Source organism: Vibrio halioticoli NBRC 102217 (assembly GCF_000496695.1).
GTDB classification, from domain to species: Bacteria; Pseudomonadota; Gammaproteobacteria; order Enterobacterales; family Vibrionaceae; genus Vibrio; species Vibrio halioticoli.
Genome location: NZ_BAUJ01000047.1, coordinates 1 through 42,344, shown reverse-complemented (window position 1 = coordinate 42,344; position 42,344 = coordinate 1). Strand labels below are relative to the sequence as shown.

Here is a 42,344-nt window from a genome sequence, read left to right as displayed (position 1 = left end):
ATCGTCTTCTTTGACTGTGGCGGCTTGAGCGTTACTGGTGATGACGGGCTTATCGTTAGTCCCGGTGACCGTAATTTGTACCGTTTCAGTAACTGTTGCGCCTTTGTCATCGGTAACGGTGACGAGCATAGATTCGGTGTGCGTTTCACCTGCGGCCAAATCTTGGTGGTGTTGGTTATCTAATGTATATGTCCAAGTGCCTGAGTCAGTATTTAAGGTGAAATCACCATAAGTACCGTGCTCACTGCCTGCGGTGTAGGTCAGTTTAGAGTTATGGTCGACATCTGTTGCCAATACCTGACCACGAGCAAACAAAGTACCGTCTTCATTGACGCTGCCTGTGTGTGTGTCCGCATGTAGTACCGGCTTATCATTAGTTCCCTCAACTGTCACGCTCACTTGTTGAGTGGTGGTAGCACCTTGATCGTCAGTGACCGTAACTAGCATAGTTTCAACGTGAGATTCACCTTCCGCAAGCGCTTGATGGGCGTTGTTATCTAAGGTGTAATGCCATTTTCCTGAGCTTTGATTTAAGACAAAGGTACCGTACGTACCTTTCAAGCTATCGGGGGTGTACGTCAATACTGCATGGTGGTCCACATCCGTTGCAGTCACTTGACCGTCAACAAACAGCACGTCATCTTCTTTGACTGTAGCGGCCTGAGCATTACTGGTGATGACCGGCTTATCGTTAGTCCCCGTAATTGTCACCTGAATATTTTCTGTGACAGTAGCCCCTTTATCATCCGTTACCGTAACCAACATAGATTCAGTATGTACTTCGCCCTGCGCAAGTGCTTGATGATGTGCATTATCGAGCGTATAGGTCCATGTTCCAGAATCTGGATTTAAGGTAAAACTCCCATAGTTCTCATGATGATTTCCAGAGGTATAAGTCAGTTTATTGTTGTGATCAACGTCGGTTGCTAAAACTTGACCTCGGACAAATAACGTTCCATCTTCATTAACGTCACCAGTGTGTACATCTGAATGTAACACTGGTTTATCGTTCGTGCCTTCAACAGTAACAATAACTTGTTGAGTATTCATCGCACCTTTATCATCAGTGACAGTGACCAACAAAGTTTCTGTATGAGACTCGCCCTGTGCAAGTGCTTGATGCGCATTATTATCTAACGTGTAATGCCACTTACCTGTACTCGAATTTAAACTAAATACACCATAGTGCCCCTGCAAATTATCAGGGGTATAAGTCAATACAGCGCCATGGTCGACGTCAGTTGCCGTTACTTGCCCCTGAACAAATAAAGTTCCATCTTCTTTAGTTGCGCCGTGTTGTGTTTGGCTAGTGATTACAGGGGTATCATTAGTACCTTGTACGGTAACTGTAATATCTTGGTAAACAGAAACACCCGCAGTATTGGTAATGGTCACATGTAACGTTTCTGTATGTGTCTCACCAAGTGCAAGATTTTGGTGATGGCTATTATCTAAGGTATAGCTCCATTCACCGCTGTCTTTATCTAAAGCAAATTCGCCATATTGACCATGTACGTTATCAGGCGTAAAAGTAAGCCCAGTGCCTTTTTGTGCACTATGAGCGTCAATAGTTCCATGGGTAACTAACGCAGTATCTTCTTTAACAGTACCTGACTCTGGAACGCCAATGACAGGAGGCGTCAAATAAGAAGTGTTAGGCTGTGTAGAAGTATTTGTGTTTGAGTGCGAATCAGTAGTCGTCACCGCCGCCGTAGTAAACTGTCCGTAACTAAGTACACCAGTTAATGGTGTCACGAAGTTCCCATAATGATCGATGTAATGGTAATGGTGACCACCGGTATTTTCAGTTTGATGCTTTGGCAAAAATTCATCAGTCACCATGGCAGGTTGAGTCGTTGGCTGAGGATTGACCGACTGCTTACCTTTTACTTCTGCTTGTTCATAGCTTTGAGGTTGGGAATGCTCCACATACTCAGAATGATGGATACGATCTGAAACACTATGTTCACTGTGATGCCCAGCATCAACCACGTGATATGACGGCAAAATAAGAGCCATAGAATTATTACGCGCGAAGTAGGTTTGCGGAATAACTAGACGACGTGTTTTCCTTACACGTTTAATCTTAGCGTCACTCTTTGATACTTCTGTCGCTTTTTTGTTTTTGCCTAAATCTGCCATTAATTTTACCGTCACTTTTTGCGCTTAGTTAAAGTATGGTTCATTACTACTAATTTGATAAATATTCGCTCGAAAATCATAAGATTATGATTAAGCCTAGTGAGTAAGTTGCATCATACACAGTTAAAAACATCCAATATATTTCATCGAGCATCACTCATTGTTAATTATATGGGGTGTCTTCTATTATTTGCATTTACACATCCGACACACCATTTTAATCGTTACTCTCAGTGGTTTCAGTTTTACAAAGTTAGATTCCGATAAAAGCACATGACACAAACATTCCTATTACTTTCATATTTATACGAAGTTTAGCTTCTTAATGTTTTAATGATTTTTTGTTCGGGTAGATATAAAAATGCCAGTTATCGATGGAAAACCAGTATGCGAGGTCACGGTTGGTGTAGATGTGTCGGCTCAGGCTCATCACTTACAGTCTCTACTGTGGCATGAGTAACAAGGGTAGGATTGGCAATTTGGCAAGTTATTTAAGCGAAGAAGCACTCTCACCTCTGTAAATATGGGGCGAGAGTGAAATTAGAAATGTATGAATTTCAATTTATTAAGATGCGCAGATTGAGAAAATTAATTAAACTAAGAAGGTTATTTATCAGCCTTTCCTGCTGGCCCCGCTAGTTTCGCAAGCCATCGGTCAACAATAAGTGGCGAACGGCCGTCATCTTCCGCACTTTCTTTACGTCGAACTGCATCTCGCACCATCATCGCGCCCATCCAACGCATTGGCTCAGGTGGGAAATGACCTCTAGGACCGCCCGTTAAAGCGCAATTTGCGTACTCGTTTTTAATCCCCAATGCCATGGCGGACAAGATTTTGCCGCCGATACGAGTCTGGGCGACGCCATTACCGGAGTAACCTAAACCATAGAATATATTCGACTGATTTTTGATATTGCCAAAGAATGGAAAGCCCGTTGTTGAGCGATCAGAGCCTCCGGTCCAATTAAACTCAATCTGTTCACGACCTAAATTAGGAAACAGTCGATCAAAAGCACCTTGTAACAGCTCAAAATAATGGCTTTGACAATTGAACATAGGTTCAACTTGGTTATTAAAAGAGAAACGGTTGCCCCCTTTGCCAAGCATTAAACGTCCATCCACGGTATCTCGGTAGTAATGCACAAAAATTCTAGAATCAACAACTGTTACTCCATCAGAGAGACCCGACTGCGCAAGTTGACTGCCCAAAGGCTTGGTAATCACCATGTCTGACGACACCACTACTATGCTGTTTTTGAACTGCTTAAATTTATCCACCATCCAAGCATTAAGCGCCAATACCACCTTGCCTGCTTTTACTGAGCCTTCATGGCTATACACAGTCGCAGGTTCACCATATTCGATACGTGTCATTTCGCTATTTTCATAGATTTCGACGCCTAAAGACAGTGCCACGCGGCGAAGCCCTCTTGCCAGTAATGCAGGCTGAACACTACCGGCCGCTTGCGAGAAGTGTCCTTCTATATTACGAGCAGAGCCCGTATTTTGATTGAGTTGCTCGGTGGATACTTTCTGCCAACTATTAAGGTCTTCTTTATCGAGTTTCTCTAATGTCGAATCTAGTGCGCCACATTGGGCTGAGTTTGTGGCAGTGTAATAAGTGCCGTGTCTTCTAAGGCCTGCGTCTATGCCATGCTCTTTACAAAACGCTTCAATCTCATAAATCACTTGCTCAGACTCTAAGACTAAAAACTTTGCTCGCTCTTCACCAAACATCTTACACATTGAAGAATATTTAGCCGCCCAAGTCAGCATACAACCGCCATTGACGCCAGATGCACCTGCGCCACAAAAACTCTTCTCTAGCACCACAACTTTGGTTTGTGGCGATTGTTGCTTAATAAGAATCGATGTCCAAAGTCCGGTGTATCCGCCGCCAACAATGCAAACATCCGCGTCAATATCTTGATGCAGAGATTCAGATTCTTGCCAGTCAGGTTGTTGCTTTGCTTCAGTAATCCAAAAACATGGGTGTGTTTCTACAGACATGTTGCACCTACAGTTGTATAATTTTTAGTCGAATCGCCATGGTATAGGCGTAAAAAAGGCTTCCGCTTGGAAGCCTACGGGTCTTTAAAAGCCAGCGATTATTTCAACAATATTAATCTAATAGCTTAGATGCCGACTCAATGCAGATCGCATCATGTCGCCAATATTCTAAATCACAATCAATCAAACCAGCGTGCTTATCGTAGTTAAGACGCTGCACTAACATCGCAGGCGTTCCCGCTGTGGCTCTGAGTTTTTGTGCCACGTTGCCAAACAATGAGGTTGTACTCACCCGATAACGGATCTCTGAGTAACGCACGCCAAACTGCTCACGATAAATATCAGTCAAAGACGATGATAAATCACAGTCAAGCAAGGTTGGTGTTAGCGCCGGGATCACATAGTTCTTCACAAACACAACCGGACGCTGCTCTAAATAGCGCACACGCTCTACTTGAAATACATCAGAAAATGCCGGTAAACCTAGCAATGCCGACACATGTTTATCTGCCAGCACGCTTTTGGCACTGATCAATTCCGTCAATGGCTCACGGTTTTGTAATTTCGCCATATCGGCAAAATTAAGCGCAAGCGTTGGGTCGTAGCGCAATGGCGCAGGAGAAATAAACCAACCTCGACGATCTTCTCTGTATATTCTGCCCTCTGCTTCAAGCAGCGATAATGCCTCGCGCAACGTCACGCGAGTCGTATCAAAAAGCTCAGCAAGCTTTCGCTCAGCGGGCAATTTTTGTCTTGGGCTAAGTTGTCCTGACTCAATTTGTTCTACGATAACGTCTTTAATTTTTACGTACTGCACTGATTTTCCTTTTATCGTTTTCGCCAGGCTTGTGTTTTCTTTCCTAGTAACTTATCCAAGCCAATATGTACTAGCTTTGCCACTGCGGCTGAAATCATGATCATTACTGCCATTGCCGCTGCTGCACCCGTTTGGCCGGTATCGTCCATATTTAACACTGAAACAGACGCTGGGATGGTGTCGGTAGAATATAAGAATACTACCGCCGAGGTCGTGGTTAAAGCGTTGATAAATAAGTATATAGCAATATCTAATACCGCAGGTAAACAAACTGGAAGTGTCACCTTAAAAAACAATTTATATTGCGGTAATTTAACCGATGCTGCGGTTGATTCAATTTCAGCAGGAATTTGTTTCAATGCTGTAATCGCGGTCATATGCCCAACGGTATAATAGTGAACCACCGTATTCACCACCAAAAATGCCATGGTGCTATACAAAAAGTTTAATGGGTTATTCGCATCATTAAAGTAAAAGATGTAACCCAAGCCCAGCACCATTCCTGGTACGGCCATAGGAATAACACTGACCATTTGCATTGCTTGGCGTAAAGGCGCAAACCGCGTCCTTTTTCAATACAATAGACACCAATGAAGATAATCACCGTACCAATAATTGCAGCCCAACCCGCCAAAGTCAGAGAGTTATAATAAGGGTTCCAGCCATAAGTGCTCAGTTCGCTAAAGTTATAATTACTTAAAGTCAGCGCCTTATTCCACGGCCAGAAAGTGACTAAAGAGCCGTACACCGCCATTCCTAAAACAGCCAACACTGCAACACTAATGGTGATGCAATACAGCAAACACAGTCCGTCACGTAACGCATGAGGCTTTGGTTCGTAGGCCACAGAGCGTGTATCAAATAAGTTCTTTTGCTTCTTTTGCACCCAACGATCCACCGCGAATGCAAATACCGCAGGCAGTAGTAGCAAAATACTGGTAACGGCACCCATGGCAAAATTTTGCTGGCCAACAACTTGTTTGAAGATATCGGTTGCCAACACGTTGTAGCTACCGCCAATCACTTTCGGCACACCAAAATCACACACTACCAGTGTAAAGACCACAATTAAGGTACTAATGACGCCATATTTTGCTGCAGGCAAAGTGAAGATAAAAAAGGTTTTTAATAGTGAGGTTTTTAACGCTCGGCTTGCTTCATATAAGCGTGCATCCGAGGTGCGCAAAGAGGTAATTAATATCATCAATGCGTGCGGGAAAGTCACCTGCCTAGAGCAATGGCTAGAACAGCACCCTAGCTTTAAAGAGCATCACATCGTGTTTTACTCCGATTCTATTAACGATAAGCCCATGTGTTTGCGTGCCGATAGCACATTTGTGGTCAACCCTTGCCCGCAACTTGCCGTAGCCGCGCACATCAATGGCTGGCCAGCATTAAACTGGGCTCTATAAGGCAATGCATGCTTGCTTCACCTAGATACTTCCACTAGCATGGAATTATTATCAGGAGAGAAGCATGCAACTAGAACACGTCGCCAAAGCACTAAAAGAACTTGGTCATCCCACACGTCTCAGTATTTATAAATTGGCGGTAAAAGCCGGTCATCAAGGTGTGCCTGTTGGCGATATTCAGCAACAATTGAATATCCCTAGCTCCACGCTCTCTCATCATATTTCCAACTTATCTTCTGCCGGATTGCTTTCTCAAAGACGTGAAGGTCGCACCTTATTTTGCATTGCTCAGTACGAAAATCTGCAACAGGTTATCGATTTCCTACAAGACGAATGTTGCCTAGACGAATATTGCCTCAGAGAATCAAAATAAAATCTTCTTGTAATTCAATTTATTAGCTTATATTTCGATTTTTATGGAAATTAAAGCTTGTAATAGCGACTAACATTTCTATAATTCCAATATTGTCGAAATATAGAGAGCAACACAATGAACAACCAATTATTAAGCATGGCGCAAGAAGCAGGACACATGTTCCTATTTTTAGCCGCAGAACTGACCGTTTTATTTCTTGCCATTAGTTATTTGGTAGGAGTACTACAAGAATTCATTACACCGCAAAAGATCCAATCGATCCTTAGCTCAAAAAATGGACGTGGATACTTTGTTGCCGCACTTTTAGGCTCGATAACGCCGTTTTGTTCTTGCTCAACCATTCCCTTCTTAAAAGGTTTGCTAAGAGCTCGCGCAGGGTTTGGGCCTATGCTGGTATTCCTATTCGCCAGCCCGTTACTTAACCCCGTCATTATTGGCTTATTTGTAGTCACCTTTGGCTTTAAAGTGGCGATATTTTATTTTGCCATTGCTATGTTAGTGTCCGTAGTCTCTGGTTATGTACTGGAACAGTTGGGTTTTGAAAAGTATGTACGCCAAGAAGCTTACCAAGCAGACAGTGTGCAAGGCTCTTGCTCTGCAACAAATACCTGTGCTGAGAGCAGTAGTGAAAGTTGTGGTGAACCTAATGAACCTAATGAACCTAAGATAGCGAGTACTTCTTGCTGTACTTCAGGCAAGGCAAATGCAAATAAAACACAACAACCAGAACCAACACTGCAATTAAACACCAACTGTGATGGCACAATTTCACTACAAAAAACAGAACCAAGCCGCTGGGTTCGTATTTGGGCATCCACTTGGAAAGACTTTAAGCAAGTACTTCCTTACTTGTTGATCGGCATTTTAATTGGTTCATTCATTTATGGCTTCATCCCAACCGACCTAATTGCAAAATACGCTGGTGACAAAGTGTGGTACGCCATTCCTATTGCCGCCATTATTGGTATTCCCCTTTATATTCGCGCAGAAGCCGTGATTCCTTTAAGTGCGGCATTGGTGCAAAAAGGCATGGCGCTAGGGTCAGTAATGGCATTGATTATAGGCAGTGCAGGCGCCAGTTTAACCGAGGTTATTTTGCTTAAATCTATATTTAAGAACCCATTAATTGCGGCATTCTTAGTGGTAATTTTAGGGATGGCAATGGGCGCGGGTTATCTATATAACTTCATGTTTTAAATGAGTTAAGTCTGCTTGGTGTGGCTGTCAGTAGATGGCTACACCAAGCTCTATATAAAAAATTAACGTGCACAAGGTTACTGCACACAAGATTACCACATACAAACAAGGAGGAATGGATAAAAGCCTATGGTTTAACGCCTTGTATCTGTAGGATGGTTCACTCTATTAAAGACTCATTCTAAGGACGAACGTGAGCTGGATCTTTTTCACCTTTTTGGCTGCTTTTAGCCAATCATGGCGCAACGCTTTTCAAAACCAATTAAGTAAAACCCTAAATGTCAGTGGCGTTACACTGGCACGCTTTCTATGGGCTAGCCCCCTCGCCTTATTGTATTTAATCGCCCTCTATCAATGGCAACCCGCGGCTATGCCAACCTTTACCGGTTATTCGTGGTTTTTTCTGATTGCTGCAGCCATCATGCAAATTGTCGCCACCGCGTTAATGGTAGTGCTGTTTAAACAAAACAACTTTGCGATTGGCGCGGGACTGGCGAAATCAGAAGCGCCAGTGGCGGCATTTTTAGGGGTGCTGTTTTTTGGCACTAGCTTGACCTTTTTAGGATGGGTGGGGGTTTTGCTAGGCGGTATCGCAGTTTTGATCCTCAGTTGCCCGAAAGGATTTCGGGGTATTTCGCTCAATACAGCGGCGTTAGGTTTAGCCTGTAGCACCGCATTTGCGCTGACTTCATTATGGATAAGAGAGGCAAGTTTAAGTCTAAGCTTGCCATTTCCACACCGCGCAGCATGGGTGCTGTTCATTGTTATCTTTCTCCAAACCCTTTTGCTGACAGGCTACTTACTCATAAAAGATCGTAATACACTCAAACAGATGTTTAGCAAACCTAAACTTGTGATCATGACCAGCTTAGCCAGTTTTATAGGCTCTTTTGGTTGGTTTAGCGCCATGTCGTTACAAACAGTGCCTTACGTAAAAACATTGGGACAAGTGGAGATTTTCTTCACTATGCTTGTGTCGTACTTTTATCTCAAAGAAAGCATTCCAAGAAAGGATATTTTCGCGCTAGTGTTGGTCGCCTGCGCGGCGGTTTTGGTAATGTGGCAGTAGATCGCTGTTATTGCGAATACTGATATTGCTCATAAAAAAGGATGCGCTACTTGCTTTAAGGCAAGATTTAGCGCATCCCTTTCAATGACGTAATTGAATAACTTGAGTTATGGGTTATTGCGCCCTTTCACTGGCAAGCAATTTATCTTGCACCGCCGACACCGCCCGCTTGGTCGATTCAAACGCAAACTGAGACAGATCCATCTCTGCTAACGGCAACCACTGCAAGCTTTCGACATCATCATTAGCCACAACCTCGGCGCCGTCGGCCAATGTCACGATAAACACCATATCGCAGGTTTTATAGGTGACGTTTTTATAAGGGTAAGTATTGGGAAAAGACGTTAAGTATTGCGCCGAGGCGAGCTCTGCACCAATTTCTTCTTTTAACTCTCTGTGCAATGCAAACTCCGCGCTTTCATCTGGATCAACAAATCCACCCGGTAAATCCCATAACCCTTTACCAGGGTCACGTGAGCGAGTGGCAACTAACAGCTGAGTTTGCTGTTGTGAGTCTTGTTTTATCACCGCCGCCATCACCGCGGCAGCCATATTTTGAAAGAAAGTGAAGTCACAATCACTGCAAATAAACTGGTTACCGTGAACCGCTAAACGTTGCGCCCCACACGCCGGACAATAGAGCATCTTCTCAAACCTTAAATAAAAATATTAACTTCTGTCACTTTATCATTGATAGAAAAAGGAAAGCATGACATTTGGCAGTATACTTAGTGATATAAGCATTGATATCAGCCATACTGAAAGGAGTCGGCATCCTAGTTTGTCTGGCCTCGTTTGCTTAGTATTGAAGCGGCACTCGACGCTCAATAGGAACACTATATTCCGCAGTAAAAGGACTTCATCAAACAACAGAGACACAGACTCGCGAACCTATAATCAGCATGTTGTCATGCGACAACGTCTTTCGCACTGTGTTTTGTTATTCCTAATTGGCGATTAGCCATAATGTTGTAATAGGTAAAGATTATGTACTCAATTTTTGATATCTACAAAATAGGTGTCGGTCCTTCTAGTTCGCATACTAACGGCCCAATGCTTGCGGGCTATTACTTTACGCAACTTATTCAGCAAAATGTGGCACAAGTAGCGCGCATTCAAATTGATTTATACGGCTCGCTGTCATTAACGGGTAAAGGTCACCACACCGACCGCGCTTCTATTTTAGGTTTGTTGGGAAATCGTCCCGATACCATCAAGATTGCTAGCGCCAATGCGCAAATGCGCAGTGCGATTGAAGATGGAAAGCTCAACATCGCCAATCACCATGTGATTGACTTCGATTACGATAAAGATATTTTATTTCACAGCAACAATCTGCCATTACATGAAAATGGCATGACTATTTCAGCATTTGATGATCAACACTCTCGCATTGGTTTTGAAACTTACTATTCCATTGGCGGCGGATTCATTGCCACCGAAAAAGAGCTGCAACAAGGCAAAAAATCCTCTGATGTAGACGTGCCATTCCCTTTTAATAGCGCCGAACAAATGCTGGCACAAGCTGAGAAAAACGGCCTCAGCCTTGGCGGTATGATTCTACGCAATGAACAAGTATTCCAAGACATGTCGGCAATTGATGCCAAAGCCGACCAAATTTGGAAAGTGATGCGTCTGTGCATGGAGCGCGGTTTTGAGACCGAAGGTATTTTGGAAGGCGGATTAAACGTCACGCGCCGCGCGCCTAACTTATTGAAAAAGCTAGAAGCCAATGTTCTGGTGGAAAATGACCCAATGGAAATCCTTGATTGGATCAACCTATTTGCTTTTGCCGTGAGTGAAGAAAACGCCGCTGGCGGTCAAGTGGTCACCTCACCGACTAACGGTGCGGCTGGGGTTATTCCTGCGGTATTGATGTATTACCATCGCTTTATCAAACAGCTCGACACTAAACAGCTTAAAGATTTTATGGCTGTGTCTGGCGCGATTGGTATTTTGTACAAAACCAATGCTTCTATTTCTGGCGCAGAAGTGGGTTGTCAGGGTGAAGTGGGAGTGTCATCTTCCATGGCGGCGGCTGGATTAACCGCACTTCGCGGTGGCAGTAATGAGCAAATTTGTATTGCGGCAGAAATTGCTATGGAACACTCTTTAGGCATGACTTGCGATCCGATTGGCGGGCTAGTACAAGTACCGTGTATTGAGCGTAACGCTATGGGCGCAATGAAAGCGATTAACGCCTCACGTATGGCATTAAGACGTTCTAGTAAGTGTTTGATCTCGCTAGATGATGTCATCGACACCATGTATCAGACCGGTAAAGACATGAACAAGAAATACCGAGAAACCTCATTAGGTGGCTTGGCAATGATTCATCTTGCGCCGCCCTGTGAGTAACGAGTCAATCACTTAGTAAAAACCAAATAGAAAAGGCATACCTGTATAGAGTATGCCTTTTTAATATTTGCGATAAGCCAACGCTGAAAAGTTAGCTTAAGCCTGTGATATTACCGTCTTCATCAATATCAAGATTCATAAAGGCTGGCTTATCAGGAAGCCCCGGCATGGTCATTACATTGCCACACAGTGCGTAAATAAAGCCTGCACCGGCGCAAAGTCGCAGCTCACGAATCGGCACGTCAAACTGTGACGGTGCGCCTTTCACTGAACCATCGGTTGAAATGGACATAGGCGTTTTTGCCATGCAGATAGCTAAGTTATCAAAGCCTAAGGCTTTATATTGAGCCAGTTGCGATTGCGCTTTGTCACTCAAGGTAACAGACGCCGCTCCGTAGCCAATTTCACTCACCGCCATGATTTTCTCTTCAAGAGGCTGATTCATGCGATACAAAGGAGTAAATTGCGCCGGAGTGTTATGGCACTGCTCAACCACTTTATTGGCAAGCTCAACTGCGCCAGCGCCACCTTTCGCAAAGGCTTCACAGACGGCGACTTCCACCGAGTACGGCAGTGCTTCAACCATGCTCTTCAGCTGTAGCAACTCTTCATCGGTATCTTGCGGAAAACGGTTAATCGCAACTACCGCAGGAACGCCATACTTAGTCACGTTTTCAATATGCCATTTTAAGTTCGCAAAACCAGCTTCTAATGCAGCACTGTCTTTTTCATACATGCTATCAGGGATCGGTTGACCCGGTTTTAAGCTGTATAATCCAGAGTTTGCTTTTAATCCGCGCAAAGTGGCGACAATCACCGCACAATCAGGCGCTTTATCAGAGGCTTGCGCTTTGATATTACAGGCTTTTTCAAAGCCCATGTCCGAACCAAAACCGCCTTCAGTAACGGTAAAGTCAGCCAGTTTGGTGGCAATATTATCCGCAATGATTGAAGAGTTACCGTGCGCAATATTGGCAAATGGTCCGGCGTGAATCAGTGTTGGAATGCCTTCTAGAGTCTGCATCATCGTTGGCTCAATCGCCTCACGCATACTCACTGTCATTGCTCCGGCAACACCAAGGTCTTCAGTTGTCACCGCTTTACCTTCAAGGTTGTAACCGATCACAATCTTACCAATGCGCTGACGCAGATCTTTAAGATCGCTCGCCAGTGCCAGTACCGCCATTAGCTCTGAAGCAGCTGAAATATCAAAACCATCTTCACGCTCATAGCCGTTAATGGTTTTGCCTTCATCATTAATACCTACTGTCACTTTACGCAGTGCGCGATCGTTGTGGTCAATGACGCGTTTCCAAACGATAGAGTCAGTATCAATGCGCAGTGCGCTAAGGCCTGTGCGAGCTTCAAAATCGTCATAGCCTTTGCGCTGCTCGTGATAAATACGGGCATCAATAGCCGCAGACGCTAGGTTGTGCGCAACCGTAACAGCGTGAATATCGCCAGTCAGGTGCAAGTTTAGCTCTTCCATAGGCGCGACTTGAGAATAACCGCCACCTGCTGCACCACCTTTGACGCCAAATACCGGCCCCATAGAAGGTTGACGAATACAGGTCATTACTGACTGGCCGACTTTGAATAAACCTTGCGCAAGTCCAATGGCAGTCACCGTTTTACCCTCGCCCAATGGCGTTGGGGTAATGGCAGTCACAACGATCAATTTACCCGTCTTTTTGTTTTCAAGACGTTTTAAAGCTTTGAGACTAATTTTTGCTTTATGTTGACCGTGAGTTTGAATCTCGTCGCTGTGCAACCCTATTGCGGTTGCGACATCTGAAATGGGGCGTAAGGGGGTAGATCGTGAGATTTCAATGTCCGACAGCATATGGTCCTCTGGAGGGATAAAAAGACAATCTGATATGGGCGGAAATCTTAAAGAAATTTTATGATAAGTAAAGAGCAAACGTTTGCGTGACCTGAAAAAACACCAGTTTTCATTTACTGAAAACCATTAGCTAACAGAGTTCATCATCACTGGTTACTTTTTCTTAATAGACGCTTAATCCAATAACATATCCCGCTGTTTTGTTGGTTGACTGTTTCTTTACCCGCATAAAACGATTTAAGCCATTCACTGCGTAATTCACTGGATGATGAGGATGAAAATGGGTTCAGCAGTTCGGCGGTTTCATTGGCATAATCGTACGCTAACGAATAGTCGATGTTTGATTGCCCTTGTACAAACAGCCACAAATGCATAACGAGCCAAATTTCAGCGATTAACGGAGACTTAAAAGCCTGTGCGTGGTGTTTATCAAGAGAATCATCAATGACTTTTTGCATCGCTAATAAACTTGGCTGTTGTGTGCGCAATTGCTGCAGCTGTTTTTCATGGTGCAGAGTAAATAAACCGAGCAACAATTGCTGATCAGTATGCTCAGGGTATTTTGCCTTAGCGCGCTCAAATAAAGGTGAGAGTGCTTCACTCAATTGATTGAGTTGTGCTTGTATTTGCGTTTGCTGAGCCGCAATACCGCCCTGCCCTTCAGGAAGGGAAAAACCTATTGATTGCAAAGTATTAAATAAAGAATGTTCAGAGGGCATAAAGGATTAATATGGCTAAAAAAACCTAACCATACCTTATCTTTTTCACTACGCCTAATAGAACGAAATACTATTTTCTAGCTAAAATTGATAAGCGGAAATGAATAAGCAGAAAAGAACTGCTATGAAGAAACAAAATAAAGGCAAAAGCTCGTCAAACTTTTACCTTTATTACACTATCGCTTTAGTAACGACGTAATGCGGCAGAGCGCCCTAAAATAGAGAGTGTTGTACCATTGTGTAGTAACGCACTCATTGTCGGGTTTAAGTAGCCCAACGCAGCTGCAAGCATGATGCCGCTGTTAATGTACTCCGCCAGCTTAATGTTGGAATGAATGACTCGCATGGCGATATTCGCTAACTCTCTCGCTTCGACCACGCCATATAATCCGTCTTTCAGCAACACCACATCTGCCACTTGCCTTGCCAGCTCAGTGCCTCGGCACATGGCCACACCCACATCAGCCGCGGTTAAGGCAGGTGCATCGTTCACACCATCACCAATAAACATGACCTTTTTACCTTCTTGTTGCAACGATTCAATGATCGAAGATTTTTTTGAAGGCACGGTTTGTGCGTACATTCGATCTAGCTGCAATTCATCGGCTAAAATCTGTGCTTTGTAAGCACTGTCACCGGTGATCATTATTAGCTCATTGATGCCAAGTTTACGCAAATCAGTCAGTGTCTGTAGCGCATCTTCACGTAAATGATCACGAAGCCCGATCATGCCGATTAATCTACCTTCGTTAGAGATGTAAATTAAGTGGCGACCTTCCGCTTCATATTGCTGAATAACGTCTTCAGCGCGACTAAAATCAACATTTTCATGCGATTCAAGGAAGTGACGGCTTCCCATTACTAGTTGATTGTCATTCAAAGTGGTTTTTAAACCATGTGCAATAACATATTCAACTTCACCGTGCTCAATGTGCGGCAGTTCATTGTGTTTAGCCGCATTAACCACAGCTTGTGACAATGGATGATTGCTGTGCTCTTCAACCGAAGCTGCTATTGCCAGTAAATCACGCGCATTTTTTTGGCAACATAAAGGAATGACATCAGTCACTTCCATATCGCCATGCGTTAAAGTACCTGTTTTGTCGAAGACACACGTATCTATGCCAATCAACTTCTCAATAGCGCTACCGCCTTTAAATAAAATACCTTGCTGAGCCGCACGATACATTATTGATTTAAAGGTCACTGGCGTACTGAGTTTCAAGGCGCATGAGTAATCCACCAAGAATACCGAGGCCACGCGGTTAATATCTTGAGTAAGGGCAAACACTGCTGCACCAATACCTAAGGTAATTTTAACGCGGCGATCCGCCATATCTTGCGTCACACGCTGAATTTCACTTTTCTCGCTCAAAGAGTCATAAATAAGTTTCGCAATTTGCGCGGTAGTCGCTTCACTGCCCACTTTATCGACACGAACAAGAATGGTGCCTTCAGTAACTAAAGTGCCGGAGTAAACTTTCGCATCTTCTTCTCGACGTACTGGCACGTTTTCACCGGTCAATGAAGACTGGTTAATTAAGGCTGCGCCTTTAACTACAGTACCGTCAATAGGAATGAGCACGCCAGGCGCTAGTTCAATTACATCGCCTTCTTGCAACGTATTTGAGTTAACTTGCGTCCTAACTCCGTCTTTCACGAGCCAAACAATAGTATCTTTAGGGCGCATTAAATCAGCCAATAGCTCATCGCTATTACGACTGGTTTTCTGCTCCATATATTCACCAAGGCTGATTAAGCTTTGGGTCATCATTGCCGTTTTGTAGTCACCACGCCAAGCCGAAAGCCCAACAGCGATAGCATCTAAAACTTCAACCGATACTTTCTTGTCTTTTAACTCTTTCACACCTTCTAGCAAAGTCGGTGCAATCAAAGTTGCAGTTGTCACTCCGCCCCATTTTTGAGGTAATAGTGCGGCAGATATAGTACCAATGACATTCATTGCTATATCACCACGGGTGAACTCATGTTCGCTTTCTTCAGTTGTTGCTTGCGAAAAATCTAGCTGAGATAAACGCTGCTCAACGATACTGTAATCGAGAATATCTGTTTCATACTCGATGACAATAGAGCAGGCAACCTCATTAACACGAACCAGTGAGATTCCTTGAATAGCCATTAAACTGGTTTTAATCCAAGAACCTATATCAGAATAGTGTCTTAGTTTAGGAACCCTAAAGCGAATTCGTCCGGGGACGTGATGCTTTAATTTAATGGGGTTCATTCTTCACCCTTATGCAGGTTACGGTAGTACTCAAGTTCAGCTTGGGTATCTTCCAAACGCTCTTTTAACTCTTCTACTTCGCCACGCACGCTTGACCAAGCTTTCTCACCTGTAGTCACAACGCCTTGCTTGAATTTCTTATTTGTCAGTAAATAAGCAACCGCAGCACCTGCGGCTAGACCCATAGCAAAATGTGTTTTGGTGTTTTGATTCTGATATTGAGTAGTCTCGTTTTGTGCAGTTTGTGGTTGCTGCGCATTATCTGTTGGAGCACTACTTGCAAATGGATTAATTGCCATCTTTTGATCCTGATGATTGATCTAATAAATACAAACCCGCAGCTCCAACGCTCAAGATAGTCAACATAGAAAGTGCAGGACGTCCTGCCATTTTTTCTGCGACATAGGTTGTAGCGCCAGAAGCAATCCCGGTTTTAAGAGCGGTTTTGGCTGCGTTCCCTACCAATTCATTGGTTGAGAGAGAACCGTCTTTATATTGGTTCCACTGATGAACAATGGTGCCACCACCACCTGCGATAGCACCGACCAACATAGCTCTATTCGCCGAACTCAATCGATTTGTTGAGTTACTCATAGGCTTATTGCTCTTTAGTTTCTGCTGGTTCTTCTTTTACTTCTGTTTCAGCTTTATGCTTCTCTACAGACTGTTGGAAACCTTGTTTACCGGCACTCACTGTATCTCTAAAGATTTCACTGCCAGTACTGATGTTTTCTTTTACTGATGATGCTGTATTTACCGCAGTATCTTTTACGCCTTCTGTGCCAGTTTTAAGCATGCCACCAGCACCAGAAACGAGACCCATTAGTTTGCCTCGAACGTTTTCATTGCCAAGTAACATAGCGGCTGCTGCGCCAATCATTGCGCCTTTCCAAAATTCTTTATCACTCATACCAAAAGTTCCTAATATTTCTTTAAACGTACCCGCATCTTCACCTAAAGCATCATCCAACATGACCTGTGCTTGCGCAAAAAGAGCGTCATGGTTGTCTGAGGATTCTGGAGCTTGTTGCGGCTGTTGTTGTGCCTGAGGTTGCTGATGCTGATACGGCTGTTGTTGGTGCGGCTGTACTGGCATCTGCGGATGGCCATAATATTGATGTGGCATCATATTGGGTGGATATTGTGAAGCCATATAAGGTGACATCATTGGTGGCATCATTGGTGGCATCATTGGTGGCATATTTCCGCCCAATTGTTGCTGCATAGCAACATAAGACTTTGCCATTTCTTTTTGCATTTCTAACATCGCATGAAAATACGCTTCATACGGATCAGAAGGGGGCTGTTTATCTTCCATTAACAATCTCCGCTGTTATTTACGCGCTCAGCAATTTTGTGACAGGCTGCTTCTACATCGGATTCGTTATCGGAAAATAATGATTCTATCCAATTAGGCTCAATCGCGATTGGATCATACTCAATGAGAATACTTCCTGTTTTAGGGTTGAGCTGATAATTCTTAAATGCAGGTACTGACTGAAGTGATTGTTCAATATCTTGGCTTTTAAAAGCGCTAAGTTGCGCAATAATACCAAGCTTATATTTAAGTCGTACCCGACCAGGTATATGGTGGCTAATTTTAACCCATTTTCTTAATTTCAATACTCTTGAAACATATTGATTCATAACCTTTAACCCATGATTTCAAACAAATGACACATATTGTTACATCAAAAGTCATACAATATCTGTTTGAATTTAGTGTCCCTAATTGTGCTCTCAATTACAAGTTGAATCGGTTTTTTTGCACTAATTAATGGGGAGTGGTAGTATCGCTAATGTAAATGATTATCATTTGGTGTGCGATTACTATGAATACTTATATTCACAAAACAAATCAAAGAGTTAGAGTAAGATCTGACTATATTAGAAATCATCCAAAAACAGTGATGAACCTTTTAGAGCAATTAGAAGAAATTGATGCAATTAATAAAATAACCTACCGCAAACATGCGGGGTCAGTAGCTATCCATTTTGATGACAAAGAGCTTGATTGTGAGAGCTTGATTGAAATTCTAGAAAGTCATAACTGGATGCAAAGTACGCATAAACCTTCGTTTATTGAAAATGCAGCGATATCAGGTACTAAAACATTGGCTAAGAGCATTGCAGGCATCGCATTAAGTCGCTTAGTTGGACCGTCTATTAGCAGAGCAATATTAAACTTTGCTTAAATAGCGCACGTCCTAACCCACTAATAATCATCCTACCAAACTGCATCGCTAGTTTGACGCTCACTCTGCAAGTTAAAAATCTATTCTGTAAGTTAAAAACCTAGCCTACAAGTTTAAAGTCTAGCCTGTAAGTTCAACTCTATGCCGAAAGCTTATAACGCTTCGCCGCACACTTACATATTCCGTTTTGCAAAGCAGGACATCGTTTACACGGTGGTGATTTAAGCGCGACATGCAAAATAGATTTTGCTGGGCGTGATTGTAGCTTTGAAGATGAGCGCGGGCTTTCTACTGAGATTGGTTTTGCAGAAGATGTGGCATCTTTAAGTGATGATGGCTTTTTGAGCTGTTCTCGCAAAGGCGCTTCCACAATATCAATATTGTGTTGATGGTCATTAAACCAAGATAACACCGGCAATAAAGGTGTTGCCAATTCATAAGCCACATCAGCAATGACTTGATTGACCCCCTGGTTAATATCCTGTTTTAAAGCATCACTGAAATAGAGCTGTCCCTCATTACTGGCCTTAACTTTACTCGCATCCAGTTTGAGTTTTTTAAGTTGCTCTATCCCCTGCTTCTTAATTTTCTTCTGTGATTTTTTTTTCAGCTTTTTTAGTGCTTTCTTCGCGTTCATATTCAGCACCTTTGCTTTCGATAACTTATTAATGATAACGATTACCAATAGCATTTGCAATATTTTGCTAACCCTGTCAGTACATTATTAAAAACAAAATATCGGAAATACTGTACAAGCCTTGCATCAAGCTAAGCAGTTGTCGCTATTTAACATTGCATCCTCATCTTATTTTTCTCTTCAAACAAAAAAGCATTCATACACACAATCTTATCTCCTTACAATTAAAATACATGTAAATCAATATCTTACAAACAAGCATCACTAAAATCTATCAATAACTTTGAAGCCAGTCCAATTTCACATACAAAATATCTATATTTTGATGCACCTTTCATAAATAGTAATTATATTGAGAATGATTTTCATTACCATAAATTTATTGTTATTTTGCAAGGAGTTAGAATAATCATGGTCAAAAAATATCTGGCAGTCGTTATCGCCGCAGCAATTGCGAATGTGGCATACGCAGATAACCATAAGCCCCAAGGAGAGGTTGAACACGAAACGGTCGTTGTAGTGGGAAACCGAGTTGATACAGAGCAACAAGAATATGTTGGTTCGGTTGATATCGTAACCGAAGATGAACTTGCCACCAGTGCCAACCTGATGGACAGTTTGAGCAATGTACCTGGTATTAATGCAGGTTCCGATTTAGGCCGAAATATTGGGCAACAATTCAATATTCGTGGCTTTAACGATGACGATCGCGTGATCATTATGCAAAATGGCGTACCGAGATCCAGTGCGTTATTTGCCAATCAAATCTCTAGTTTCAGAAGTGATACTGACCTATTAAAACGGGTCGAAACAGTGAAAGGGTCATCTTCTATTTTATACGGTAGCGGTGCTATTGGCGGCGTTATCAGCATGAGACTAAAAGACGCCTCTGACTACCTAGAAAATGACGAAAACTTTGGTGCAATGGTCGGCGGTCGCTACGAGTCTAACAATATGCATAGCTATAGAGGAGCGATTGCAGGACAAAATGACAGTGGCAAATTGGACTTTGTTCTTTATGGTAAACAAGCTAATTTCGGTGATATTAAATTGGCGGATGGTGGCACAGATCTCTACGACACAGTCGGAAATGATGAGTCAACTAAAACCGGTTACGCCAATCTGGGCTGGAATATTACCGAAGAACAGCGTCTAGCATTTGGCTTATACCATTTCCATAGTGATGTCGAAACCGCTTGGAATACGTTAAATCACCCTGATACTACTATTCCTGTAGTTGGAGAACTAACACAAACCGATTTTACTATTAATTATAATTACGCGCCGTTTGACAATGATCTTATCGATCTTGATGTGGCCTCTTATGTGAGTCAGTCAAAATACGCTCGAGATTACATCAATAGCGCCATCAATAGAAACATCCACTACACCAACGAAGAATCTCGTGCAGGTGCATCGATCAAAAACGTGGCGCGCTTTTACACTGGCAGCGTTTACCATACTGCGGTAATGGGTATTGATTACCACTATCGTGAAGATGATGCGTCATATCTTTCTGGCGGCGTAGCCTCTCAATTCCATACCATGCCAAGCGAATATAATGATTGGGGCATCTATATTCAGGACTTGATAGAGGTAGGCGACTGGGAGTTTACTGCTGGTGCTCGTTACGATTACTTTAACCGTAAAGTTGAAAACAACCCGGATGCTGATTTCACTGGCGATGCATTTTCACCCCGTATAGCAGCCAGCTATGAGGTTGCCACTGGACTGCACTTGTTAGGTGGCTACTCAGTTGCGTTTAGAGCACCATCACCGCACGAAACTGGCGCAGAAGGCCCATTAAACATCCACTATTGGTACTTACCTAACCCAGATCTAAAACCAGAAACATCTGAAGAATTTGAAGGGGGAATTTCTTATGTCAATAACGCCCTCTTTACTCAAGACGACCGATTCGCCCTAAAGCTGATGTACTTTGATGCCAATATCAATGACATGATTGCGTTAGAAACCCTACCTGAACTTGGGGAGTCTCCAGATCAAAGCATGTACGCTCAATATACCAATATTGATAACGCAAAACGTAAAGGGGTGGAGCTAACTTCAACCTATGATTTGCAAAACCTCAGCTTGTCAGCAAGTTATGAACACCTTGATCTTTATGACAAAGAAACCAAAGAAAAAGTCACACCGTTTGCCGATAAAGTGCGCCTTGCCGCCGCTTATACCTTCCAAAACGTTGGCTTAACACTTGGCGCTGATGTTAATCACTGGTTCGAGCCAGATCAAAACCCAGAGTCATTCATGTGGGGAACAACCGAGTACTTTTACGTCAATGATTCATATACCCAGGCGAACATCTCTGGCATATGGCGCATAAAAGAATCACGACTGCCACTAGGAGTACTTAACGACGCAACATTGAAATTTGGCGTGAACAACATCTTTGATGGCCAATATATCAATGCAGAAAACGTGACTACCACTTCCAAAGTAGGCCAAGAGACCAATTACTACGTCGATCTGGATCTACGATTCTAATCTAATATCCACCAGCGCAATTAATGTGATTATATATTGATACAGTGGGGCCGAGTATGGCCCCGCTTTTTGTGTATAAACCATTACTTCACAACAGTTGCCCCACTGTCGTCTTTTTCTAATTGAATTAACGTGGCATTTTCAGGGTCAGAGATCTCACTCAAACGACTTAATGGAATGTCTGAATAGTGAGCAAGTATGGTTTTTATGGCAATCCAGTGTGATACCACCATAATATTTTTATGCTTCTCTTTGGCAAAAATAGCTTCCAGCTCTGCCACCAGCCTAGTCTGAAGCTGTTGAAAAGTTTCAGCACCTTGCAGTTCAAAATGCTCAGAGCTGTTTAAAAACAATTGATATTGTTCAGGAGCCGAACACTCCACTTCCGCTCTTAGTTTTCCTTCCCATTCACCTAAATATATTTCCTTAAGAGGATCACTCGTAATGACCTCAACATCGCGCCCTTTTAATAGTATTTCACTAGTATCAATGGCTCGTTGTAATGGACTGATATAGGCTTTATCTATCTCATATTGATTTAATAACTTACTCGCCTCAACAGATTGATTGACACCCATTTCAGTCAATGGCGAATTTTTCTGTCCTTGAAGTCGCCCCTCAACATTCCATTGTGTTTGACCATGCCTAAGCAGAAAAATCTTTGTTTTGTTCAATGTACTGTCTCTACGATGTAATAAGTCTACAGAGTGACCAATATATCACTCTGTGGATTTGTCTAGAATGTGTTGATTACACCAACGTTGCCAACGTCTGATCGCCAATAGCAAACAGCTTACTTAACACTCGTTCACCATCTAGGCGTAGGCCGTTGTGCTCGTATTCGTTGGTGATCCATGCTTGTGAGTTAGGGATCCTATTTAATGTTTCGCAGCTGAATGCCATTTCTACAAACATATCATCAGCATACACAGCGCAGCTTAATGGCACTTTGTTGTTGGTTAAGACTTCGGCGTCGTATAGTGGTTGCCAATCTGTTTTGTCTGCTAACAGAGTTGCAGCTGTTTGCAGTGGCTTGAGGTTTTTGTATTGCTCAAACATCCACGGGAATGTCATCTCGCCGGTGAAATAAAACGCTTGGCCTGCTTGGTAATTAAATTGCGGGTGATTTTGTCTAACTCGGTGCGCACTCCACTGCGAAGCGAAACCTTGGCAATAGATAGATTCGTGCAAGATGGCATAGATAGGGTTGGTTTGAAATGCTTGCTCTGAGAGCATGGCATTTAAAAACTCATAGCTCAGTACCTGCGTGCCATTTACCTCTACAAAGGCGCTTTCTAACAGATAGTAAGTTGGCAAAAAGGTATCGCTCACACCAAAGTTAATGCCAATCTGCTGAAATTGTTCAGCGGTAAATCTTTGTCCATTTGGCAGGAATTCTTCATGCGTAATCAGATGATCGGCAATCTTTTGGCACAGTGGTTGTGCTTGTGGGAACTGTCTGAAGAAGGCTTTATTTTTTTGCGCTGTGCGCTTGAAGGTTGCTTCATAAACATCATCAATTGTTCTGTCTATAGAGGGAATACCGCCGGTGACATAACATTGTAATAAGCTGTCTGGAAACAGGGAAAGGTAAGTTAATGTGCAAAAACCACCAAAGCTTTGGCCTAATGTTGCCCACTTGTCGATGCCTAGCTTCTCACGAATGGTTTCAGCGTCACGAACTATGTTATCAGCACGAAAATGCGCTAGATACTCAGCCTGTTGCTCGCTATTGAGATGAGCTAAAGTTTGATGAGTGATCACGCTACTGTGGCCTGTACCGCGCTGATCTAGCAGCAATACGCGATATCGCTGTAATGCAACTTTTAGCCAACCCGAATGCCCATTGGGTCTAGGGGACGGAAAACCGGGGCCGCCTTGAAAGAATAACAGCCAAGGTTTAGCGCTATTTTCGTCACCATTTAAACGGACTTCTCTGGCAAAAAGTGACAATGTTTGAGAGTTGGCATCGCTATAGCTAAGTGGCACTTCAAAAGTATGATTTTGATAGCAACAACCATCATTGATAAAAGTATTTCCGTGCATGAGATTTCCTTGGATAAGTAGACGCTCATACCCTACTGATTGTTGCGTCAATTTCCAAGTAATAGCGACAAGAAACTCACTGACTATCATGTTAGAATGCCGTCGTTTTTATTCTATTTCTCAGAGTGTTTATGTCTTCTTCTGCCAATTCCGTTATTGTTCTCGATTTTGAAACCACAGGCCTCTCACCGAATATGGGCGATAGAGCCATTGAGATTGGTGCAGTTAAATTAATGGACGGCAAAGTAGTCGATACTTTTCAGCAGTTAATGAATCCAGGCTTTCGCGTTAGTTCATTTATCGAAAGCTACACTGGCATCACTAATAACATGTTGCGCAATGCGCCAAGTTGCGCCGAGGTTATGACTGAATTTGCCACATTTGTCGGCGATAGCAATATGGTGGCGCACAACGCTTCTTTTGATAAACGCTTTTTAGATGCTGAACTTGAACTGTTGGATATTCAGTATTCTGGACAATTTGCCTGTTCGATGCTCATTGCGCGACGCCTGTATCAAAATGCCCCCACACATAAGCTCGGCGATTTGATTCGTTATAAGAATATTGAACATGATGGCGTGTTTCACCGTGCATTAGCGGATTCGGAAATGACGGCACGACTATGGATGGTGATGTTAGAAGAATTGCGCAGTAAAGGCATTGCCAACCCTGAGTTCGCATTTATGCAAAAGCTATCAAAAACCAGTAAAAGTGCCTTGCGCTCATTCATCAGTCAGCACGTAAAGTAATCTTTAACTTTATAGCTTTGTCGCCTTGCTACACTGCTCGCCTGACTAACTTTATAACCCACAAAGCAGCCTCTCTATAGGTTTAAGTGTGAAGAGTCATAACAAATACCTCTTTACACTGTAAATTTTTTATAGACTTCAATAGTTATCATTCAAAGAGCCTATATAAATAATTGAAATGTGAGCCAAAACCCTATGAGATAAATTGACTATGATCAATTTATGATTCAGCATGATGTTCATTATTTAAAAGACTGAGCCTAATCATGAAAGTCATCCGTATTCTCTTAGGTAAGATCATCTTACTGCTTAACTTCCTTTTCCCGCCAAAAGGAATCAAACGCACAAGCGAAGCACAGCAACACGCTGATACTAAAGCCAAAGATCTGACCTTATATCAATTTGAAGCCTGCCCTTTTTGTGTCAAAGTACGACGTGAAATGAAACGCCAATCAATCGCTATCGAGCTAAAAGATGCCAAAAATAACCCTCAAGCACGTGAAGAGTTACAAAACGGCGGTGGCAACATCAAAGTGCCTTGCTTAAAAATCACATCACAAGGTAAGGAAGTATGGATGTATGAATCTTCAGATATCATCGCTTACCTACAAAAAGAATTTGCTTAAATTCAAGCATTTTTCATTATCGATGAATGATTTAAATCTTCGTTAATCTGCTACTACAGCACTAGACCCAAGTAAGTATTTACTTACGATAGCGGAGGTAAACCATACGCCTATACCGGGCGTATGCTGTTCGTTTTATTATCCATAAATATCCCCCCTAAAATGCCTAAACTGTGCCGACTTTGGAGTAAATCAAACCACCTCACAAAAATGCAACATAGCCTTTCCTTGTGTTTGAGGATTGGATTGCTAATATGGCGCACAAAATCACCGATTGTGATTTTCATCACGGATTAACCACTTTGAGTAAAAAGAACCACTCTTTTTAAATTAAAGCGTCATATCTCGTCTGACTCAACCATATATAGACACCATGCCTTATGATACGAAGCTTTTTTCAGCGTAAGTTTTATGTTCTCACCTCACTTTATACTTTTACAGTATTTGTGAGTAACGACTCTTTTTTACCTGCAATCCCTGATATTGCTCATTATTTTGGCTTTGCTGATGGTGACTATGGCACAGTCCAATTAGGTGTCTCGGCCTTTTTGTGGCTGACTATGGCCTTTCAGCTTATCGCTGGCCCCCTCTCAGATAGGTTTGGTCGCCGCCCTACTTTACTGCTCGGTGCACTACTGTTTATTGTTGCCAACTCTATGGTCACCTTTGCCCCAAGCGTAGGATGGTTTCTGTTCTGGCGCGCAGTGACGGGGCTTTCCATTTGCGCCATTTTTGCCGCAGGCTTTGCTACCATCAATGAATACTATACCAATGTTGATGCCATCAAGGCACTCGGCCTGTCTGCCACTATTGTGATATTTGCACCTATGGTTGGCCCCGTTATCGGCCTAGCATTAATGAAAATTGGTGGATGGAAATTTACTTTTTGGGCGAACTCTTTGTTTATGGTGTTTATTTTTGCTCTATTACACAGGTATATGCCGGAAACACGCAAACTTGCAGAAAACGGCAGTACGCCCTCTTTACGTCAAAATATCTGGGCGATTTTTAAAATGAGCCGTGAGCGTGACTTTTTACTGATCTCTATCAGTTCAGCTTTTAGTGGCGCGGCTTTTTTGGTGTGGATTACAGCAGGGGTATCCATGCTGTGCTCAAACCTTGGGTTGTCTGAGGCAGAATTTGTACTGTACAACATACCTGTCATGTTGAGCCTAATGCTAGGCAACTTCCTCTCTGCTTATATCACGAAGGACATCACTAAAACCGTGTATCGCATGATGTTTTGTTCATCTTCGCTGATCCCACTGTTTGTTTTCTTAGGGTATATACAAGTTCACAATCAGCTTTCCTCCGAAGTCACTATATTTACCCATTTAAGTGCGCCAATATTATTTATTGTGCCAATGGCGTTGTTTAGCTTTTTCCGCGGAATACTCAACCCGCCTTTAACGCAATTTATCTTAAACAAACAAAACACAAATAAAGGCTCGGCCTCTTCTTTTATGTCATTTATCGGCATCATAGGCTCAATTACCGGAGCAACCGTTGCCGCTAGCTTATCGGGCGCTGGTAATAACGCTTACTACTACACTATTTCGACCTTTATTCTGTTTGCGTTGTTCTTCTTTTTGTTAGCTGAGCGCAGTGCGAAAAGGAACCTATTGACCAGCTAAATCAAAAGCAAATTTCAGGCTTAAGTTAATGAATGATCCGTTACCGATACGCTCACTCCGTTTTTAATAACGGGCATGATTCTGGCAACACCATCTGGATCTGTGAAGCGCAAACCTCAAACTCAATATTGTTGCTGCTAATGGGTTCACCATCTAGGTTAATCGGCATCAAGGCATCAGCATGCCAGGTTACCTTTTGCACTTGATGTTTTTGGACATATTTACCATCAGGCTTTGGGTTACCCAGTTCTTGTAAAACGATAGAAAGATCGCTAGGTGCAAACTCACTCAATGATATCACTTCCATTTTTCCATCATTGATAAACGAATCTGCAGACAGCACTTGCCCGCCCCCTGCTTGTCTGCCGTTACACACCGCACCCACAATCACATTGCTATCAAAACTTTTATTTTCAAAAATGGCATGACCTGCAAAAGGCTGAAAATTAAGAGCTTGCACTAAACCGGTTAGCGTATAAGCCCCTCCACCTAGAAAGTTTTTAAGAGCAACAGGAGTTGTCGCTGTCACTTGAGCGCCAAATCCGCCCGTCGCCATATTAATAAAATAGTGAGTACCCGCCCTAATGACATCTACCGCATAGCTTTTACCTAATATTGCCAGCTTAAGTGCATCATATTCAGATTGAGTGGGAATTAAACAAGACGTCGCGAAATCATTGGCTGTACCTAATGGCAGCACAGAAAGTTCAGGACGCAATGGGTACGGTATTTTCATTAACGCATTGACTACTTCATTAATGGTTCCGTCTCCACCCCCTGCAATTACACGGTCGCATTGCTGCTCTACTGCTTCTGCAACCAAACGTTCTATATCTCCCCCTTCCCAAGTAGGACGAACTTCCAAATCTGTACCTTCGTCTCTAATGGCGAAAACGGCCTCTCGTACTGACACTAAAGACGCTTTTTTCCCATTGAGCAGTAACCTTATGTTCACTATACAACCTCGCCCTTTGATAAAACTGCAATACACAATTTGTTCATTGAATATAGTACAAAGTTTTGTTTTGTATGGCGTTTATAGCAATATGTACGAAAGAAAGTGCGTGAGTATTGGAGTGATTTTAGCGCTATATTTCACTTTGCCTAGTTAGCGTCTTCAAAAGCACTTTTAAAACAGACGCACTATCTTATCGATAATTTAGGTTTAATTATCACCGACATAGTTCGGATACTGAATTATAGGTAAGTCAAGATGACCAAATATAATCCCCCTGCTTATTAACCGTACATGTATCATTTTATGACACTTCCGCATTGATGGTTTGCCAAGTAAAGTGACCCCACAATACGAAAGCAGGTGACTATTTATGAATAACGCAATTAATGAAACCAACGCACAATATTTCCCTAACCGCATAGTTTTGCTCGGTGATTCTATCTTTGATAATTCGCCTTATGTTGAACATGGTGAATCTGTTACAGAGCAATTAGAGGCAATAATTGCATCCAAAGAGACTCATCAACGTAATGATGCAAACAAAACAAAAGTGAGCCTACTGGCAGTTGATGGACATGTAATGTCTAGCGTAGATGGCCAAATAGCACGAGCACAATCCAAATTCCCTGTTAATAAAGAATATGCGTTTCTCTCCTGTGGTGGCAATGATTTACTGGGTTATAACGCATCCGGTTTGCTGAGTATTGCCTCTAACAATATTGGGGAGGCGCTCTCTTCCTTACACGACGTGCGAGAGCACTTTCGTCAGCAATATAAACACATGCTCAGTGTCACCCTGAAAACATTCCCAGAGCTTACTGTTTGTACCATCTACGATAATATTCCAACCTTATCAATCGCTGAGAAAATGGCATTAGCAATATTTAATGAAGTGATTTTAAGAGAAGCGGCCGAACACCAATTACAAGTGTTGGATCTAAGAGTGATTTGTGATCATATCGATGACTACGCACCAATTTCGCCGATTGAACCATCAAAATACGGCGCTAAAAAAATTGCCCACGCAATATTTGAACAATACACAAATAACACCAAAGGGCCTGTTATCTGTGCATAACAGAACCATGGTTTAAAGGCCGTAATTGCTTTATTAGCTAACCAATATAGACTGAGCCTGTGCTTTGAAACGTTCAGTACGCTATGCAATACAAAGGTGTGCTATATGCCACAACAGCCATTTACTCATTATGATTACTCTACAATCGCGGGTCTGGCTGATTTGAACGCTCAATAGCCTTGTGCTCTCATCGGTTTAAATAAGTCGATGAGACACACTTTACGTTATATAGATCATGCTTGTTCGCGGCTTAACTGGCGGATTTTATCTACATCAACACGCTCTTCTTTGCCATTTAAATACAATATCGATGGCTCTAGATCTTCGTTTTGCAGTGCCTCTGTCACTATGTTATCTGGGCTTATGGTGTAGCGCCCTATGACCTTTTCGTGTGGCCAATCTATGTCGTCGTAGGCAATATAAACCAGTTGCGAGCACACTATTTTGTCGGTTGTTTCTATGTCGTAGTTAAAGTCGTATTCCTTACCAATTTGGCGCAAGGTGGTAATGATGGTTGTTCTGCGCAGTTCATCACTTCGGTGTGTAGGAGTGATCACCAATAGATCATCAATGTTCATGAAGTGTTGTAGCGAGTTGAGTGCGACTCCTGAGCGCAGAGCTTCGGCGACTAACTTTCCTTGTTTGATTTCTTGGTGATATTGACTCACAACAGGATGATCCCAGATGCCTAAGTCTTTGATGTCTTGTTCAGTGCCAATCCAGATGGCGGCATGTCCCCAATAGCCTGGGATCATTTTATCAGTTAAGCGAAACGGTGTTTTCTCTAGCAGAATGTCGCCGGCTTTGAGTTGGCTTTTAATGGATTGTTCCACTGGTTCATTTTGGTATAAATAGCCTTTTCTAGATTCAAATAATCCGGTCACATTGCCGAAGAATTGGCTCAATCCGTTCACCGCAGCACTGTTTGTGGAGTTTACGCCATCACGAATGCTGTTACGGCGCTGTTGAGAGCGTTGGCTTATGAGCTCTTCGGGTGTGTAGCGTGGCAATGCCTTAAAGGATGGACTCTGCACTATTGAAAGGTATAAATACTCAATATCTTTGTCCATTATCTGCGGACGATAAGCCTCAATATTGAGATTAAAATAGTTAATTTGCTCGCGAATACGTTGAATATTGGATAGATCTAAGGCGTAGGCCGCATAGGCTTCAAGTGCGTTTTCTTGTTTGCCGTAACCTTTGTCTTCTCGGTTAAATGCACGGCGAATTTCTACATCATTGTTAGTAATATTGGCGGCGCTAAAGTAGGCATCGTATAAAGCTAAAATAGAGGCTAATTCCAGACTAAAAGCGGTAAAAGTGAACTGGTTATTTTCCTTAAAAGTGACTTGATACCAACATTCATTCGCGGCGACCAGTGATTCCAACACTTCAGACTGTTGGCTTTCTTTGGCAATAATGTCATTAATTTGATTAGTCAGTTTTGATGGAATCGGCTTCTCGTCACCACTTTCATAATACGCATTAATACTCGCTAACAGTGATTGCCTTTCAGTCAGTAGTTGTTCGTTTACGCCTTTATACTTTAGTAAGTCGTTTTTTAGCCAAGATTGCGAGTCATAATATAAAGTTGGCTCATCTTGCCACTGCGTTAATCGCGTGACGCATAGGGCTCTATCTTCACTTACTCCCGCTTTTAAATCGTAGCGAGAAGATGAACACCCCATCAGAGTTAGCAAGGAGATAACAAACACCATTAATTGACGACTCATGAGCACAACTCCTGCAGGCTAAAACCTTGCTGTTGCGGCACCTTGGCCTCGCGAATAAAGTAATTAAACTCCTCCATAGTCAGAGAGAGTGTTTTAAGGTGCGCTTTTAAACTTGAGTCGTTTTCATAGGATTCTTGATGGGCGTAATGTTGGGCTAAAGTCAGCAAATAGGTTGAGAAACTGCTATTGAGGGTTTCTTGATCAAAGGGTGGATAGCCACTTTCCCATTGCAAATAAAATTGGCGCTGCTGTTTTACCCACAGTTGCTGGCGATTTTCGCACACACCTTCGTGTAACTGCATGTTCTGTTTTACTTTTTTAGCGCGGCTGTCACTGTATGTAGATAAATAAAATGATTCATCCCAATTGGGGTTTACGTATTTTCGCATATCAACAGGCTGACTAAAGGACCAGCCACCAGCATTCTCAATATGTTGCAGTCGACACAAATCACGCGCCATTTCAAAGCCTTGATAGTTGGCTTCTAAATCTGCGTAAGAGTACACACCGACCACTTTAATGCCGAGCAAGCCTCCTTCCATTTTGGTTGCCCAAATAATCGATTTGGCTTGCGAAAACTCTTGGCTATCTTTCTGTATGGCCTTTAAATAACGCGCATAATATTCATATCCAGAGCCTAAAAAATGACTGATTTTATCCGTGCCAAAATAGACACCTGCCACATTCACCACATGATCTAAATCTGTTTTAACGCCAGCGGTGCGCATTACCGGTGAATAGATACTGTGCTGTGCATATTCGTCTAACGATGTATTATCGTCGGGTTGGCGGTCAACTAATTCACTTTGCTGCGCCCATAGCTCCATATCGGTATTGAGCGCTCCTCGGTGCTTTAAGGGATAACGTGTTGCGCCAAGGTCTTTCATGACTACTAGAGCAACCTGCTCACAAGTGAGTGATTGCTGTTTATTGCTCAGTTGTTGCAAGCTACTTTCAATATGTTGATTAAGGTAGTCATTAAACACTGCCTCACTGTTTTTTATTGTTTTCCCCCACGCGTAATAGTTGTCGACTTCGCCTGCCATGATGCTGGTAGGAAAAAGTAACATTACGCTCATAGTTTTATACATTGATAAATCCATTTAAAATATTTCATCCCTGCTTTAAATAAATCTCGTTTCCAATAAATTTATGCCGTTATGACATGCCCTATTCGCTATTAATAACGGCATGTCATAACTAAAATCATCGATAATGGTGCAATAAGCGACGATTACCAGTGGATGTTTAGGCCCGCTAATGGGCCTTGCATCACCACATCAATGGCATATTTATTGGAATCATCCTTACCATTATCAAAATCATAGCCCATTGCGCGATAGCCAAAAAATGCAGAGCCCCAATCCATGAAGCGGTAATCAACGATTGCTGATGTATTCCAAATAAAATCAGAGCCACCGCCGCCCACATCTCCTCTAAACACAAACTGCCATTTATCCGCAAATTGGGTTTTCACACGGCCGCCAACAAAACCATCGTACCAAGTATCACCTGTGCTAAGACTGGTAGGGAAAGGTAATGGCGCACCGGTAATGTTCATTGAAATATCTTGTTCTAAACGCCTGACGCCGGCCAATACTTCAAAGTTTGTGTTGTCCATTTTTCCTACAACGTAGCCAACACCAAGTTCACCCATTTGATTCTTAAAGGTAACATCAACCGTACCGCCAAATGGAGTCGTAGAGGATGGTGTTAGGGTCATATTTTGATACTCAGCAAACAGTATCAGATCCTTCTTTTGTGCTTCAAAATGGAAAGTAAACACCGCATCTAAATTACTTAGCAAATCGTTTTTAAAATCAAGATCAAGAGGTAATGAACCAGATCCCGCTTCGGCATTACCGTTTAAGTTTGATCCCCAAACAAATAAGGGGGCCAGCGAGAATTGCCAATCATCACTTTCGTTGGCAATACTGCTGGTACTGACCACACTGCATACCGCAAAACTAACAATACGAACATACTTGTTCATGGTTAACTCCTTTCATTATTGTAAAAAACACTGATTGGGTAGTGCTTGGTTATTTCTTTGTAAAACGGCGCAATAAGCTTCGATATATTTAACGTCTCGGCTAATTTGGTAGGCATTGCCAATATGTTGAATCGCTTTTTCTAGATTGACGCTTTCATAAGCAAGACCAGTCACAAACTGATATTGAGCATTATTTGGCGCAACCGTTAATAACTGTTCAAATGAGGCAATTGCCGCATCTAGCTTTTGTAGCCGAATATTCGCCAGCCCATATTGATATAATAATTGTTCATTATTGGGTTGACGCTTTAACCCTTGAGCTAATATGGACGTTGCTTGCTGCTGTTTATTTTGCGTGCGATACACATTATTGAGCTTTAAATACGGGGCAACAAAATTTGGCTCGACGATTATCGCTTGCAAATAATGTTGCTCAGCATCTTTTAAGTTCCCTTTTAACCACGCCACATCACCGATATTGCTGCGATTTGCTCCGCGATCACTGAGGTATTCTTGTATTTCGAGGTATTCAGATAGCACCTGATTGAGCAATGGATTTTTAGAGAGCTCGCTACTATCAAGATAGATAAGTGACGCAGCGGCCTCACTGCGAATCAGTAACACAGGATCATTTAGTAGCTGCTTTAAAACCAACTTTTGTTGCGCGATAGGCTGAGGGATCAGGGCATCTAACACGCCTTGACGTATGTATTGATTTGGATGATTGGACAATTTTTTAATGGCATTGAGACTATAAGGGTCGGCAAAATACTGCATTCTAGACAGCGCTGACGCTCGAATGATGGACGCTTGCTCTTCATCTAACGCAATATTAGCTAGTGCTTGGTTGGTGCTATTGTTGCCACTTTCGGCTTCAGAAAAAGCTAACGAAAAATGACTATTCGTTAACTTTTCATCGCGCTCAAACCACTGGTTAAGATGTTCACTTGCCCATTGATTACTCTGATCTTGATGGCAGTTAGTACAGGCATTCGGCGCGCCGGTTTTATCCGACAATTCGGGTCTAGGGATTTGAAAGCTATGATCTTTTCGCCAATCCACTTGCATGTAATTTTGCTCAACCATATGACAACTGGAGCATTTATCGGTTTCTAGACCTATTGGGTGATGTGCATGTTTTTCGGCGTTGTATTGCTCTGCGCTATGGCATTGTTGACAAAGCTGAGGCTCAGGCAGTTTTATCTTGGCGGTGTGCGGATTATGGCAATCACTGCAGGTTACTCCTGCTTTATGCATTTTTGATTGTAGAAAAGAGCCGTAAACATAGTCTTCATCAAAAATTTGCCCGTCGGGATAATACAAGTCTGAGCTGATTAAATTAAGTTTGTGTCGCTGTGAAAATTGCGGATGAAGACCGTCTTCATTAAGTTGAATACGACGACTATGGCACTGCGCGCAAACAGGGTCGCTGTTAATGTCTCGACCGGTTACGTCATAGGGCGTGGCGACTTTGTTGTCTTTGATATGTTGCGCAGAAGGCCCGTGGCACGCCTCACAGCCAACATTAATTTCTGACCAAGTGGTATTGTAACGATTGAGTTTTGAGTCATACCCTTTTTGCAAATTGGTTGAATGGCAGTCAGCACACATGTAATTCCAATTTTGCCCATGGTTTAACCAAAAAAAGTCATCGCTGGGTTTATCAAACTCAGGATATAAATGAAACCAACGCTGTCCACCGTCACTTTTATCGCGGGTATCCCATGCAAAAGGAATTAATTGCACCCGACCATCGGCAAACTCCACCATATATTGTTGTAAGGGATAAATAGCAAAGGTATAACTCACTTTATATTTATTAAATTGCCCTTGTTGATCTTTTAATGTCACCCAATATTGACCGTCTTCAATACTAAAATGATATTTCTCGCCTTTGAATAATACGGTCTGATTATCAAAGTTGCCTTTTACTGTTTGGCTATTTGCCTCTGCCATAGCATCAAAATGTTGTGATGTTTGCCATTGCTCATGCTCTTGTACATGGCAAGATTGGCAAACATCGCTTCCAACATATTCCGATGCAAATAACATCGATGAATAGCAGAAGAATAGAAGTAAAAAGACACGAAAAACAGCGGTTAGCATTGGGAGTTCAACCGTTAAGTAAGGTGGGTTGCCCCACCTATATTTGCTATTGATAAATCTCAGATTCAGGGAACCAGTGGCTCCAAATCATCCATGGCATACCAGAATATAAGTTGGCGCGAGTTAATTGCCCGCCATCATATTTCCCGTATGGGTCGACACTCACCTCTTGCCAATTTCGACTGTCATCGACTAGGTAAGCCGCTACGGTGTCAAATTCAGGGTATTGCACAAATAAAACATCTTGCGCAGGTAAATGAGCCACAAACTGTTGCTGCTTATCAAAATGACTTTGAGTCACGGCAACGGATTTACCATCAATGGTTACGCCCCATACTTGCTCGCCTGATTTCACCCTTGGATCGGGCTCATTCAGGGTAGGAAACATGGCTACGCCTTCATAATGCGGGATCAATGCGGTATCAAATAATTTGAGGGTTAGCTGATCAAACGCATTTGGCTTGTAATTAAAGACTTGTCCCTTTGGATACAAGGATTTAAATGCTTGCCACGTCATTCGTTGCACTGGGTATTGCTGCAACTGAGTTTGGCTATATTCTGCCGTGCCCGTCACCTGTTGAATAAGCTCGCCGCTGTTTCGGTCGGTGAAAATAAGGTTGTTATGAACCTGCGCGATAACTCTAAAATCCGTTTCTTGACCGTTCATTTTAGGGTTAAACGCCACTGGCAAATTACTTAACGCACAATAGGTCATCACGGTTTCTTGGCCGCCTATTTTATCACCCACGATATGGGGCAATTGCATCCAATCTCTTGGGTAGGCACGTGCATCGCCATTGATCTCTAGCACAAAGACATCGCTATCATTACTAAGCTTCTGATTGGCCTGCTCAACAGACATGAATTCCGCGCCATATTGCTGAGCTCTTAGCCAAAACTCGGGCGCAAAAATATTGATAACGAATAAACAGGCAACGATGGCTATACCATATAACCCAATCCATTTTTTACCCAGCAATGACCCTTTCAGGAGTAGATAAATCGCCACTACTGCTAATGCCACGATAAAGACATTTAGCGTAACGCGATATTCAAAATAGCTAAATACCCATTCCCTTGGCATATTTATCATTTGCCCAGCTTCGGTAAGGGCAATTGCACCAAACGCCCCCACCAGCAAGCTGATAATCGCTAATATAAACGCACTCTTTTTCATTACACTTCCCTTGGTAGTGATTGGCACTGAGATTGCTCTCAGCGCCATGAGTGATTATTTTTGCCAAGACATAAAGTCAGCAACCAGTTTCTTCGTTTCAGGTCGCAAGTTTTCTACGCCAGAATATGGCGTACCCTTGCCTAACGGTAAATGAGGGTATTTTTCGATAGTTAACATGTGACGTTTCATCATGTCTTGGAAAGATGCCCCAGACCACAATGCCATACCGATATGCGGGTTTTCTTCACGAGGGTCGCGATAGACATTAAATACCGGCGCGGCCGCACCCGGCATGCCCGGCGCTGGCATGTGCATTTTGAATTGGTCTTTCACTACCGCAGCTAAACGCGGGCCTTGATAGACATACACATAATCACGGCGACCATTTTTTTCGCCCTCTAGCAAAAGAGCGGTCTGGTTAATACCGTCAATGACGCGGTCACGAGGAATATACTCCGTTGCTTGAGCAATCGTGGCGATGGTGGTGTATAAATCACTCACATGGATAATGTCACTGGCAGCAGTGTTAGATGGAATCGCAGCAGGCCAACGAAAGTAGGCATCGGTACGGATACCACCTTCTAGGAAATCGGTTTTACCACCACGATAAATCAGCTCACTTAACCCTGATGGACCACCATAATGGTACATTAAGCCGTTATCAGCCATTAGGATAACCAGTGTATTATCGGCAATGCCTAATGCATCTAACTCAGTTAAAAACTCACCAAACCACGTATCTAGTAGCTGAAGTTTTTCCGCCATATAACCGCCATTTCGAGATACGTTTTGTTCATTGTCATGCACAAAGTTCAGCGGATACAGTGGCCAGTATTGCAAGTAAAAAGGTTTGTCTGCTTTAGAAAGTTGTTGCAGTTGATCTATCGCTTGCTCTTGATAGCGAACGTTCATGGCATGATAATCCGCTTGCGACCATTCATGTCCTGCCGGCATGTGCACTTCTCTGGCTTTTTGACCTTTGTGAGCTTCAAGTCCAGTAAGCATGCCTTTTGGTCGGAAGGTGTCATCAATAATAAAATCGTTGTTTTGCATTGAATCATGCCAACCAAACAGATTATTCGCTTTTGATGCTTCTTTGGTCATTAGCGAAAGCTGCACCTGTTGATGCGCAGGAAATGCGGCAAAATCAAAACCTTGGTTATGAGGGAAAGACTGCTCTATGTCTCCTTGGTGCCATTTACCAATGTGCGCAGTGCTGTAACCGGCTTCAGATAGTACCTCGGCAATGGTCACTTCTTCTTTTGATAACCCTTCACCAACTAAAGTCACTTTTACTTCACTTGAACCACTGCGGATTGGATGACGACCTGTCATCATAGCGGCGCGTGTTGGTGTACAAGATGGCTCAGTGTACATTCGCTCCAACGACAAACTTTCGTTGGCAAATTGGTTGATGTTTTCGGTGTTCACCCCCATCACATGGTTCATTTTGCGGTTGCCCATTTGGCCATAGCTCAAATCATCAACCAGCATATAAATGATATTGGGACGTTTACCGCCATTCTTCTCACGGATTTCAGCCAGTTTCGCCTCGATCTGTTTATCTTGTGCTTGCCACTTTTCTCCGTGTTGCGCTTCTAAAACCCCGAATTGCGCATCGTACACAATCCCTTTCGCCATTACCGCTGTGCTGCCTGCCAACAAGCAACTCAACGTTAACATTCCCTGTATTTTCATTTTTATTCCCTCGGCTAACTGTTGCACAGATTAATTGTAAAAATGAATGTTATTTCTTAACAAACCAATTACTTGTATTAACATTCTATATTAGAATGTGAAATGAAATATCATTAATCTGCCAACTTAATTTTAGAGAGAACATGCAACCACAAGCAACGCCCCTTTTGCACTCAATCGCCATTCCAAGCGTTGAGTTATTGAATGAATCTCTCAAGCCATGGGGGCTTGATTTTATTCAGTTAGAAAAAGGCATTTTTCATACTCACTTAACGCAACTGCAGTTGCCACAAGCGGTATTACAAAAGATTTCGTTTGATAAACAAGTTTGGCAACGAGGCGTCGCCCCTGCAGAGTGTTTAAATATTGGGATAATGACCCAACACACTGGGCCTATTTGTTGGAACAACGCGCCAATCCAGTTGGACACGTTAGAGGTTTTTAGCAGTAGTGATGGCTTTGACGTGATTTCCCCCGCTGGGTTCGAAGCGTACACTTTCTCGGTGCACAAAAGCGTAGTTGAGAGTTATATTGAAAAAAGTAAGCTATTAATTGATTGTGATTTGTTATTAAACTCACACCAAATACACCTTTGTACGCCTCAATATATTGATGGGTTAACTCGAATATTTTCGCATATGCTTAGCGAAACATTTAGCTGTCAGTCTCCCCTTGCGCAAACCCAAACCGTGTTAGATTTAACCAACGACTTGCTTTTGCAGCTAGAAACGAAAACCATTTTTAAGCAAAGAACGAGTAAAACTCCAAGAGATAAAGTCATTAAACGTGCGCTCGATTATATACTGGAAAATATTCACTCCCCTATTAACCTCAGCGAAATTTGCGCAATCACCCACACCAGTTTACGCACTCTAGATCGATGTTTTAAAGAGAAATTTCAAGCCTCACCAAAAACTATCATCATTGCACTTAGACTGCATGCCTTTAGAAAAATGCTCATTTCGCACCCTGAGCAAAAAATTTATCAGACAGCTAGCTTGTGTGGTTTTTGGCACATGGGAAAATTAAGCGAAGATTACTTCAGCATGTTTGGCGAGTTACCTAGCCAAACTAGGCGAGCTGCCGAGCATGCGCCTAGAAAGAGGTTAACGGTAAGTTAGAGTAAGTGATAATACTTACAGCGACGATCTATAGATTGCGACCATAACAAAACCAGCCTTTTCAGACTGGTTTTTGTTTGTCATACCCTAACACTCAGAACTAACTGTTGTGATGATGAGTAATTGGATCTACTAAGTGATTGTCCATCTGATCATGGGCATTATGGTTACCATCGTGGCTACCTGTATCCGCCAGATCGTGATGCTTAACATCATGATTATGTTTATGACCCTTATGATCATGCTTATCCTCAAGTGGATTAGCAAAAGCATCATGCCCGTGTTGCTGAGCATGTTTTGGATCTTGGAAATCATCCGCCAGTGGATTGTGCGCAAAATGTTTGTGGGTATGAAGATGGTCATCCCCATGTTTGTTATGCTCAATCTTCACATCTTTCGCATCCACACCCACCATATTCAGATAGTGACTCGCACTGTCTGATACGCTTGCGCCTTGCGTATTACTTGCCACAGGGGCAGGAGACGCCGCAGACGTATCATGATGCTGCTGCGCAGGTTGTGCATGTGCTTGTACCATATCTAGGTATGGGTTGCTCGTTGCCGCTACGTTATGGGTTGAAGCGTCATGTTGGTCATGAGTTGTTGTGGCGACGCTTGGCATATCATCTGGCGCGTCGTATTGCTCTGGCGCTGTGATGGTGACCGTTGGGACGTCGTCTGGTTCGTCGCTCTGGTCGTGTACGATTGGTAATCCACTATAACTACCAATGTTTTTAACCTCACCTTTTGCCATATCATCTTTCGCATCTTTATTCAGATAAATAGATAGTGGATGGGTCAACTGCGTATGTCCATCAGGCGCGTAAGCGTTCACCTCAATATGAAATGTGAATTGATCAGTACCTATCTTTGGAGTACGTACAAACAAACCAAGTGCAATCTGTCCTTGTGTTATATCTTGAAGACCACTAATAGTACCACTACCATCTGTCTTAAGAATTGAATGCCAACCAGTATGAGATATAGGATCGTCAAAATAACCAACTTGTGTTCCTGGGGTTGTAGAACCACTTTTGCTTTCCACTGTAAACTGATATATCACCCCTTCAACATGGTGGCGTAAGTGCACTGATTGACCTAAATCAAAACGCCAATATGTATGACCATCATGCTCATAGGCATAGCTATCATGGCGGTACTTAGTAGTATCTTTAAAATCATTATTACCATCTGCATTATTAGCATCACTACCACCAGTACTACTATCATAAATAAGAGCCTAATCTTTAAATGTCGGATTTACTGGTTCATCCTTGCCCGTAATAAGCACATCAATTGGCACTTTGACACCCGAGTTACTTACAACTTCAAAATGCTCAACCAAGGCATTCTTACCTTCATGAATAAGCCCTGATTGTAAAAGCTCTTCTGTTATCTGGTAGGTTGAGTGCGTTGTACCTTGATGTGAAGAAATAAATTCATCAATCTTCACATCCGCATTTAACTCTTGAACTGCACGCTGATCATTGTTGGCATGATATGCCCAAGTACCATCTTTTTGGAGTTCAAGATCACCATAACGTCCATGAATAATCTGCGCTTGGAAAGCTAAGTGACTATGGCTAGGGTTAATTCCGCCCTGCGCTATTGCACCGTTGATATCAGCCGACGCGGTTAACATATGACCGTTACTTTTATCGAACGTAACATCTTCGACAAGGTGTATACCCGAGCCTGCTTTAGTCGGTATTGCGAAACTAACATCAAACTCTTTAGCGAGACTTTGTTCTTGGCCTTGATGCTCGGTCGTCGTAGCATGCAATCGCACTGATTTTAGCCCTTGATAGTTCTCATTAAATCGAAGACTAAACTGTTTAAGCTCTGCGTTGGTATATGGCTGATGTGTTGTTGGATTGTTGCCAATATCCCAGTGTGTATTTCCTGCAGAACCTATTAAGGCAATTTTATGACCATTATTATCAAATAGGCTCATACCCTGATGGCCATCCACAAAAATATGTAGATCTTCCGAACCATCAGTATCAGGGTGAGTGACACTTAAATCTAGGTCGTAACATAACTCTGTTGGAGTACTCATTGTCGACGCTGATAATGTATGATTCGTAATATTAAATACTGGTTTAGATGCCCCTGCTATTACATTAATAACATCGTGATGACCACTTGAATTTACACCATGGGAATCTGTTACATGATAAGCAATCTTGGCCACTGCATGAGCTTTATCAAAAGTATCATCAATGACATATCGCACATGATTTTGATGTCCATGCTGATGATGATTTCTAGGAGAATTAGTACCTATCTCTGTTAAAGGTATGATCTCACCATCTTTGGCTGCAACCCAATTCCCATGCTTATACACCTCAACATGACCATTGCCATATGTCGCTTTTTCAAGCACCACATTCGCAACACTATCACCGTCTGAAGTATTTGTATCTTTAGGGTCACCAAAGTCTTGAAGTAACAATGATATAGATTGTGTCCCTTCATTCACATTACGATGAAAGTCCGTTGCTGTTGGTGCATCATTGACCCAGTCTAGGGTACTTATTGCATTGTTCCCAGCCACATCCGTGACGCTTACCGTATAAGTGTGTTTATCACCTTTTAAATCATGCTGTAAAGTATATCCCCAACTACCATCAGTATGATGAACAAATCCCGCAGGTAACCCTTTTTCCCATTGACCCGATGCATCTATGTGACCCCAAATATTATTTTCATTTTTAACCGCAGTCCCTAAAGATGTTTTGCCATCTATTAGCTCTACCTTCCACATATTATCTGAACGACTAATACCTGAAATATGCAGTTCAGGACGAAGCGAATGACCTTGATGACCGTTAGTATTTGTAAATGACAACGTTGGCGTATCAATATGAGTATCAATAGTGACTGTTAAATCTCCGCTTTTACCCACATTGCCATGATCATCATGGATTTCAGCATGATAAACGTGCTCCCCATCCATATGGCCAACCCCATTTACAAGATGAGCATCTTCATCAAAATGATAAGCACCCGCTTTAAATTGATCATACGAATGACCTGGTTGCACTTGCGATAGTGTGTGGCTATTTTTATCTCCAACTTCATAGGTCTGCCCTTTGAACTCGTCATATGCATGAAGCGTTTCATGGCTTTTATCTAACTTATCTGCTCTAAATGCCACTCTTGGAGATCCATCTGGAGAAATTAAATCGTGATCACTTCGTCCAGAAGTAGCATGATGAGATGAGTTTTTACCGTCTGATGTATGGGTTAGATCGGGCGTACCTGGTTTATGCACAAGTGTATCTAAGTGTGCATGTGTCATTACTGAATTACTTGTATTACCCGTTTTGTCTGTAGCCGTTGCAGTTACATTCAGTAGTGTATTATCACCTACAGTAAATGGGCTAATATGACTATGGGCAACCACTACCCGAGCACCATTACCATCGACTAGATCCGTTAACAAATTCACAATCAATGAGTAATTTTCCCCTGAATGTGTTGCCCCACTTAACATAGAAGCCGCAACATGGTACGTATGTGTGCCATCAGAAATAACTATATCATCAAGAGTGGCTCCTGCCTCTAGCGTGCCATGCAAATGAACCTGCTGCTGCTCTGCAATATTGATAAAACCATCACCCAAGTGATGTGTTGAGTGTTTAGTCCCCCCATCATCAAGTGCCACTGTTACCTGAGCTTGACTGTCCACTGTTGGTGTAGAAGTGTTTTGAACGCTGTTACCCGCGACATCCACAACCGTTACGGTAAAGGTTGGCGTAAAGCCATCTGGAAGATTGGCGGCGCTCAGCTCTGATGCTGGAATATGCGCATTCCAAGTTCCTGCGGTTTGACCTGCCGTTACCTGCGTTATTGCGTTGGCATCGGTCACGGTGTGCGTAGTGCCCTTGTAATCTG

Annotated in this window: 35 protein-coding genes and 1 pseudogene; 12 read left to right on the top strand and 24 right to left on the bottom strand. The window is 42.6% G+C overall.

Translation table 11 applies throughout. The features are described from left to right. From VHA01S_RS13350 to VHA01S_RS13335, 4 genes and pseudogenes are all read right to left on the bottom strand, one after another. A partial coding sequence (locus VHA01S_RS13350) for a VCBS domain-containing protein (RefSeq protein ID WP_119006083.1) occupies positions 1-2,142 on the bottom strand: 2,142 nt, incomplete at its 3' end. Positions 2,143-2,748: 606 nt separating this feature from the next. Next, complete coding sequence (locus tag VHA01S_RS13345; protein ID WP_023404894.1) at positions 2,749-4,152, bottom strand: FAD-dependent oxidoreductase; 1,404 nt, start codon at positions 4,150-4,152, stop codon at positions 2,749-2,751. A 112-nt stretch (positions 4,153-4,264) separates the two neighbouring features. Further along, on the bottom strand, positions 4,265-4,969 hold the full coding sequence (gene phnR, locus VHA01S_RS13340; protein WP_023404893.1) for a phosphonate utilization transcriptional regulator PhnR: 705 nt from the start codon (positions 4,967-4,969) through the stop codon (positions 4,265-4,267). Positions 4,970-4,980: 11 nt separating this feature from the next. Continuing rightward, positions 4,981-6,191 (bottom strand): annotated as a pseudogene (locus VHA01S_RS13335) (putative 2-aminoethylphosphonate ABC transporter permease subunit); the annotation flags it as partial. Between VHA01S_RS13335 and VHA01S_RS18505 the strand changes: the two are divergent. The 4 genes from VHA01S_RS18505 (at position 6,148) to VHA01S_RS13320 (ending at position 9,023) form a co-directional block, all read left to right on the top strand. After that, positions 6,148-6,381: an HAD family hydrolase gene (locus VHA01S_RS18505; RefSeq protein WP_162890998.1), complete on the top strand. Its 234-nt coding sequence runs from the start codon at positions 6,148-6,150 to the stop codon at positions 6,379-6,381. The pseudogene VHA01S_RS13335 and the gene VHA01S_RS18505 overlap by 44 nt on opposite strands. Positions 6,382-6,445: 64 nt before the next feature. Further along, a complete protein-coding gene (locus VHA01S_RS13330) occupies positions 6,446-6,754 on the top strand; it encodes an ArsR/SmtB family transcription factor (protein WP_023404890.1) in 309 nt (102 codons plus the stop codon). A gap of 117 nt (positions 6,755-6,871) precedes the next feature. Further along, positions 6,872-7,954: a permease gene (locus VHA01S_RS13325; RefSeq protein ID WP_023404889.1), complete on the top strand. Its 1,083-nt coding sequence runs from the start codon at positions 6,872-6,874 to the stop codon at positions 7,952-7,954. A 193-nt stretch (positions 7,955-8,147) separates the two neighbouring features. Then, a complete protein-coding gene (locus tag VHA01S_RS13320) occupies positions 8,148-9,023 on the top strand; it encodes an EamA family transporter (RefSeq protein WP_023404888.1) in 876 nt (291 codons plus the stop codon). Between the two features lie 114 nt (positions 9,024-9,137). Here the strand turns inward: VHA01S_RS13320 and VHA01S_RS13315 are convergent, their stop codons facing one another. Further along, a complete protein-coding gene (locus VHA01S_RS13315; protein WP_023404887.1) occupies positions 9,138-9,668 on the bottom strand; it encodes an NUDIX domain-containing protein in 531 nt (176 codons plus the stop codon). A 342-nt stretch (positions 9,669-10,010) separates the two neighbouring features. Between VHA01S_RS13315 and VHA01S_RS13310 the strand changes: the two genes are divergently transcribed. Further along, positions 10,011-11,381 carry an L-serine ammonia-lyase gene (locus tag VHA01S_RS13310; protein ID WP_023404886.1) on the top strand — a complete coding sequence of 457 codons (1,371 nt, stop codon included), beginning with the start codon at positions 10,011-10,013 and terminating at the stop codon, positions 11,379-11,381. A gap of 91 nt (positions 11,382-11,472) precedes the next feature. Here VHA01S_RS13310 and VHA01S_RS13305 read toward each other — a convergent pair whose 3' ends face one another. The 7 genes from VHA01S_RS13305 to VHA01S_RS13275 all read right to left on the bottom strand — a co-directional run bounded on the left by VHA01S_RS13305 (position 11,473) and on the right by VHA01S_RS13275 (position 17,835). Then, positions 11,473-13,224 carry a formate--tetrahydrofolate ligase gene (locus tag VHA01S_RS13305; RefSeq protein ID WP_023404885.1) on the bottom strand — a complete coding sequence of 584 codons (1,752 nt, stop codon included), beginning with the start codon at positions 13,222-13,224 and terminating at the stop codon, positions 11,473-11,475. A 146-nt stretch (positions 13,225-13,370) separates the two neighbouring features. Next, positions 13,371-13,943, bottom strand: a complete 573-nt coding sequence (locus tag VHA01S_RS13300) for a hypothetical protein (RefSeq protein ID WP_023404884.1) — start codon at positions 13,941-13,943, stop codon at positions 13,371-13,373. A gap of 184 nt (positions 13,944-14,127) precedes the next feature. Then, complete coding sequence (locus VHA01S_RS13295) at positions 14,128-16,188, bottom strand: heavy metal translocating P-type ATPase (RefSeq protein ID WP_023404883.1); 2,061 nt, start codon at positions 16,186-16,188, stop codon at positions 14,128-14,130. Next, on the bottom strand, positions 16,185-16,487 hold the full coding sequence (locus VHA01S_RS13290) for a YtxH domain-containing protein (protein WP_023404882.1): 303 nt from the start codon (positions 16,485-16,487) through the stop codon (positions 16,185-16,187). The genes VHA01S_RS13295 and VHA01S_RS13290 overlap by 4 nt, the downstream gene beginning before the upstream one ends. Beyond that, positions 16,477-16,782 (bottom strand): magnetosome protein MamC family protein, encoded by a 306-nt coding sequence (locus tag VHA01S_RS13285; protein ID WP_023404881.1) that lies wholly within the window; start codon positions 16,780-16,782, stop codon positions 16,477-16,479. The genes VHA01S_RS13290 and VHA01S_RS13285 overlap by 11 nt, the downstream gene beginning before the upstream one ends. 4 nt (positions 16,783-16,786) lie before the next feature. Further along, the gene (locus VHA01S_RS13280; protein ID WP_023404880.1) at positions 16,787-17,506 is read right to left on the bottom strand and encodes a hypothetical protein; all 720 of its coding nucleotides are present in this window, start codon (positions 17,504-17,506) and stop codon (positions 16,787-16,789) included. Beyond that, the gene (locus VHA01S_RS13275) at positions 17,506-17,835 is read right to left on the bottom strand and encodes an HMA2 domain-containing protein (protein ID WP_023404879.1); all 330 of its coding nucleotides are present in this window, start codon (positions 17,833-17,835) and stop codon (positions 17,506-17,508) included. Before VHA01S_RS13275 ends, VHA01S_RS13280 begins: the two co-directional genes overlap by 1 nt. A gap of 185 nt (positions 17,836-18,020) precedes the next feature. On the opposite strand from VHA01S_RS13275, the gene VHA01S_RS13270 reads away from it, so the two are divergent. After that, positions 18,021-18,383: an HMA2 domain-containing protein gene (locus VHA01S_RS13270; protein WP_240432768.1), complete on the top strand. Its 363-nt coding sequence runs from the start codon at positions 18,021-18,023 to the stop codon at positions 18,381-18,383. A 139-nt stretch (positions 18,384-18,522) separates the two neighbouring features. On the opposite strand, the gene VHA01S_RS13265 is transcribed toward VHA01S_RS13270, so the two are convergent. Beyond that, on the bottom strand, positions 18,523-19,020 hold the full coding sequence (locus VHA01S_RS13265; RefSeq protein ID WP_023404877.1) for a hypothetical protein: 498 nt from the start codon (positions 19,018-19,020) through the stop codon (positions 18,523-18,525). Between the two features lie 411 nt (positions 19,021-19,431). On the opposite strand from VHA01S_RS13265, the gene VHA01S_RS13260 reads away from it, so the two are divergent. Further along, positions 19,432-21,525: a TonB-dependent receptor domain-containing protein gene (locus VHA01S_RS13260; RefSeq protein WP_023404876.1), complete on the top strand. Its 2,094-nt coding sequence runs from the start codon at positions 19,432-19,434 to the stop codon at positions 21,523-21,525. An 83-nt stretch (positions 21,526-21,608) separates the two neighbouring features. Here the strand turns inward: VHA01S_RS13260 and VHA01S_RS13255 are convergent, their stop codons facing one another. Beyond that, positions 21,609-22,199 (bottom strand): histidine phosphatase family protein, encoded by a 591-nt coding sequence (locus tag VHA01S_RS13255; RefSeq protein WP_023404875.1) that lies wholly within the window; start codon positions 22,197-22,199, stop codon positions 21,609-21,611. A 76-nt stretch (positions 22,200-22,275) separates the two neighbouring features. Continuing rightward, entirely contained in the window at positions 22,276-23,571 is a 1,296-nt protein-coding gene (locus VHA01S_RS13250; RefSeq protein WP_023404874.1) for an alpha/beta fold hydrolase, read from the bottom strand. A gap of 131 nt (positions 23,572-23,702) precedes the next feature. Between VHA01S_RS13250 and VHA01S_RS13245 the strand changes: the two genes are divergently transcribed. The 3 genes from VHA01S_RS13245 to VHA01S_RS17910 all read left to right on the top strand — a co-directional run bounded on the left by VHA01S_RS13245 (position 23,703) and on the right by VHA01S_RS17910 (position 26,580). Next, the gene (locus tag VHA01S_RS13245) at positions 23,703-24,320 is read left to right on the top strand and encodes a 3'-5' exonuclease (RefSeq protein WP_023404873.1); all 618 of its coding nucleotides are present in this window, start codon (positions 23,703-23,705) and stop codon (positions 24,318-24,320) included. A 266-nt stretch (positions 24,321-24,586) separates the two neighbouring features. Then, the gene (locus VHA01S_RS13240; protein ID WP_023404872.1) at positions 24,587-24,946 is read left to right on the top strand and encodes a glutaredoxin family protein; all 360 of its coding nucleotides are present in this window, start codon (positions 24,587-24,589) and stop codon (positions 24,944-24,946) included. Positions 24,947-25,326: 380 nt separating this feature from the next. Further along, positions 25,327-26,580, top strand: a complete 1,254-nt coding sequence (locus VHA01S_RS17910; RefSeq protein WP_023404871.1) for an MFS transporter — start codon at positions 25,327-25,329, stop codon at positions 26,578-26,580. Positions 26,581-26,632: 52 nt separating this feature from the next. Here the strand turns inward: VHA01S_RS17910 and yegS are convergent, their stop codons facing one another. Beyond that, positions 26,633-27,535: a lipid kinase YegS gene (gene yegS / locus VHA01S_RS13230; protein WP_052029625.1), complete on the bottom strand. Its 903-nt coding sequence runs from the start codon at positions 27,533-27,535 to the stop codon at positions 26,633-26,635. A gap of 373 nt (positions 27,536-27,908) precedes the next feature. On the opposite strand from yegS, the gene VHA01S_RS13225 reads away from it, so the two are divergent. Further along, complete coding sequence (locus VHA01S_RS13225; RefSeq protein ID WP_023404869.1) at positions 27,909-28,616, top strand: SGNH/GDSL hydrolase family protein; 708 nt, start codon at positions 27,909-27,911, stop codon at positions 28,614-28,616. 233 nt (positions 28,617-28,849) lie between these two features. On the opposite strand, the gene VHA01S_RS13220 is transcribed toward VHA01S_RS13225, so the two are convergent. The 6 genes from VHA01S_RS13220 to VHA01S_RS13195 all read right to left on the bottom strand — a co-directional run bounded on the left by VHA01S_RS13220 (position 28,850) and on the right by VHA01S_RS13195 (position 37,323). Continuing rightward, on the bottom strand, positions 28,850-30,349 hold the full coding sequence (locus VHA01S_RS13220; RefSeq protein ID WP_023404868.1) for a YiiX/YebB-like N1pC/P60 family cysteine hydrolase: 1,500 nt from the start codon (positions 30,347-30,349) through the stop codon (positions 28,850-28,852). Further along, a complete protein-coding gene (locus VHA01S_RS13215) occupies positions 30,346-31,440 on the bottom strand; it encodes a hypothetical protein (RefSeq protein ID WP_119006082.1) in 1,095 nt (364 codons plus the stop codon). The genes VHA01S_RS13220 and VHA01S_RS13215 overlap by 4 nt, the downstream gene beginning before the upstream one ends. A gap of 143 nt (positions 31,441-31,583) precedes the next feature. Continuing rightward, the gene (locus VHA01S_RS13210; protein WP_023404866.1) at positions 31,584-32,342 is read right to left on the bottom strand and encodes a hypothetical protein; all 759 of its coding nucleotides are present in this window, start codon (positions 32,340-32,342) and stop codon (positions 31,584-31,586) included. A gap of 15 nt (positions 32,343-32,357) precedes the next feature. Then, positions 32,358-34,394, bottom strand: a complete 2,037-nt coding sequence (locus tag VHA01S_RS13205) for a multiheme c-type cytochrome (RefSeq protein ID WP_023404865.1) — start codon at positions 34,392-34,394, stop codon at positions 32,358-32,360. 100 nt (positions 34,395-34,494) lie between these two features. Beyond that, positions 34,495-35,625 carry a DUF3179 domain-containing (seleno)protein gene (locus VHA01S_RS13200; RefSeq protein ID WP_023404864.1) on the bottom strand — a complete coding sequence of 377 codons (1,131 nt, stop codon included), beginning with the start codon at positions 35,623-35,625 and terminating at the stop codon, positions 34,495-34,497. Between the two features lie 54 nt (positions 35,626-35,679). Further along, positions 35,680-37,323 carry a sulfatase-like hydrolase/transferase gene (locus VHA01S_RS13195; protein WP_039970943.1) on the bottom strand — a complete coding sequence of 548 codons (1,644 nt, stop codon included), beginning with the start codon at positions 37,321-37,323 and terminating at the stop codon, positions 35,680-35,682. 143 nt (positions 37,324-37,466) lie between these two features. Between VHA01S_RS13195 and VHA01S_RS13190 the strand changes: the two genes are divergently transcribed. After that, complete coding sequence (locus tag VHA01S_RS13190; RefSeq protein ID WP_023404862.1) at positions 37,467-38,444, top strand: helix-turn-helix domain-containing protein; 978 nt, start codon at positions 37,467-37,469, stop codon at positions 38,442-38,444. 100 nt (positions 38,445-38,544) lie between these two features. Here VHA01S_RS13190 and VHA01S_RS13185 read toward each other — a convergent pair whose 3' ends face one another. Both VHA01S_RS13185 and VHA01S_RS13180 read right to left on the bottom strand, forming a co-directional pair. Further along, positions 38,545-39,534, bottom strand: a complete 990-nt coding sequence (locus VHA01S_RS13185; protein WP_023404861.1) for a RodZ family helix-turn-helix domain-containing protein — start codon at positions 39,532-39,534, stop codon at positions 38,545-38,547. Positions 39,535-39,684: 150 nt separating this feature from the next. Further along, a partial coding sequence (locus VHA01S_RS13180; RefSeq protein ID WP_023404860.1) for a VCBS domain-containing protein occupies positions 39,685-42,344 on the bottom strand: 2,660 nt, incomplete at its 5' end.

Bases quoted from the DNA above. Each gene is read 5' to 3' on its own strand.
- VHA01S_RS13210 (WP_023404866.1), bottom strand. From the start codon at position 32,342: ATGAACAAGTATGTTCGTATTGTTAGTTTTGCGGTATGCAGTGTGGTC.
- VHA01S_RS13315 (WP_023404887.1), bottom strand. From the start codon at position 9,668: ATGCTCTATTGTCCGGCGTGTGGGGCGCAACGTTTAGCGGTTCACGGT.
- VHA01S_RS13250 (WP_023404874.1), bottom strand. From the start codon at position 23,571: ATGCACGGAAATACTTTTATCAATGATGGTTGTTGCTATCAAAATCAT.
- VHA01S_RS13345 (WP_023404894.1), bottom strand. From the start codon at position 4,152: ATGTCTGTAGAAACACACCCATGTTTTTGGATTACTGAAGCAAAGCAA.
- VHA01S_RS13265 (WP_023404877.1), bottom strand. From the start codon at position 19,020: ATGAACGCGAAGAAAGCACTAAAAAAGCTGAAAAAAAAATCACAGAAG.
- VHA01S_RS13300 (WP_023404884.1), bottom strand. From the start codon at position 13,943: ATGCCCTCTGAACATTCTTTATTTAATACTTTGCAATCAATAGGTTTT.
- VHA01S_RS13290 (WP_023404882.1), bottom strand. From the start codon at position 16,487: ATGGCAATTAATCCATTTGCAAGTAGTGCTCCAACAGATAATGCGCAG.
- VHA01S_RS13305 (WP_023404885.1), bottom strand. From the start codon at position 13,224: ATGCTGTCGGACATTGAAATCTCACGATCTACCCCCTTACGCCCCATT.
- VHA01S_RS13195 (WP_039970943.1), bottom strand. From the start codon at position 37,323: ATGAAAATACAGGGAATGTTAACGTTGAGTTGCTTGTTGGCAGGCAGC.
- VHA01S_RS13205 (WP_023404865.1), bottom strand. From the start codon at position 34,394: ATGTTATTTGCATCGGAATATGTTGGAAGCGATGTTTGCCAATCTTGC.
- VHA01S_RS13225 (WP_023404869.1), top strand. From the start codon at position 27,909: ATGAATAACGCAATTAATGAAACCAACGCACAATATTTCCCTAACCGC.
- VHA01S_RS13260 (WP_023404876.1), top strand. From the start codon at position 19,432: ATGGTCAAAAAATATCTGGCAGTCGTTATCGCCGCAGCAATTGCGAAT.
- VHA01S_RS13280 (WP_023404880.1), bottom strand. From the start codon at position 17,506: ATGGAAGATAAACAGCCCCCTTCTGATCCGTATGAAGCGTATTTTCAT.
- VHA01S_RS13190 (WP_023404862.1), top strand. From the start codon at position 37,467: ATGCAACCACAAGCAACGCCCCTTTTGCACTCAATCGCCATTCCAAGC.
- VHA01S_RS13285 (WP_023404881.1), bottom strand. From the start codon at position 16,782: ATGAGTAACTCAACAAATCGATTGAGTTCGGCGAATAGAGCTATGTTG.
- VHA01S_RS13200 (WP_023404864.1), bottom strand. From the start codon at position 35,625: ATGAAAAAGAGTGCGTTTATATTAGCGATTATCAGCTTGCTGGTGGGG.
- VHA01S_RS13240 (WP_023404872.1), top strand. From the start codon at position 24,587: ATGAAAGTCATCCGTATTCTCTTAGGTAAGATCATCTTACTGCTTAAC.
- VHA01S_RS13275 (WP_023404879.1), bottom strand. From the start codon at position 17,835: ATGAATCAATATGTTTCAAGAGTATTGAAATTAAGAAAATGGGTTAAA.
- VHA01S_RS13310 (WP_023404886.1), top strand. From the start codon at position 10,011: ATGTACTCAATTTTTGATATCTACAAAATAGGTGTCGGTCCTTCTAGT.
- VHA01S_RS13220 (WP_023404868.1), bottom strand. From the start codon at position 30,349: ATGAGTCGTCAATTAATGGTGTTTGTTATCTCCTTGCTAACTCTGATG.
- VHA01S_RS13295 (WP_023404883.1), bottom strand. From the start codon at position 16,188: ATGAACCCCATTAAATTAAAGCATCACGTCCCCGGACGAATTCGCTTT.
- VHA01S_RS13245 (WP_023404873.1), top strand. From the start codon at position 23,703: ATGTCTTCTTCTGCCAATTCCGTTATTGTTCTCGATTTTGAAACCACA.
- VHA01S_RS13215 (WP_119006082.1), bottom strand. From the start codon at position 31,440: ATGTATAAAACTATGAGCGTAATGTTACTTTTTCCTACCAGCATCATG.
- VHA01S_RS13330 (WP_023404890.1), top strand. From the start codon at position 6,446: ATGCAACTAGAACACGTCGCCAAAGCACTAAAAGAACTTGGTCATCCC.
- VHA01S_RS13270 (WP_240432768.1), top strand. From the start codon at position 18,021: ATGAATACTTATATTCACAAAACAAATCAAAGAGTTAGAGTAAGATCT.
- VHA01S_RS13325 (WP_023404889.1), top strand. From the start codon at position 6,872: ATGAACAACCAATTATTAAGCATGGCGCAAGAAGCAGGACACATGTTC.
- VHA01S_RS17910 (WP_023404871.1), top strand. From the start codon at position 25,327: ATGATACGAAGCTTTTTTCAGCGTAAGTTTTATGTTCTCACCTCACTT.